Below are 57,671 nucleotides of genomic sequence, written 5' to 3'. Positions count from 1 at the left end.
ATTGATTGATGCGATGGTTTTAGAAGATGTTGAAATCGATCAAGAGAGTATTATCAAAGGAGATGCTAAAAGTGTATCAATTGCCTGTGCTAGTATTGTGGCAAAAGTGACGAGGGATCGGATGATGAAAGATTTTGATAAGCAATATCCCGGTTACGGCTTTGGTAATAATGCTGGTTATGGGACTAAAGAACATCTAAATGGACTTGAGAATTTGGGTGTATGTCCAATTCATCGTCGTACATTTGCACCAATCAAAAATATGATTTAAATTAAACCTTTTTTTCTGCGTATTATTTCTAAAAGCAGAAAGAAGGTTTTTTTATGTGTGATGTAAAGTTTATGTTTTTTAAATTGAAACACTGTCGGGGGATATCAAACAAAGAGTTAGTTTTCCTGTTTGAGAAGAGAGAAGAGTTTAATTTAACAAGCCTTTCGCCAATGGGATTAGCTGATTTAATAGGAATCAAGGGAGGAAAATTAGAAAGATTTTTGACTAGTTACCAACAAATAGTAGAGCATCCAGTCACCTGGAGTGACTATTATAAACGTACGCCCTTCTTATTTATTTTGGATAATGACTACCCTGATTATTTAAAGGAAATCTATAATCCACCAATAGGGTTGTTTTATAGAGGAAATATTGGTTTATTACAGACTTCCTGTATAGCTGTAGTCGGCTCTAGGACTGCTTCGTTTTATGGAAGAGATGTCATTAAGGAAATAGTTCCAGGGCTTGTTAGAAAGGGTCTGACGATCGTCAGCGGGTTAGCTAGTGGAATTGATACAGCTGCTCATCAAGAAACGATATATAATAAAGGGAAAACAATTGGTATCATTGGATGTGGTTTAGATAGAATTTACCCTAAAGAAGGTAAGCACCTGCAAAACTATATGGCCAAAAATCATTTAGTCTTATCTGAGTATCCTGAAGGAACACCTCCACTTCCATATCATTTTCCGGAACGAAATCGACTTATAGCAGGTCTATCATTAGGAACTTGCGTTATAGAAGCAAAAGTGAGGAGTGGTAGTCTTATTACCGCATCATTGAGTTTAGAAATGGGACGAGAAGTTTTTGCTGTTCCAGGATCGATATTGGGTTTAGAAAGTATCGGCTGCTTGAAATTGATACAAGAGGGTGCCAAGTGCGTTACGTGTAGTACAGATATTTTAGATGAGTTAATATATAAGATTTAAGCAAAAAATGACATAATATAGAAGAAAAGTTGACAAAGGACTAGCTTATAGAATAAGATTGTAACGATTTGATATAAGTTTATTCCTATATCACATGAGTAGTTAGTAAATTAAAGGTGGTAGTAAAATACATGGCATATAAATATTTAGTAATTGTAGAATCACCAGCCAAAGCAAAAACAATTGAAAAATACTTAGGTAAAAACTATAAAGTTGTGGCCAGTGTGGGGCACATCCGTGATTTACCAAAAAGTAAAATGGGTGTAGATACTGAAAATAATTACGAGCCCCATTATATTTCTATTAGAGGTAAGGGTCCTGTTATTAAAGAATTAAAACGTCTTGCTAAAAAAGCAGACAAAGTTTATCTCGCGAGTGACCCGGATAGAGAAGGGGAGGCTATTGCTTGGCATTTAGCTTATCTCCTTGGTTTAGATTTAGAAGATAAAAACAGAGTAGTTTTCAATGAAATTACAAAAGAAGCAGTAAAAGCCGCCTTTAAAGAACCTCGCTCAATTAATGTTGATTTAGTTGACGCCCAACAAGCTCGTCGTATTTTAGACCGTTTAGTAGGTTATTCTATTAGTCCAATTCTTTGGAAAAAAGTAAAAAAAGGCTTGAGTGCAGGGCGTGTGCAATCGATTGCGCTTAAAATAATCATTGACCGTGAAAATGAAATTAGGGCTTTTGTTCCAGAAGAATACTGGAGTATCGCTGGTAATTTTATGAAGAAACGTAAGAAGTTTAAAGCTAACTTTTATGGTGTAGATGGTAAAAAAGCTAAGCTTAATAATGCTGAGGATGTTAAAGCAGTAACCGAGCGTCTAAAAACAAAAGACTATACTGTCGATAAAATCACGAAAAAAGAACGTAAACGTAACCCAGCAAAACCTTTTACAACAAGTGGACTTCAACAAGAAGCAGCACGCAAGTTGAATTTCCGTACAAGGAAAACAATGATGGTTGCCCAACAATTGTACGAAGGGATTGCATTAGGTAAAAAAGGAACGGTTGGTTTAATTACATACATGCGTACCGACTCTACTCGTTTATCAGATGTTGCTAAAAATGAGGCAGCTTCATTTATCGAAGAAACATATGGTAAAGAATACGCTATTGGTTTTAAAGAAACGTCTAACAAAGAAAAAGGGGCACAAGACGCCCATGAGGCGATTCGTCCTTCAAGTATTTTAAGAACACCAGATTCAATCAAAGAGTATTTAAGTAAAGACCAATATAAACTATATAACTTGATTTGGTCACGTGTTGTTGCCAGTCAGATGACACCAGCAGTTCTTGATACAATGAAAGTTAATTTAAGCCAAAATGGTGTTATGTTTGTAGCTAATGGTTCGAAAATTAAATTCCCTGGATTTATGAAAGTTTATGTAGAAGGAAATGACGATGGTAAAGAGGATAAAGAAAATATCTTACCTGATTTAGAAGAGGGTGAAACAATTACTGCGGTTGATTTAGAACCTAAACAACACTTCACTCAACCACCGGCCCGCTTCAGCGAGGCGACGTTAATCAAGACATTAGAGGAAAATGGTGTAGGTCGTCCATCGACGTATGCTCCAACTTTAGAAACAATTCAACGTCGTTATTACGTTAAATTAGTAAGTAAACGATTTGAACCAAGTGAACTTGGTGAAATCGTTAATACGATTATCTGTGACTTCTTCCCACAAATTGTTGATATCAACTTTACTGCACAGATGGAAGAAGATCTAGATAAGATTGCTGATAGCCAAGAAGAATGGAAGAACGTTGTGGATCGTTTCTACAAACCGTTCGCTATTGAGTTAGAAAAAGCAGAAACTGAAATTGAAAAAATCCAAATTAAAGATGAACCAGCAGGTTTTGACTGTGAAGAGTGTGGTCATCCAATGGTTATCAAATTAGGTCGTTTCGGTAAATTCTATGCATGTAGTAATTTCCCGGATTGTCGTCAAACCAAAGCGATTGTTAAAGAGATTGGTGTGAAATGTCCAACGTGTAAAGAGGGCGAAGTCATTGAGCGTAAATCTAAAAAGAATCGTCTATTTTATGGCTGTTCAAGATATCCAGAGTGTGAATTTACCTCTTGGGATAAACCAGTTGGACGTGATTGTCCTAAGTGTCAAAAATACCTGGTTGAAAAGAAAGTCAAAGGCGGCAAACAAGTATTATGTAGCGAATGTGACTACAAAGAAGATATTCAAAAATAAAAAATCAAGCAAGGGCGTATCATGCGGCCTTGCTTGTTAACTGATAGGAGTAAAAATTATGACAAATCAAGTTGTTAATGTAATTGGTGCAGGACTTGCTGGTAGTGAAGCAGCGTGGCAAGCGGCAGAAGCAGGAGTAAAGGTTAATTTATATGAAATGCGTAAGGTTAAAAAATCACCAGCGCATCACACTGAAAACTTTGCAGAATTAGTATGTTCTAACTCATTACGTGGAAATACTATCACAAATGCTGTTGGATTATTAAAAGAAGAGATGCGTCAATTCGATTCTTTAATTATTGGTTCAGCTGACGCGACCGCTGTACCTGCTGGTGGAGCACTTGCAGTAGACAGAGATACCTTCTCAGAAATGGTAACAGATCGCCTAAGAAATCACCCTAACGTTACAGTTATGGATGAAGAAGTAACTCAAATACCTGAAGGGATTACGATTGTAGCAACGGGACCATTAACGTCAGAAGCACTAGCGGACCAAATCAAAGAGTTTACTGAATCAGAAGGTCTGTACTTCTATGATGCAGCAGCTCCGATCATTGACCGTGCAACAATTGATATGGATAAAGTTTACCTGAAATCACGTTATGACAAAGGTGAGGCAGCTTACTTAAACTGTCCAATGACTAAAGATGAATTTAATGCTTTCCGTGAAGAATTGATTAATGCGGAAGTTGCGCCACTTAAAGAATTTGAAAAAGAAAAATACTTTGAAGGATGTATGCCTATCGAAGTAATGGCTGGACGCGGAGAGAAAACGATGTTATTCGGACCATTAAAACCAGTTGGCTTAGAAGATCCTAAGACTGATAAACGTCCTTATGCGGTAATTCAGTTACGTCAAGATAACGCAGCGGCTTCGTTGTTTAATATCGTAGGCTTCCAAACTCATTTAAAATGGGGAGAACAAAAACGTATTATTCGAATGATTCCAGGTCTAGAAAATGCTGAAATCGTTCGTTATGGTGTTATGCACCGTAATACGTTTATGAATTCTCCTGAATTATTAGAACCTACATATCAATCACGCAAACGCTCAGACTTATTCTTTGCTGGTCAAATGACAGGTGTTGAAGGTTATGTTGAGAGTGCGGCAAGTGGCATGGTAGCGGGGATGAATGCAGCACGTATGGCTAAAGGCGAAGACTTAATGACTTTCCCTAGAGAAACAGCAGTAGGAAGTATGGCTTACTACATTACACATACAGCGGGCAAACATTTTCAACCTATGAATGCTAACTTTGGTATTTTCCCAGAGTTGCCAACTCGTATTAAAGATAAAAAAGAACGCTACACTGCGATTGCAGAGCGTGCGCTAAAAGCGACTGACAAACTAAAAAATTAAGCTTATAAAGTCTGAACGTAGGTTCAGGCTTTTTATTTAGGTTTAAAAAGTGTTAAGAATGGTAAAAATAGGTAAATTTATATTAATATATTTGTATTAAAAAAGGGTCTATGATACATTTATTTTGTAGTAGAAAGAGGGCTCTATAGTGAAAGAAAGAGATTGGATAAAGGAGTTTTTAGATTATTTAGTCATAGAACGACAGTATTCAGAAAAAACACAAAAGGCATATAGAGATGATATTCGTGATTTTTTGATCTTTCTAAACGAGACAGGACAATCTGATTATTTAAAAGTAGATTATCAAGATATCAGACTTTATCTTGCTGAACTACATGATAAAGAATACAGTCGGAACTCAACCGGTAGAAAGATTTCAAGTTTACGTTCTTTTTATCAGTATTTATTGAGACAAGAGTTGATTCAAGAAAATCCTTTTACTTATGTTCAACTTAGAAAGAATAATCTACGTTTGCCTCGCTTTTTTTATGAAAAAGAAATGGATGCTTTATTTGAGGCTGCGCAAGGAGAAAGGGCACTTGATAAACGAAATCAGGCGTTATTAGAAACGTTATATGCAACAGGTATACGTGTGAGTGAGTGTGCAGGTATGAAACTTTCAGATATTGACTTTGAATTAAATGTTATATTAATTCGCGGTAAAGGGAATAAGGAACGGTATGTGCCTTTTGGTTCACATTGTGAGGAAGCGTTACAAACGTATTTTGATAGCGCTCGTTTAGAACTTCTTGAAAAGAATAAAAAAACAAATAATACTGTTTTTATTAATCATCACGGAGATGCACTAACGCCTCAAGGTATTACCTATATCTTAAAAAAAATTATACAACAAAGTAGCTTAATAAGTAGTATTCACCCTCATATGCTTAGGCATACGTTTGCTACTCATTTATTAAATAATGGTGCAGATATGCGTACGGTTCAGGAATTACTAGGACACGCAAGTTTGTCATCTACACAGATCTATGCTCATGTAACAAAAGAAAAATTACAAAAAAGTTACCGTAATTTTCACCCACGAGCTTAAATAAGAATTTCAGGAGGAACTATATATGGGATATACAACATTTCATTCAACAACAATTTGTGCAGTAGAGAAAGATGGTAAATTTGCAATGGCTGGTGACGGTCAAGTTACAATGGGCGAGTCTGTTGTAATGAAAGGGACTGCTAAAAAAGTTCGCCGTATCTATAATGGTGAAGTAGTAGTAGGATTTGCAGGTAGTGTTGCAGATGCTTTTAACTTAGAAGGGAAATTTGAAGCAAAATTAAATGAATATAAAGGAAATTTGATGCGTGCTGCTGTCGAGTTAGCAATGGAGTGGCGCAGTGATAAGATGATGCAAAAGCTTGAAGCGATGTTAATCGTTATGAATAAAGATGAAATGTTAGTCGTTTCAGGTACAGGAGAGGTTATCGCACCTGATGATGGTATTTTAGCAATTGGGTCAGGTGGGAACTATGCGTTATCAGCAGCTCGTGCTATGAAACGTCATGGTAAAGATGAATTAACTGCCGGAGACATTGCTCGTGAAGCTTTACATGTAGCAGGAGATATCTGTGTGTATACCAATCATAATATTATCGTAGAAGAATTGTAGAGGGATGAAAATATGACAACAATAAATAAAACACCTAGAGAAATAGTATCAGAATTAGACCAATTTATTATTGGACAAAATAGTGCTAAAAAAGCCGTAGCCGTTGCTTTACGCAATCGTTACCGCCGTATGAAATTAGATGAAGAGATGCAACAAGAGGTTACACCTAAAAATATGTTAATGATTGGACCGACAGGTGTTGGTAAAACCGAAATCGCAAGACGTTTAGCTAAAATTATTCAGGCGCCATTTGTTAAAGTGGAAGCTACGAAATTTACTGAAGTTGGTTATGTTGGGCGTGATGTTGAATCAATGGTTCGTGACTTAGTTGAAGCTAGTATCGTGATTGTTGAAAAAGAGCAATATAGTAAAGTCTACACTCAAGCTAAGAAACGTGCAGAAGAACGCTTAGTTAAGCTGTTAGTTCCAGGTATTAAGAAAGAGCAAAAGAAAACAGCGAACCAGTTTGAAGCGATGATGCAAATGGTTAACTCTATGCAAAATCCTCAAGAAGAAACGGAAGAAGTAACAGATAAAATCAAAGCAAATCGTCAAACGATTGCTGAAGAATTATCACGCGGAACACTTGAAAATCGTGAAGTGACAATCGAAATGGATGAGCCTAAGAAAAATGTAACACCGATGAATAATGGTTTAGAACAAATGGGTATCGATTTAGGTGATACGCTTAATTCTTTAGCTCCTAAAAAACGTATTAAACGCACACTTACGGTAAAAGAAGCACGTGAAATCTTAATTAGAGAAGAGTCTGAAAAATTAGTTAATAAAGGTGACCTGTATAGTGAAGCGATTAAATTAGCTGAAAATAATGGTATTATCTTCATTGATGAATTTGATAAAATAACATCTAAGTCACAACAATCTGGTGAAGTATCTCGAGAAGGTGTGCAGCGTGATATTTTACCAATCGTAGAAGGTTCTCAAGTTAATACAAAATATGGTGCTATCCAAACTGACCATATTTTATTTATTGCATCAGGTGCTTTCCACTTGAGCAAACCAAGTGATTTAATTCCAGAATTACAAGGACGTTTCCCAATCCGTGTTGAATTAGACGATTTAACAACAGAAGATTTTGTTAAGATTTTAACAGAACCAAATAATGCGATTATTAAACAATACATGGCATTACTGGGTACTGAGAATATTAATGTAACCTTTACGATTGAAGCTATTGAACGTATTGCGGCTATTGCGTACCAAGTTAACAGTGAAACAGATAATATTGGTGCTAGACGTTTACATACTATTCTTGAAAAATTATTGGAAGATCTTTTATTCGAAGCGTCAGAGATGCAAATGGGTGAAATTATGATTACAGAAAATTATGTGAATGAAAAATTAGGGGATATTGTAGAAGACGAAGATTTAAGTCGCTACATTCTTTAGGATGGAAAGGTGTCATTATGAGTTGGACAATTGAAAATGATAAAGTAAAAGCGACCATTAATACTAAGGGAGGAGAACTTGCTTCTCTTATTTTGAAAGAAACGGAAGTTGAATACATTTGGCAAGCAGATCCAGAATTTTGGGGTAGACATGCGCCGGTACTCTTTCCTATAGTTGGTAAATTAATTGATAACACCTATACATATAAAGGTAAAAGTTACACTATGGGGCAACATGGCTTTGCTAGAGATAAAGAGTTCTTTTTGGTAGAACAAACTGAGTCTACAATCAAAGTAGGATTGAAAAGTGATGACAGTACTCGTGAAGTTTATCCTTTTGATTTTGAGCTAATATTAAGTTTTGAATTAAATGAAGATAACTTAATTTGTGGTTATAACGTTAAAAATACAAGTGAAGATGTGATGTATTTTGGTATTGGTGGTCACCCTGCCTTTAATATTCCTTTAGATAATAAAGGTGATTTTGATGATTACTATTTTGAGATAAACGGCTCTGATAATTGGCTGGTTTATCCATTGGATGGGGCTCATATTAATCAGGCGGCATCACATATTGATAAAACACCTAGTAAAATCAGTATTAATCGTGAATTGTTTAAAGGTGATGCACTTGTCTTTGGTACAACAGGCAGACAAGAAATTAGTATCAAATCTGAACTAACAGAAGCAAGTGTTAAGGTGAGCTATGATGATATGCCTTTCGTTGGACTTTGGAGTCCCTATGCAAAAGAAGCGCCGTTTGTCTGTATCGAGCCGTGGTGTGGTATCGCTGACCCTACAACAGCTTCTGGAGAATTGTCAGAGAAATTTGCAATGAACCGTTTAGAATCACAAGAAGTATTTACAAATGGTTATACAATAACAGTAAAATAAAAAGCAATCCCGATTATGGGATTGCTTTTTATTACATTTTAAACTAATTCAGGTGAATCATTAAATGGCAAATCAAGAGCGGAAGCAACTGCTTCATTTGTGATGGTACCTTTATAAGTATTAAGTCCTTTTTTAAGGACATCATTTGAATTTAAGGCTTCTGCTAAACCTTTATTAGCGATTTGTAAAATATACGGAATCGTAACATTTGTTAAGGCTTGAGTGGCTGTCTTAGGGACAGCACCTGGCATATTAGCAACAGCATAATGTTGAACACCAGATACGTTGTACACTGGTTCATCATGTGTTGTAATGCGATCAATGGTCTCAAAAATACCACCTTGGTCAATTGCGATATCAATAATTACAGAGTTTGGTTCCATTTGAGCGACCATCTCTTTGGTTACTAGCGTAGGAGCTTTTGCTCCAGGTATAAGAACAGCACCAATAACTAAATCAGCTGTTTTTATAGCCTTTTCAATAGTAGCTGGAGTAGAGATTAAAGTTTGTACTCGGCCATTAAAGATTTGTTCTAGTTCAGCTAAACGAGTAGCATTTACATCTAAAATAGTTACATTTGCACCCATTCCAACAGCAATTTCAGCTGCATGATAACCTGAATGGCCACCACCGATGATGACAACATTACCTTTTGGTGTGGCAGTTGCTCCACTAAGTAAGATACCTTTACCACCATGGATACTTTCCAAATACTGGGCTCCGATTTGAATAGATAAACGACCAGCGATTTGACTCATTGGAACTAGAAGTGGTAGTGAATTGTCTGGTAATTGAATTGTTTCATAAGCAATACCAGTTGTTTTAGATTCTAACAGAGCATCTGTTAACTCTTTATTTGGTGCTAAGTGAAGGTATGTGAATAAGATTAAATCTTCGCGTAAGTATTTGTATTCTTCTTTAAGAGGTTCTTTGACCTTAATAACCATCTCTGATTTCCAAATTTTTTCAACATCAGTTGTAAGTGTAGCGCCAGCTGCTTCGTATTCTTCATCAAAATAACTCGCATTAACGCCTGCATTTTTCTCGATTAGAACAGAATGACCTGCTCCGACTAAATTGCTTACTGATAGGGGTGTTAAACCGACACGACTTTCGTTGTTTTTAATTTCTTTAGGTACACCTATTTGCATAATAAACCCAACTTTCTAATCAAATTTTAACAAACTAAGTATACCACTTCTGATAGAGATGCGCAAAGATTCACAATTTAATTAACGCTATATAATTAAAAAATAACATCATATTAATACGCTTAGTTTGGGGAAAGACATATCACCTTTGATTTGATCTAGTTAAAATAATTACAAAATTCACATGCATAACACTCATTAATTATAAATATAGGAAATATTTTCGAGTTATAAAAAAATAACTACTCAAATGAGTAGTTATTTTTTACGACTATTCAGTCCGAAAGGTACATGATTTTCTGTACCTTGTATAATACGTTTGATATTTTCTTTGTGACGTAAGAAAATAAATACTGTCAATCCAACCGCTATTAGTGTTAATAACCAGTCGAATTCTGGTAAAATTGTAGGCCAAATGACTGGCAATAGAACTGTAGATAGGGTAATTAATATAGCGCTAATCATACTTGTTAAACTTACTATACTAGTAATAAGTAATGAGATAATAAAGATACTAGCAGAATAAACAAAAAATAATGGTGAATAACCTAATAACATTCCAGCGCTTGTTGCAACAGCCTTCCCGCCTTTGAAATTTGCAAAAATAGGAAAGGTATGCCCCATAACAGCAGCTAAACCAATCCATAGTGGATTAATGGTTGCACCGAATAGGACAGGCAGCCAAGTAGCTAGAGTTCCTTTTAAAATGTCCATAAGTAATACCGTAGTTCCTGCTGTTTTACCGAGAACACGATAAGTATTAGTAGTTCCCGAGCTAAAACTACCAAACTCACGAATATCTTTATTAAAAAAAATCTTACCAATCCAAACCCCTGATGGAATAGAGCCAAGTAAATAGCCAATAATGACCATTAAAACAATTTTCATAATGTGTAAACTCCTTCTATTAAACTAAGAGTTATTTTACCATGAAAAAAGAACTACCTCAATCTTTCCCAAAATTGTTAGTGATAGTATAGTATATTAAACGAAAATTTTATTTCTTTAACAAATGGTCGATCACAAGTATTTTTCATAGAGTTTAGAAAATATAAAATAACAATTTATGATTAACTAGTGTGAATATGATTAATAGTTTATTTGAATATTATTTATATATTGTACTTTTATATATTGTGATGTAGAATAAGTTATGTCGTTAGACAATTTATTTAATTCCATAAAAGCAAACGCTTACAAATGATGCAATGGAAGTTGATTAAAACAACACTGTCCCCGCAACTGTATGAGGTAATTATATTACCTGAGTCAGGAACATTGTCATTTCAAACACTTTTTCGGGAGTAGGAAGGTGGCTTATTTAGTTATACGCCACTGATATTTTTCAGTGGTTTTTTATTTTAAGGAGGAAAGAAATAGTGATAAACCATTATCAAGAAGATGAATCCGTATTAGGTTTTTACCATCCTGTACTATTATTATCCTTCTACTGTTTGGTTTTACTTATAACAATGTTTACGGATGATCCGATAGTTAGAACGTTAAGTTTTTTAGGTGGCTTAAGTTCTTGTTACATAACAGTAGATAGGGATACCTTCTTTAAAAATTTAAAATTAGGAAGCTTTTTAGTATTTATTTCTGCGTTATCCAATTTTTTATTCATACATAGCGGGGCAACGATATTATATATATTAAAATTTAAACTATTCGGTAAAAATTTCAGGTATTTATTTACTTTTGAATCATTTGTTTACGGATTTCTATTCGGAATAATGATGTTTGCTATGTTAATGTGGTTTCAATCGTTGAATAAAGTTTTAACAACAGATAAGGTGAATTATTTATTTGGTCGTTCATTCCCCAAAATAGCATTAATTTTATCTATGGTTATGCGTTTTCTTCCGATGTATCAAAGACAGTTGAGAACTATCCAGCAAGCACAAGAGGGGTTAGGACAAATACAAGGTGAGCGACGAATTGAAAAAGCTAAAAGTGGTACAACTATTTTTGGAAGTCTTTTTTCATGGGCATTAGAAAATGCAATTGAAACTTCTGATTCTATGAATGCTAGGGGATTCGGTTTGAAATCAAGAACCAATTTCTCGATTTTCAAATGGAGATCAAGAGATATTTTATTTTCAATAGTTATTATTTTTTTAAGTAGTTGTATTTTATATTTTTTTACTCAAGAAAGTTTTAAATTTAACTATTATTCAAAATTACATTATGTTAGAAAAGATAATCTGAAGAGTATTTTGGGATATTGTGTTGTTATTTTAACATTCTCTATACCAGTACTTGTTGAAGTGAAGGAGTGGCTAAAATGGCGATACTTAGTGTCAAAAATTTAAGTTTTAAATACCCTAATAGAGTAAATAATGTCTTAACGAACATCAATTTAGATGTTGAAAAAGGTGATTTTCTTGTGCTTTGTGGAGAATCAGGCAGTGGGAAAAGTACGCTATTACGTTTATTAAAACGCGAACTTACTCCCCATGGCGAAAAAAGTGGAAGTATTGAATTCTGTAACACAGAAATCAACGACATGACAGATTATGATTCTGCCTCAAAAATTGGTTTTGTGATGCAGAGTCCGGATAATCAGATTGTAACTGATAAGGTGTGGAGTGAATTAGCTTTTGGTCTTGAAAATTTGTCGGTCCCTCCTCAGATGATAAGAAGCAGAGTTGGAGAAATGGCTAATTATTTTGGAATTCATTCATGGTTCAAAAAAAGCACAAGTGAATTATCTGGCGGTCAAAAACAACTTTTAAACTTAGCTTCAATTATTGTTATGCAACCAGACGTGTTGATTTTAGATGAACCAACAGCACAACTAGACCCTATTGCAGCTTCTGATTTTATTGATACTGTTTATCGTTTGAATCAAGAACTTGGAATCACGGTGATTATGGTAGAGCATCGACTTGAAGAAGTGTTTTCTTTAGCATCAAAAGTTGTTGTGTTAGAAGAAGGGAAAGTTGCTTTTAAAGGGAGTCCGAGAGATATTGCGGAAGATGATGAAATATTTGAAAATAATCCATCTCTATTATTAGCTTTTCCAACTTCATTAAGATTATTTCAAGAATTGGGTGGAGTAGGCAAGGCTCCTTTGAATAATAAAGAAGGTATTAAATTTATTGAGAATTATATACAACAAGAAGATATTGAAGTAACGGTTGATAATGAGTTACGGGCTAAACCGAAAGAGCCTGAAAAAATAGCCTCAATGAAAAACGTGTGGTTTCGTTATACAAAACAGTCAGAAGATGTTTTAGCAGGGGTTGATTTGACGGTTTTTAAAGAAGATATCTTTTGCTTATTAGGAGGAAATGGTTCTGGTAAAAGCACGCTATTAAAAGTATTGTCAGGATTAGAAAATGCTTACGAAGGATCCATCAAGTTATTTGGGAAAAAAAGTAAATCTTTTAAAAATAAGGAATTAATCGACAAAAGAATAGCAGTTCTTCCTCAAAATCCCTTAACTATATTTACCGAGACAACAATACGAGAAGATTATGAATTACTCTGTGATAAAGTGGGTTACTCTAAAGAGGAAGCTAAGGATTATATTTTGAAATATTCTAAACTACTGAATATTACTAATTTTTTAGATTTTTCACCGTATGATGTTAGTGGTGGAGAACAACAGTTAGTAGCACTAGGTAAGTTATTGTTACTAGACCCTGATTTCTTGTTATTAGATGAACCTACTAAAGGGCTTGATGCATCTGCTAAGAAAAATTTAGGTGACATAATGTCTCGCTTAAGAGATGAGGGTAAAACTATTTTTATTGTCACTCATGACATGTCTTTTGCAGCAAGCTATGCTACAAAATGTGCCTTATATTTTGATCATCAAATTGTATCAATGAATGATCCTATTAATTTTTTCTCAACTAATTACTTTTACACGACGCCTACTAATAAAATGGTTCGAAACTTTTTACCGAACGCTATCAAACCGGAGGATGTAATAGCTAGTATTAGGAAACGAGGCGAAACGAGATGAGGGTAAGAAGTTTTAATTGGTCTACTTTACTGTATTTGATTGGTATTCCGCTAGTTATTTTATTCGGATATACTATTTTTGAAAATAAACTTTATAACCTTATATCTATGTTAGTTGTTATTGTAAGTATGTTACCTTTCTTTTTTTCTTTTGAAAAAAAAGAAACGACTTCACGAGAATTAGTGCTGTTAGCTGTTATGGTATCCTTAGCAGTTTTGGGGAGAGTTGTATTTTTCTTTTTACAAGGAATTAACCCGATGGCAGCAATAGTAATTATTTCAGGGATATATTTAGGTAAGAATTTAGGGTTTATGATAGGGGCCTTATCGCCGCTTGTATCAAATATGTTATTTACTCAAGGGCCATGGACTCCTTTTCAAATGTTTGCTTGTGGTTTAGTGGGGTACTTAGCAGGAACAGCTTTTATATCAAAACATGCACAAGATAAAAAATGGCTATTATGGTTATTAGGTATTCTCATGGGTGTGATGTACTCAGTTTTAATGGATGTATGGACTGTGTTATCCATTGATGGCTTTTTTACACTCAAAAGATACTTAATTATTATTGGACAGTCTTTTCCGATGACAATGAATTATATAATTGCTAATGTCTTGTTTTTAACGGTTTTGAATGAACCTTTAGGGATAAGAATTGAGCGTATCAAAGAAAAGTATGGTATTAAGGTCGTTTAGATAACGATTTTATATAAAAAAAATAGAGGAGTAGTGGTTATGAAAACAATGAAAAAAATTATGGCAGTAATGGTTTTAGGACTAGTATTAGCGGGATGTTCTAACACAGATGATTCTGGGAAAAAAACAGAAGATACAAAAGCTAAAACGGAACAAACAACAAAGGCTAAAGATAATAATGAAGAAACAGTAACAATTAAATTATTAGTAGATGATAAAGAAAAAGCTAATAAAAAGGTATCGTTCGAAGAAGGTCAAACACTTGGAGAAGTTATGAATGAAAATTTTGAAGTGGCTGATGATAACGGAATGATTTCATCTATTGATGGAAACGAACAAAATGTTGACGAAAACAAATATTGGTTATTTGATGTAAACGGTGAGGCGGCTACTGTTTCAGCTGGCGACTTAGAATTAAAAGCTGGCGATGAAGTTGTTTGGAAATTAAATAAATTAGAAATGAAATAAATAAAAAGAGCTAACTATTAAGTTAGCTCTTTTTATTTATTAAAATACCAAACTATTGACTAGTTCGGGACGAGGATTTGGTAAAACAATATGATTAATAATCATAGCTTCCTCTTTAGCGCCTTCGACCCCAGCATCAACAGCCGCTCTAACAGCATCAACATCTCCTGTCAAAACGACGAATGATTTACCAGCGATGCCTGTTCCTAATTGTAAACTAATTAGATCAACATCTGCTGCTTTAACTGCGAAATCAGCTGCGATGATAGAGCCTGCTGCTGAGTAGTATTCGATAGCTCCAACAGCTGACATGTTATCAGGGACATGAGTCATGCTGATTGCTGTAATTACTTTAGGGTCAATACGTGGAATAGTTAACTTACCAACGACGTGCATACCGCCGATACGTGATCCTTCTTCGATTGAACGCTCGACTGAATCAACACGCCCAGAAATGATAATATAATACTTTCCAGGGCAGCTTGCTTTAGCTGAAATCAACTGACAGTCAGCGGCCTTTAACATGAAGTCTACTGCTTCGATTCCTTTTGCAATACTATTTAGTTCTAAAAATCCTAATGTATCAATAGCCATTATGCCACATCCTTTTTAATATGAATTAATTGTTCGCCAACGGTTTGCACAGTTCCCGAGATACTTGCATGTATCGGAGCACCAAGCTTATCATCATCAAGTGTTGCGATAACGTCTCCTGCTTGAACTTTTTGTCCGGGTTCAACAACCGCATGACAAGGAGCTCCGATATGCATTTTCAATGGAATGAAAACTTCATCACTGTCAAATTCCGTTACATCATCAAAAGTATAGTTTGCGTATTTTTCTAACCCCATTTTTAGAAGAATATTTTTTGGAGGTGTTTTTGCGAATTCGCGCATTGGTTTTGGAATTAATTCTTCACCGTTATATTGGTAACGAATGCCTTTTTCTGCTAGTCTATTTTTCACATAGATATTAACTTGTCGTGGTGATAAAGACATCGGACAAGCGATAACTTCACAGATACCACATTCACAGCACAATATAGCTTGTTTCCAAACAGGATCGTCATCAATATCTTCTGGAATCTCATTCATCGAAAGATGTCTCATGACTTGGTGAGGGTGTAAAGGAATTCCGATTTGATAACGCGGACACAAATCTGTACATAATGTACACTGAATACAACTCGATTTTGCTTGATTGATAATTTGTGAAATTTGTCGTTCATGTAATTGGTATAAATACTCTTTTTCTTCAAGAATAATGATACCTGAAGTTGTTTTAGTTACGACTTGATCGTTGAAGTTTAAATGATTACCGATTTTACCCATCATAGGGCCGCCGTTTAAGAAAATGAACTGAGATAGTGGTGTGCCACCGGCTAATTCTAAACATTTAGAAAAAGGAGTGCCGATAGGGACAAGTAACAGTTTTGGTTCGCTTACTTCACCGGTGATAGTAAGTAGTTTGTGTGTTAAGGGGGTTTCTGAGGACATAGACTCATAAACGTTAAGCATGGTTGTGATATTTGATACCACGCATCCGACTTGTAGAGGAATACCTCCGGGTGGTACAGTTCTTCCGGTTACTTCATAGACGATGACTTGTTCATCACCAGCTGGATAAAAGTTACCCATTTTGAAAATAGTAATAGGAGCATTAAATTTGTCAATAGCAGCTTGTAGAGAAGCGATTTCTTCGTTGTAATGGCTTTTCGTAGCAATGACAATATGTTCTGCTTCTACAAATTTACCCACCTCGGCGATGGCTTGGATACATTTTTCAGCGTGATTTTTCATAACATAGTGGTCTGTTTTTAGTAAAGGCTCACACTCAGCAGCATTAATTAAAAAGTATTCTGCTTTAGCGTTTAACTTTTTGGCAGTAGGGAAACCAGCTCCTCCAGCTCCTACAATACCAGACTTGTGAATTTTTTCTAATAGCATTTTTTCACCTGCATTCTTTCATTTATTTTATTTTTAAGAATAAATGACACCGTTGTCAAAGTTATTGTAAGCCCTCTCAAGAATGAATGCAACGTTTTTTGAATATCTTGAAATAGCATATTGTCTGAAAAGGCTTTAAAACCAGCTTTGACTATTATTAAAAAATTTGATATCCTATACACAAGTTAATAAATCGAAGGAATTACAATGGTGTAATTTTAAAATGCAAAGGCGCAAAAAAATATATTTTTTTTGTGCCATTTTTTTGTTGTAGATAAGGGAAAGGAGGTCGGAAATGTGACTTTGAATGAGTCGTTTGAATTAGGTTGTGGTCTAGTATTAAAAAATAGGGTGTTGTTTGCTCCAATTTCAACACTAAGCTGTTTGCCTGGTGGGGAGATAAGTGAGCAAGACTTAGCCTTTTATGAAAAACGGTCAAAGGGTGTTGGAGCAATTGTTTTAGCCTCTGCCTATGTCACTCAAAAAGGGAAAGCTTATGAAGGTGGTATTGGAATCAGTCATAATAGGCATATCGCTGGTCTTAGTAAATTGATTAGTAAGATAAAGAAAGGCGGCAGTGATAGTAAAGTATTTATTCAGCTTTATCATGGTGGAGCTATGACTTCTTACAATTCTACGATTCGAAGCTCTTTCTGCGTTTCTTCTGAATCGAATCAACTTGACTCAACTCACCAATATCAAGAATTAACCGAGCAGATGATAGAGTCGATTTATCAAGATTATGAGGAAGCTCTTATTCGTGCAATCCGAGCAGGTTTTGATGGCGTAGAGATACATGCGGCTAGTAATTACTTGCCTTATCAATTTTTATCACCTAGTTGGAATTATAGAACCGATGCTTACGGTGGTTGTTTAAAAAAAAGATTAAAATTTATAGAAGAGCTTGTATTGAGATTGAACAGTTGTATTAACGAGTATGCAACATCGCCCTTTGCTTTAGGAATTAGATTGTCAGAAACGGATAGTTCTTTGGAAGAGCAAGAGAAATGGAAGTCATTTCAAACAACACTGTTGACAGTTCAAGAATTAAACTCACTGCCACTGGACTATATTCATATGGCGAGTTCCGATTCGTTGGAAGAGGTTGAAGTTGATGGGCAGAAGTATTCTAAAGCAAGTTTGCTAAACACTATGTCTGATAGTATTCCGCTCATAACTTGTGGTGGACTATTGTGTCATGAAGATGTGGCTAAAGCTTTAAAAACTAGCCCCTTAGTTTCTGCATGTCGCCCATTTATTTTTTTACCAGACTGGGCTGAGAAAGTTCTTGTGGGAACGGAAATAGTATTCGAAGAACGGCAATTAACGGGAGCGTTACGACAAGAATTAGCCATACCACGAGCCTTGTGGTCAAGTGTTAAGGAATCTAAAGAATGGTATATGTACCAGTAGGAGGAGACGCATGACGAATTCTTCGGTTTTACTAAATGAGACTTTGGTTTTTGATGGCGGAAAAGGAACAGAAATTTTAAAACGTGGCTATGTGACTTACCCTCTTGATAAAGCCTCAGTCGATTCTCCAAACGTGGTTAAAGAGGTGCATCAATTATACATAGACTCAGGAGCGGATGTTCTGACGACGAATACATTTAGGTTAACATCTTTTTCAGAAAAATATGAGATGGAACGTGTCATATCAGCTGATTATCAGATTCTTAAGGAGATATCAGCGCCATACATCGCTCTTAGTATAGGTCCAGGTGACGCTGATTTTTCAAAATTAAATACGATTGAAAAAAAAGAACTCAGTAAACGTTATAAATGGCAGGCGGAATTAGGTGATAGTCATGATATAGACCTAATTTTATTGGAAACAGTTTGTAATTTTTCAGAAGCAGTTATGGCAGTTAATGAAATAAAAGCTGTTACTCAAATACCATTAGCAGTAACGTGTACTTTAACAGATATGGGACAATTGATTTCTGGAGAAGAATTCTCTCAATTCATTGTTAAATGTGAAGAACTTGGTGTTTCGGCAGTGGGACTCAATTGCTTACCAATTGATGAGGACTTAAGTTGTTATATTAAGACTGCGTTAAAAGAAACGTCGCTTCCGCTAATTATTCAACCGAACATAAGTATTCCAAGTCAAGCAGTTGAAGATATGGTTTATTCTGTAAAAGAGCAAGAGTTTTTGGATGCCATGGAAGATATTTTGAATTATGAACAAATTAAATTAGTGGGAGGATGTTGCGGGACAACGCCCGAGTTAATTTCAAAACTTAAAGCAAGAGTAGATAATAGAAAAGAGGTCTAAAAATATGACAGAAAAAGTTAGAGTTATTCAAGAATCGGTACCTGGTCGTCAGATAACAATTGCCCATATCGTAGCAAATCCGGATAGTAAGGTTTATGAAAAAGTTGGGTTACAAGCGTTTAAATCCCAAGCGATAGGTATTTTAACAATTACACCTAGTGAGGCGGCAATCGTAGCATCTGATATTGCTACGAAAGCTGCAGATGTTAAAATAGGTTTTATGGACCGATTCAGTGGTGCTCTAGTCGTGACAGGTGATGTTACAGCAGTTGAAGCAGCACTTGAAGCTGTGATTGATACATTAGGTAATATGCTTGCTATTTCTAAAACAAAAATTACACGATCATAGAGTAAGAATAGAGGGAACTACGTGAAAAAAATTATGTTAGTCGGAGCAGTTGGAACTGGGAAAACGACCCTAACTCAGCGTTTAAAAGGTCAAGAGATATCTTATCATAAAACACAAGCTATTCAATTTGAAGATGTTGTAATTGATACACCAGGAGAGTTTACTCAAAGAAGACAATATTACAGTGCATTACAAGTGACCTCGACAGAGGCAGATGTTGTAGGTCTTCTTCAAAGTGTAGGGGAGTCGTTTGATACATTTCCACCTGGTTTTAGTAGTATGTTTTCTTGTCCGAGTATTGGTATTATTACAAAGGTTGATTTAGCTGAAAACGAAGAAGAAGTTAAATTTGCTGAGTTAAGTCTATTGAATGCTGGGGCAGTGAAGGTGTTTAAAGTTTCTTCAACAGAAAATGAAGGGATTCAAGAAGTTTTAGACTATTTGAAGAAGGAGGAGAAGTAATGAAAATATATACAAAAACTGGCGATAAAGGACAGACGAGTATTATCGGTGGTGAAAAAGTCTCTAAAGCATCAAATAGAGTTTGTTCGTATGGTACAGTAGATGAACTGAACTCATATCTTGGGGTTATCATAAGTCAAATGAAGAGCAGCTTAGATGTAAAAAAAGATTTAATTGAAATACAACAAATTTTATTTGATTGTGGTACGGATATGGCAACACCTAACGCTTCTAAAGGGTATAGAACTAAAAGTGAATCAGCAGTTTGGTTAGAAGAGTGTATTGATAAATATTTACAATCTCCAGAACCATTAACAGAGTTTATTTTACCAGGTGGAGATCCTATTGCTAGTCATTTACACTATGCTAGAACGATTGCAAGACGAGCGGAACGTGAAGTTGTTGCAACAGCTTCAGAAGAAGAGATTAATGAAGAGGTTTTAAAATTTTTAAATCGTTTATCGGATTATTTCTTTGCAGCGGCTCGTTTAATTAACCATCGTGAAGGTAGACCAGATGTTAGCTATAGAAGAAATGGAAAAGTTTTTTATAATTAATAAAAAAATCACAAGAAAATGTTGTAAACGCTTATCAATTATGATAAGATTTTCATAAGAAGAAAGTTATTTAATTGTTTATTTTAGATGGAAATTTGGTTAGATTCCAATACGGTCCCGCCACTGTGAAGAGTGAAAACTACAAGTCAGGTCTTTCTAAAATTAACTACATGGTACTTAGTGTTTCGTGGTAAAACGTCTAAGTTTATAAAGAAGATAGCCTCAATAAGGCTTATTCAGTAAAACTCCTTGTCGTTTTAGAGTACCAGTAATAATGTGTTTGTCATTCAGTAGTGAGTTAGATAACCACATTTTAACAAAAGTTATAAAAAGACAACGGATTATTTTACTGAAAAGTAAGATTGCACAACGACGTGTATCCCGCTGTCTTTTTATTTTTTAGTTAGCAAGGAAGCTACCTAAAGAAAGTCTAGTCATAGTCTTTTTTAGGTAGCTTTTTTCTATTTATTATTATGCGGAGGTGCAAGTGTGAAACAATTAAATTTTAATACAAATATTTTTATAGGTGAAAACTCTCTAGATTGTTTAAAAACATACTCTAATGAAAGAATTTTCATTGTAACAGATGGTTTTTTGGTAGAATCTAAATTAATAGATTTTATTACAGATAATATAAATGATACAAATACAGTAGAGATTTATACGGATGTTGTGCCAGATCCAGTTGTTGATAATGTAGTAGGAGGCGTCGAAAAATTAGATGCATTTAAACCAACATTACTAATCGCATTCGGTGGAGGTTCAGCAATTGATGCTGCAAAAGCCATGAAGCTTTTTGGTATTAAATTAGGTAAATTTGAACAATTAACATTGATTGTTATCCCAACGACAAGTGGTACAGGATCAGAAGTAACAAATTTCTCTGTTATTACCAATCCTAAAGAAAACTTAAAACATCCTTTGGTAGATGATTTATTACAACCTGATAAAGCTATTTTGGATACACGATTAGTTAGAACAGTTCCACCTCATATCACTGCTGATACGGGAATGGACGTTTTAACTCATGCGTTAGAAGCGTATGTATCTACAGAAGCTAATGATTTCTCAGATGCTTTGGCTGAAAAAGCAATTAGTTTAATACTTAATTACTTGGAACGTGCTTTTGTAAATGGTGATGATATGGAAGCTAGAGAAAAAGTTCATTATGCCTCATGCTTAGCAGGTATTGCATTTAACCAAGCATCACTAGGCTTATGTCATGGTATTGCTCATACAATCGGTGGCAAGTTCCATATGCCACATGGTCGTATTAATGCGATTTTATTGCCGTCAATCATTGAATTTAACTCAGAAAAGTGTAACGTTGCTATGGCTAAGTATGCCGATATTGCACAAAAAAATAGCTTATCTACAGGCTCAGGTAAAATGGCAGTTCGCCAATTAGTGAACCGCATTAAAAAATTACGTCAAGCATTAGATATTCCTTCAAATTTTGTTGAGATGGGCGAGACAGTAGAGTCATTAAAACCACATTTAGATACAATTGGAAAAGAAGCGATACAAGATCCAACTACTGCCACTAATCCAATTCAACCAACAGAAGAAGAAGTAATTGCTATTATTGAACCATTATTTAAAAAATAATAAGCTATGTATTTATTATATAAAAGAAAGGTGATTCTTTGTGCAAGAAAAACAACGATTGATACAAGAATTTGTCCCTGGTAAACAAGTCACAATGGCTCACATCATAGCTAGTCCAACCCAGGATATTTATGATAAACTAGGTTTAGTTACAACTAAATCTGGAGCAATAGGGATCTTAACAATAACACCAAGTGAAGCCGCAATTATAGCAGTAGATATAGCACTGAAGTCTGGTGATGTTGATGTAGGTTTTGTAGATCGTTTTAGTGGTTCTGTTGTTCTTACAGGAGATTTATCTTCTGTAGAGGCTGCTTTAAATGCCGTTACTGAAGGTTTGAAGACTATCTTGGAATTTTCTTCAACATACGTAACAAAAACTTAGATTTAATTGAGAGCTAAATAAATGAAAGGAGTGGTATCGTGACTAAGAACATTGTCATTGTAGACGATGAACCATTAATGAGACTAGACTTAAAGGATATGTTGCGAGCTGCAAACTACAATGTCGTAGGAGAAGCAGCTGATGGATTCGAAGCAATCGAAGTGTGTAAACAACATATGCCGGATTTAGTCATTATGGATGTTCAAATGCCGCTTTTAGATGGTTTAACAGCTGGAAAGAAAATTATGAGTGAACACTATGCAAAAGGTATTCTAATGTTAACTGCATATAGTGATACTAATCATAGACAAAAAGCATTAGGTTTTGATGCGGTTGGGTATTTAGTTAAACCGCTAGACGAAAAATCATTTATCCCTACAGTAGATATGGCTATTGCTAAAGGAAACCAAGTCTTCAATCTTGAAAAAAATGTTTTAGAATTATCAACAAAATTAGAGAACAGAAAAATGATTGAAAAAGCAAAAGGTGTTTTAATGTCTACACAGGGTATTTCTGAAGATGAAGCTTATAAACAAATTAGAAAATTAAGCATGGATAAGCGTTGTCAAATGATTGATGTAGCTGAAATGATTGTGATAAGTCATGCATGAGACTCTAATTAGAAAGCTATGCAAGGAATACTCCAATTTATCTCCTGATGATGTAGATGAAATTGTAAATACAGCTAATGGTTTAGAAAATAGTATTTTGTATCAAGGCGAAGATGTTTTTATAGACATACTTTCAACACGAACAGATGAAGCAATCGTTGTTTATCATCGTAAACCGACTTTAAAAAATTCGCTTTATAAAGATGAAATAGTTGGTAAAATAGCGAAACGTTTAAACGAACCAGGTGTTTATCGAACGTTTGAAACATCTTTAAAAACAGAAGGACTTCTTGGTAAAACTCAAGAAAATAAAATGATAAGGCAAAAGGTTTTTCCTATTCGTAATAATCAAAAGAATATCGGTGTTATAATTGTTGAATCACCTTTTGCTGAAGCTGTTGAAGAACGTGATTATCGTCCAGAAAAAAATGTTTTTGATGATGGAACAGGATATAACTATCCTAAAGCTAATTTATTTTACCAATCTTTTATCGAAAAATTAGATGAGGCAATTTTAGTCTTTGATAAAGATGGTTATCTTGTTATGAATAATAGTGTTGCTGATTCTTATTATTATCATTTTGGGTACATGGAACGGATCAAGGGATTTCATTATGATAATTTATCATTGGATACAAGTACCTTTGAACAATTATTGTATTTATTAGAGGTTGGAAGATGGGATGAAGTATCTCAAAAAAAAGTAATGTTTGGCGAAAGTCATTTTGAAATGAAACGTTTTTTTGAGAAAGATAACGATTTATTTGTAATGATTCTTCACGATAAAACTGAAATTTATAATAAAGAAGTTGAAATTATTACAAAATCGGTTGCAATAAAAGAAATTCATCATCGTGTGAAAAATAATTTGCAAAGTATAGTATCTCTTTTGCGTATTCAAAGAAGGCGTCTACAGAATGAAGAGGCATCTAAAATACTTAATGAAAGTGAAAATCGTGTATTAGCAATTTCAAGCGTTCACGAGATGCTATCAAAACAAATTGAAGATGACATCTTATTATCTTCTGTTTTACATATGATAATCAACAATGTGCAAAGAGTATTTCTAGGTACATTGGATGTAATACTTAAAGTAGAATTAGATGAAACAATTTCTCTGGATAGTGATCGAACTGTGACTGTAGCTTTGATTGTTAATGAACTACTTCAAAATAGTTTTGAACATGCGTTTAACAAGGATGTGACAGATAATAAAATAAGTATCTCTCTGTCTAAAGAAGGCAATGATTTTGTTAAAGTTACAGTTAAAGATAATGGAACTGGTTATGATTCTGAAGCTATATTTGATCAAAGCTTAGGTCTCCAAATTGTATCTTCGTATGTAAAAGATAAACTTAGAGGTAAGCTGCAAATAAGTTCATCAGAAGATGGAACAACAACATGTTTTTATTTTAAAACTACATAGGACAAACAATGTCGTTTGTCGTCAAGCAAAGTCGCTTAAACAGATCTTTTAACCTATTAAAAGATTTATTTGAGCGACTTTTTTAATTTTTAAAAAGAAGGGTGGGAATGATTTGTCTGAAGAAAAAGTATTAAGTGTTGGGATAGATTTAGGTACATCAACAACACAAATGATTATTTCAGAATTATCGATACAGAACATGGCGTCAGCTTTTACGATACCTCGTATCACGATAACAGATAAAAAAGTTATTTTTCGAAGCGATATAATGTTTACTCCCATTTTTTCAAACAACTTAATTGATGTTGAAAAAATTAAAGATTTTGTCTCAAGACAGTACGTATCAGCTGGTATAGGAAAAGATGATATTCAAATTGGCGCCGTTATTATTACAGGTGAAACAGCCCGTAAGGAAAATTCAAGCAAAGTCTTAGAGGCACTTAGTGGTTATGCAGGTGATTTTGTTGTAGCTACAGCTGGTCCGGATTTAGAAAGTATAATTGCAGGACGTGGTGCGGGTGCACAAGGCCATTCCAAGGAGCACCATAATACTGTGGTTAACTTGGATATTGGTGGTGGTACTACAAACCTTGCTGTATTTTACGATGGTGAAGTGACAGATACAGGATGTCTTGATATTGGTGGGAGACTGATAAAAGTCGATAAGACCACCCATAAAATTACGTATTTGGCACCTAAAATTAAAGAAATCATCACTAAAGAACAGTTAAGATTACATGAAGGTCAAGAGGTGACACCTCAAGATCTTCAGCCAATCATATCAATAATGGTGACCTTACTTGAAAATAGTGTTGGTATTGGTCCAATCAGTCCTTATTATGATTTGATTATTACCAATAAAGGGTTAGCTCATGCTCGAGATATTGAAGCTTTATCATTCTCAGGTGGTGTTGCAGATTGTATTGAACAAGATAACCGCTTAGATCCATTTATGTATGGCGATATTGGTTTGCTTTTAGGTAAAGCTTTAAAAGAATCACTTATTATGTCTAAGATGAATGTCATAAAATCAATCGAAACGATTCGTGCAACGGTTGTTGGAGCAGGCGCACATACCGCTGAAATTAGTGGGAGTACTATTACATATATTGAGGAAGTTCTTCCAATAAAAAATAGTCCTATCCTTAAACTGAGCCATCAAGATGAGTTAGGTGATGAACATGCCATTTCAGAAGCAATTGCTAAAAAAATGGAATGGTATCAATTAGAAAATGAGTTTCAAGCTATAGCATTAGGTATTGAAGGGGAGAGTAATCCTACATTCAATAGAGTTCAAGAATATGCTAAAGGTATTGTTAAAGGCTTGACTAGTATGATTCAAAGAAATGAAACTTTAGTTATAATTGTCCAACAAGATATGGCGAAATCACTAGGTCAATGTTTATTTGGTCTTTTGCCAAAAGGGTATCCTTTTGTCTGTATTGATAGTGTTCGTGTCGAAAATGGAGATTATATAGATATTGGGAAACCGGTAGCAGCAGGTAGTGTTTTACCTGTAGTAGTAAAAACGTTAATTTTCAATTAGAAGAAAAGTGAAGGAGGAATTTTAAAAATGATATTAAAAACAAGATTGTTTGGCAAAACTTATGAATTTAAATCAGTAAAAGAAGTTTTAGCCAAATCAAATGAAGTGAAATCTGGCGATACCTTAGCGGGTGTAGCTGCTACTTCAGCAGAAGAACGTGTTGCAGCTAAAGTCGTTTTAGCTCAATTACAATTACAAGATTTATTTAACAACCCAGTTGTACCTTATGAGGAAGATGAAGTAACTCGTATCATCATTGATGATGTAAACAAACGTGCTTACAACAACATCAAACATTGGACGGTTGAAGAATTACGTGAATTCATCCTTGATTTCAAAACAACTGACTATGATATTAAACAAGTTGCTCGTGGTTTAACATCTGAAATGGTAGCTGCTGTTACTAAATTAATGTCAAACATGGATTTAGTCTATGCTGCACAAAAAATTATTGTTATGAAAACAGCTAATACAACGATTGGTGAACCTGGTCGTATCTCAGCTCGTTTACAACCTAACCACACTACTGATGATATTGATGGTATCATGGCATCACTTATGGAAGGTCTATCATACGGTATCGGTGATGCGGTTATCGGTTTAAATCCTGTTGATGACTCAACTGAAAGTGTTATGCGTATTTTAAACAAATTTGAAGAATTTAAAAATGAGTGGGAAATTCCAACACAAACATGTGTGCTAGCTCATGTTAAAACACAAATTGAAGCGATGAAAAAAGGAACACCAACTGGTTTAGTCTTCCAATCAATCGCTGGTTCTCAAAAAGGTAATACAGCATTCGGTTTTGATTCTAACGATATTGCTGAAGCTAAAAAATTAGCTATGGAAACAGGTGCTGTTGCTGGACCTAACGTTATGTATTTTGAAACTGGTCAAGGTTCTGAATTATCATCAGACGCTCACTACGGTGCTGACCAAGTAACAATGGAAGCTCGTTGTTATGGTTTTGCTAAACGTTTTGATCCGTATATTGTTAATACAGTAGTTGGATTTATTGGGCCTGAATACTTATACGATTCAAAACAAGTTATCCGTGCTGGTTTAGAAGATCACTTCATGGGTAAACTTTCTGGCTTATCAATGGGTTGTGATGTATGTTATACAAACCACATGAAAGCTGACCAAAATGATGCTGAAAACTTAGCTTCATTATTAGCTTTAGCTAATGTTAACTTCATCATGGGTATCCCTCATGCTGATGATATCATGTTAAACTACCAAACAACTGGTTACCATGAAACAGCTACAATTAGACATATGTTAAACAAACGTCCAACTCGTGAATTCGAAGGCTGGATGGAAAAAATGGGACTTATGGAAGATGGTCGCTTGACTGAACGTGCTGGCGATGGATCTATCTTCTTAAAATAGAAAAGGAGGGTTCACTAAGAAATGGTCGATGAAAAAGGATTAAAAGCAATGATAGAAACAATCTTGTCAGAAATGTCTGGTCAAGATTCGAATAAAAATGAGGATGTTGTAGGAAGTATTGTTTCAAATATAACATCTCAACAAGATGCATCATACAACGGACAAGTAGAAGATGGATTTATTCCAGATATTACGGAAGTTGATATTAAAACTCAATTCTTAATCCCAGATGCTGCGGATGAAGAAGGATACTTACGTATGAAACAATATACTCCAGCTCGCCTAGGTTTATGGCGTTCAGGTCCTCGTTACAAGACTCAATCTATGCTGCGTTTTAGAGCTGACCACGCGGCTGCTCAAGATGCAGTATTCTCAGATGTACCTGAGGAATTAGTTTCTGAAATGGGATTTGTTCCAGTTCAAACTAAGTGTAACGACAAAGATGAATATGTAACTCGTCCAGATTTAGGACGTCAGTTTGATGATGAAAATCGTCAAATCATCAAATCTCATTCAAAACAAGGTGCTAAAGTACAAGTTGTTGTTGGAGATGGATTAAGTTCTGCAGCGATTGGTGCTAACATTAAAGAAATTCTTCCATCAATTAAACAAGGTTTAAAAATGTTTAACCTTGATTTCGATGACGTTATCTTTGTTAAGTATTCTCGTGTAGGGGCAATGGATGAAATCGGTGAATTATCAGGAGCAGATGTTGTTTGTATGTTAATTGGAGAGCGTCCAGGTTTAGTTACTGCTGAATCTATGAGTGCTTATATCGCTTACAAACCAACTATCGGCATGCCAGAAGCTCGTCGTACTGTTATTTCTAACATTCAAAAAGGTGGTACTCCAGCAGTTGAAGCGGGTGCTTACATCGCTGAAGTTATTAAAAATATGCTTGATAAGAAAAAATCAGGTATTGATTTAAAAGAAGGTTAATAAAGGAGGAAAATTAAATGATTAATGATTCATTAGGTGCTAACGTTTTAAGTGCAAAAATTATTGCAAACGTAGACGCTGGTATGGCTAAAGCGTTAAACTTAGATCCTCAAAAACACCGTAGTTTAGGTATGATTACCTCTGATTGTGATGATGTAACATACGTTGCGTTAGATGAAGCAACAAAATCAGCAGCAGTTGAAGTGGTATATGCTAAAAGTATGTATGCAGGTGCTGGAAATGCTAGTACTAAATTTGCAGGTGAAGTTATCGGAATTATTGCCGGTCCATCTCCAGCAGAAGTTAAAAGTGGTTTAGATACAGTTGTTCAAGAAATTGAAAATAGCCCTGGTTTTATCAGTGCTAACGAAGACGATAGTGTTCCTTACTTTGCACACTTAATCTCTCGTACTGGTACTCACTTATCAAAAGAAGCAGGAATTAAAGAAGGCGAAGCTTTAGCTTACCTAATTGCTCCTCCTTTAGAAGCTATGTATGCTTTAGATGCTGCTATTAAAGCGGCTGATGTTGAAGTTGCAGCTTTTTATGGCCCACCTTCAGAAACAAACTTTGGTGGTGCATTATTAACAGGTAGTCAATCTGCATGTAAAGCGGCATGTGACGCATTTGCTCAAGCAGTAGCATTAGTTGCGGCAAACCCAACAATGTATTAATCCAAAGGAGGCAATAACCTTGTCTATTCAAGCTTTAGGCCTTATTGAAGTTAATGGTTTTCTTGGAGCAGTTGCAGCAGCAGATGCAGCACTTAAAACAGCTGATGTTAAGTTGATAAGTGCTGAAAAGATTTCTGGTGGTATTACAACAATTCAATTATCAGGCAATGTATCAGCTGTTCAAGTAGCAGTTGAAACAGGGACTCGCGTTGCAAATGACCTTACATGTCTAAGATCTAGTCACGTGATTCCACGCCTAGCAGATGAAGCTGCTGAAATGGTTCTTTCTTCTTTAAATAAAGAGGAACCAAAAGTAGAAGCTAAACCTGTTAAGACTGAAGAACAAGTTGAGTTACTCCCTGTTGAAGAAGCTAAACCTGAAACACCAAATAATTCAACAAGTGCAAAAAAAGAAACGGTTCAAGAAAGCACTAAACCTGCTTCAATGAAAAAAGAGACCGTTAAAAAACAATCAACAAAAAAAGCATCAAAAACTTCTTCTACAAAAAATAAGAAGAAAAAATAAACAAGGAGGCGTAATTTTTGGTGAATTTACAAGATAAAGATCTATTATCAGTTCAAGAAGTAAGAAACCTATTAAGAGAAGCTACTGCAGCTCAAAAAGAATTATCAACTTTTTCACAAGAAAAAATTGATACAATTTGTAAAGCTATTGCAGATGCTGCTTATAATGAGCGTGTGAAATTAGCAAAAATGGCTCGTGAAGAAACTGGCTTTGGTATTTGGGAAGATAAAGTAGTTAAAAATTCTTTCGCATCTAAAGTAGTTTGGGAAAATATTAAAGATATTAAATCAGTTGGTATTATCAACGAAGATAAAGTTCGTCGTGTTACTGATGTAGCTGTACCAGTTGGTGTTGTTGCAGGATTAATTCCATCAACAAATCCAACATCTACAGTGATTTATAAAGCTTTAATTTCAATTAAAGCCGGAAACAGTATCGTTTTCTCACCACATCCGAATGCTTTAAAAGCAATCTTAGAAACAATCGAAATCATTCGTAACGCTGCTGTTGCAGCTGGCTGTCCTGCTGGAGCTATTAGCTGTATGACAGTTCCAACTATTCAAGGTACATCTGAATTAATGAAGAATGATTTAACAAACTTAATTTTAGCAACTGGTGGATCAGCAATGGTTAAAGCTGCTTATTCATCTGGTACGCCAGCAATCGGTGTAGGACCAGGTAATGGCCCTGCGTTTATCGAAAAATCTGCAAACATCCCTATGGCTGTTAAACGCATTATGGATTCAAAAACATTTGATAATGGTACAATTTGTGCCTCTGAACAATCAGTTGTTGTTGAAGAAGTGAGCAAAGCTGCGGTTGTTGCTGAATTTAAAAAGAATGGTGCTTACTTCTTATCAATTGAAGAAGCTGCTAAATTAGAAAAATTCATTATGCGTGCTAACGGAACAATGAACCCACAAATCGTAGGTAAATCTGTTCAAGATATCGCAACATTAACTGGTCTTTCTGTACCAGTAGGAACTCGTGTCTTAATTGCTGAAGAAACTCGTGTTGGCGATAAAGTACCGTATTCTCGCGAAAAATTAGCACCAATCTTGGCGTTCTATACGACTAAGAATTGGGAAGAAGCATGTGAATTAAGCATTGATATTTTAAATCATGAAGGTGCAGGTCATACTTTATGCTTGCATACTGAAGATGAAAATGTTGTCCGTGAATTTGGTTTAAGAAAACCAGTTTCTCGTTTACTAGTTAATGCTCCTGGAGCACTAGGTGGTATTGGTGCTGCTACTAATATGATGCCAGCCTTAACATTAGGTTGTGGTGCTGTTGGTGGAAGCTCAACATCAGATAACATTGGACCAGAAAACTTATTCAATATTCGTCGTGTGGCTTATGGTGTACGCGAATTAGAAGAACTTCGTGGAGAAGATGCTTACTTAGTTGAAGGTAAAACAACAGTTTCAACTAGTACATCAGCTAAACCAGAAGAAGCTTTAATTAACACAATAGTTGATGCTATTTTAGCAAAACTATAATAATTGGTTATAATCTATTTATAATATAAAAAAAACATATACTATTAGGAGGAATTTTATTATGAACGCAAATGCATTAGGAATGATCGAAACTAAAGGGTTAGTAGGAGCAATTGAAGCAGCAGACGCTATGGTTAAAGCAGCAAACGTAACACTTATCGGTAAAGAACAAGTAGGTGGCGGATTAGTAACTGTTATGGTACGTGGTGATGTTGGTGCAGTTAAAGCTGCTACTGATGCTGGTGCTGCAGCTGCAGAACGTGTTGGAGAATTATTATCAGTACACGTTATCCCTCGTCCACATTCAGAAGTTGACGAAATCTTACCAAAAGTACAAGGTTAATTTCTAAATACATCAGCTTATTAAAAAGTTGACATGAAAGGGTATATTTAACTTTTAAATATACCCTTTTCTATAATGAAAATGTGGTAGGAGGTATATTATGACTGATTTAGATATCAATGTATTAGTACGTGAAGTTGTTTCTCGTATTAAAACTGAAAACAAATCTTTTGAAGTAGAAGCTAGTGGTCGTCATGTCCATTTAGACCGTAAAACAATCGATTTATTATTTGGTGAAGGTTACCAATTAACAAAAGCTAAAGATTTATCACAACCTGGACAATATGCTTGTCAAGAAAGAATTTCTCTTGTTGGACCTAAAGGCGTTCTTAGAAACGTAATTATCTTAGGCCCAGAAAGAAATGAATCTCAAGTAGAAGTATCATTAACAGATGCCCTTATTCTTGGTGTGAAAGCACCAGTTAAAGAAAGTGGCGATATCGAAGGTACACCTGGTATTGTTTTAATGAACGGCTTAAAAGTTGCATCTCTTGAAAAAGGGTTAATTGCAGCAAAACGTCATGTCCATATGACACCAGAGGATGCTGAACGTAATAACGTTGTCCAAGGTGAAATTGTACAAGTTAAAGTTGAAGGCGAACGTCCATTAATCTTTGATGATGTTGTTATCCGTGTGAGTCCAAAATTCGCAACATACATGCACATTGATTACGATGAAGCAAATGCTTGTGGATTCAAAAAAGGAACACAAGGTTATATCATTAAAAAGCAGGCGTAGTTTATGATGGATATAGAGGCATTAGTAACCTATATAACTGATAAAATTATGCTGAAACTTGCTAACGAAAGTGAGTCTAATCACTCAAAAAATCTTTACATTTTAGGAGAAACAACTAATCAAATAGAGGAATTTGTTTCGAAGAATGAGTATGTCATTTCGACTGACCAGCAGACAGCAGATGCTATTTTAGTAGCTGACTTATCTGTGAGTTTACTTAGTCAAGTTGCCTTATTCTCTCCACAATCGGATGAAGCATCGTGTTTACTTTCTTTTTTCAAAGAAAAGAAACCTGTGTTTATAGTTAAAGATAGTTTATCTTATGCAAATGAAGTTGAAAAACTTCCTTATTTGATGAGTAAAGTAATTAAAGACTATGAATCAACGTTAGAATCATTTGGTGGGGAATTTGTAGAGTGCTACAAGCAAGAAAACAATGAAAAACGACAAGTTTTGACATATGATAAACTTGGTAAGTTAGGTTTGGAAATAGGATCAGAATTTGAAGTAAGTGAAGGAACAATTGTAACGTCACTTGCAAAAGATTATTTGAGAGAAAAACAAATCACACTTATATATAGAAGAAAAGAGGAATAACTATGTTAATCGGGACAGTCTCAGGTAGTCTATGGGCTACTAGAAAAAATGAAAAGTTAAATGGTTTGAAGTTTTTATTAGTTGATATTGAAGCGGATGAAAAAACATCAACACCCCAAACCTTAGTTGCGGCAGATAATGCTGGAGCTGGTTTTGGTGACATGGTTTTAGTCACGATGGGTGGTTCAGCCCGTGTCGCTTTAGATGATCCTGAAACTCCCGTTGACGCGGTTATTGTCGGCATTATTGACTCGGTAGAGCGTCAAAATTAAAATCGCTCTGCCTAATAAGAGGAGGGTTTTATTTAAATGGGTATCAATGAAATTATTATGTACATTATTGCTTTTTTCATGATTCTGGGAGGAATTGATAAGTGTCTAGATAACAAATTTGGTCTAGGTGAACAATTCGAAGAAGGAATTATGGCAATGGGTTCTCTGGCTTTATCAATGGTCGGAATTATCACATTAGCCCCTGTATTGGCTAATGTTTTAGAACCAGTTGTTGTTCCAGTATACAAGTTCTTGGGTGCTGACCCAGCGATGTTTGCAACAACATTACTTGCAAATGATATGGGTGGTTTCCCATTAGCTGTACAAATGGCTGAAACTAAAGAAGCTGGACTTTTCGCAGGTACAATTTTAGGTGCTATGATGGGACCTACTATCGTATTTACAATTCCAGTAGCCTTAGGTATTATTCAAAAAACAGACCATAAATATTTAGCGACAGGTGTTTTATCAGGAATGATTACAATTCCAGTTGGCGCTTTTGTTGGTGGTTTAGTTGCAGGTTTCCCTGTTATAATGATTCTTAAAAACTTAGTACCAATCGTTATCGTTGCTGCATTAGTTATGGCTGGACTTTGGTTCAAACCAGAGGCAATGATTAAAGGATTTACTGTTTTCGGTAAATTTGTTGTTATGGTAGCTATTGTCGGTTTAGTAATCGGTGCGTTAGACCCATTAGTAGGGATTAAAGTACCAGGTATTACACCAGTAGCTGAAGGTATTAGTACTGTTGGTGGTATTGCTTTAACATTAGCAGGAGCATTCTGTTTAGTGTTCGTAATCACAAAAGTATTCAAAAAACCTTTAATGGGATTAGGTAAAGTATTAGGTATGAATGAAGTTGCGGCTGCAGGTATGGTAGCAACGATGGCTAATAGTATTCCAATGTTCCAAATGATGAAAGATATGGATGCTCGTGGGAAAATCATCAACGTTGCGTTTGCTGTATCAGCATCATTTGTATTAGGAGATCATTTAGGATTTACAGCGGGTGTCGCTCGTGAAATGATTTTCCCAATGATCGTAGGTAAATTAGTTGGTGGTATCACTGCTGTCTTCGTTGCAATGTTCATGGCTAATCGTATGATTAAAAATGAAGAGAAAGTAGGGGCTTAATAATGGCAGATCAAAGTAGAGAGTTAATTGAAAAAGTAGTTCGCGAAGTACTTTTAGAGAAATTTTCAGGTCTTTCAAGTCTAACTAAAACAGTTGACCCTAGTGGTGTTTTATCAGTAAAATTACCAATGCTAGAAGTTAACGAAGATGATCGTTTAGACACAGGTAATCCTGCACATAAAGTTTACTGTAAAGACTTAGTAACACTTGAGGAAAGCCCTCGTTTAGGTTGTGGCCTTATGGTCATGAAAGATACAACATTTGATTGGACTTTAGAATATGATGAAATCGATTATATTATTGATGGAACATTAACAATCATTATTGATGGTCGTCGTATTTCAGCAGGTCCAGGGGAAGTTATTTTAATCCCTAAAAATACATCTATTCAATTCTCAGTTGAAGGGGATGCACGTTTTGTGTATGTAACTTACCCTGCTGACTGGAATTCGTAGAAATTAGGTGGTGAACTAATGGTTGATTTACAAAAAGCAAATAGTCTTCTTAAAGAGTTTAATAGCATTGTTAATACAAAAAAATGTCGTAAATTCAATAAAAGTGAGCCTTTAAAAGTCGGAATTGACTTAGGAACATCTTCTATCGTTTTAGCGATATTAGATCAAAATGATGCTCCTGTCTATGGGAGTTTCGAGTTTGCTGAAGTCATTCGTGATGGATTGGTTGTAAACTATGTTGAAGCGGTTCAAATTGTGTCACGCTTGGTTAGGGACGCTGAAGAGGTTCTTGGTTTAGAAATCACAGAAGCTGCTACAGCAATTCCGCCAGGGACAATTGGTAATGATAAAAAAGTAGTATCAAATGTTTTAGAATCTGCAGGTTTAGAGGTAACATGTGTTATCGATGAACCAGAAGCAGCAGCGTGTTTACTTAATATGACTCACGGAGCTGTTATTGATGTAGGTGGGGGAACAACAGGTATTAGTGTTATCGAAGAGGGTGAAGTCGTTTTGAGCTTAGATGAGCCCACAGGTGGTGCTCATATGTCGTTAGTTCTAGCTGGCTATTATGGTATTACCGTACCAGAGGCAGAAGTATTGAAGCGAGATAAGTCTAAAGAAAAAACAAATTTCATTATTATTAAGCCAGTTGTTGATAAAATGGCAGCTATTACACAAGGTATGTTGGCACAACACCCCATTGAACCGTTATATGTGGTTGGGGGAGCAAGTTATTTTGAGGATTTTGTACCGACATTTTCAAAATATTTAAAGATGCCTGTTGAACGTCCAGATTACCCGCAATTTGTGACACCATTAGGAATTGCCAAAGCAAGTATCCGTACTACTAATTAGATACTACCTGAAATTATATTTCAGCTTGTATAAATAAAACTACTTACTTAAGAGGTCATGCTAAGTAAGTAGTTTTTTTAGTATAGTCAATTATAGCTATTATTTAAGTTTGTTATAAAGACGTGTCATCAAAGCAGGTAACCAGTCATCAAGCTCGCTTACGGGGTAACCATACTGCATAAGCAAAGCTACAGACATGGGATTGGGATATTTAGCAAAAGGAGAGAGTTCTTCCCAGTTAGTATCTTCATAAGAGATAGACAGTTCTTCTTGTTCTGTAGCGACTCCTAGATGTGTAATAAACTCATCTGTTGTGTAGATTTGGTTAGATGCTAAGTTTAATGGCCCGAAAATAGGAGTACTAACGATAAACTGAAGCATATTAGGTATTTCGGATGCTCTTACAAAGGAGAAGCGTCCATTGTCATTTTGAAACTTAATGGTTTCATTCTTTTTGATGGCTCTTAGGTAGAAATGCAAACGTTCAGTATAATCATCATCATCTAGAACCACTGGGAATCTTAAGAAGGTAACCGGGTTAGAGTAGTTGTGAGTGAAATAATGTTCAGCTTGACGTTTCCCCTCTCCGTAATCAACAGGAGTTGTGCTATCAAAGGTGTGTGTGGCTGCATCAAAGTCAGTTTCAACAAATCCACTATCAGGTGTTATTCCTTTATAAACCGCAAGACTAGAGGTAAGGAGGTAGTGTGAGACATCTTTTAAATAGGTACATGCAATTTCAGCATCCTCTTTTGTAAAACAAATATTATCAAAGACAACATCCCAATGGGTATTAGCCAATTCTTTCCAAGCAGGATGAGCGGCATTGGAACGGTCTATTTCAACACGATTGACTGTATCCCCAAATGAATCAGGTGTCAGTCCTCGGGTGGCGATAGTGACGTGGTAGCCTAAGCGTAGAAACGAGGCCACAACTTTTTCACCGAAAAAGCGAGTGCCACCAAATACTAGTATTTTTTTCATAAAACCCCTTCTTTCTTTTTAATCGTTAGTTCATTATACCGTATATAGAGAAGGAAACATAAAGAAAATAGGAGTAAAATATTTCTAAGTTTGTATTAAATTCACCGAAGTAGCAAGGTTTCTCTTTTAAATTCATCCTTTTTAGAGTATGATAAAGAATGGTGTAGCCTAGACTACGTTAGTTGTGCACGACTTGTTGCATAAAAGCTTGAAGCAAGGGAGTTATATAATGAGTAAAAAAGTGACGAATGATTATAATGATGCTTCCATACAAGTCCTAGAAGGACTAGAAGCAGTTAGAAAACGTCCCGGTATGTATATCGGTTCGACAGATGGTCGTGGTCTTCATCATTTAGTGTATGAAATTGTAGATAATGCAGTGGATGAAGCACTATCAGGTCATGGTAATGAAATTGAAGTAACGATTCACAAAGATAATAGTATTAGCGTACAGGATTTTGGTCGTGGTATGCCAGTTGGGATGCATGCATCAGGTGTTCCGACCGTACAAGTTATATTCACAGTTCTACATGCCGGAGGTAAGTTTGGTCAAGGTGGCTATAAAACATCTGGTGGACTTCACGGAGTAGGGGCCAGTGTAGTGAATGCTTTGTCTTCATGGTTAACCGTTAAGATTGTCAGAGATGGCATGGAATATAAACAAGAGTTTGAAAAAGGTGGGAAACCGGCAGGCACACTTGAAAAGATTGGCAAAACAAGTAAGAAGAATGGAACTTATATTCACTTCTTACCAGATGACTCTATCTTCTCTGTTACTAAATTTTCTTATGATACCTTAGCAGAACGTTTAAGAGAGTCAGCTTTCTTATTAAAAGGCGTTAAAATCACAATTACTGATGAACGTCCAGAAGAAAAAGTGGTTGAAGTTTTCCATTATGAAGAAGGTATTAAAGAGTTCATCTCTTACTTAAATGAAGAGAAAGATGACTTAACACCTGTCATTTATTTCGCGGGTGAAAAAGAAGGCATCGAAACAGAATGTGCCTTCCAATATAATGATGGCTATTCTGAAAATATCTTGTCGTTCGTTAATAACGTTAGGACAAAAGATGGCGGTACTCACGAAGTTGGGATGAAAACGGCTATTACTAAAACCTTTAACGAATATGCTCGTAAAGTTGGTCTTTTGAAAGAAAAAGATAAGAACCTAGAAGGTAGTGACTTTAGAGAAGGCTTAACAGCTGTTATCTCTGTTCGTATACCAGAAAACTTACTACAGTTTGAAGGCCAAACGAAAGGTAAATTAGGAACACCTCTTGCTCGATCTGTTGTTGAATCAACAATAAGCGAACAAATGGTCTTCTACTTACAAGAAAACAGTGAAATGAGTCAAATGCTGGTTCGTAAAGCGATTAAGGCACGTGAAGCTAGAGATGCTGCTCGTAAAGCACGTGAAGAGAGCCGTACTGGTAAGAAAAAACGTAAGGGCGAGTCATTATTATCAGGGAAATTAACACCTGCACAGTCTCGTAATCCTAAACGTAATGAATTATACCTAGTGGAGGGAGATTCTGCCGGTGGTTCTGCTAAACAAGGTCGTGACAGAAAATTCCAAGCGATTTTACCACTTCGAGGAAAAGTTATTAATACTGAAAAAGCTAAGATACAAGATATCTTAAAAAATGAAGAAATTAACACTATGATTTATACAATTGGTGCGGGCATTGACCCAGATTTTTCTTTAGAAGATTGTAACTATGATAAAGTCATTATCATGACCGATGCCGATACTGATGGGGCTCATATTCAAACGTTACTTCTAACGTTCTTCTATCGTTTCATGAAGCCATTAGTAGAAGCTGGCAAAGTTTATATTGCCTTACCACCACTTTATAAGATTTCAAAAGGTGTAGGTAAAAAAGCTAAAGTTGAATACGCTTGGACCGATGAAGAGCTTGCTACAAGTACCGCTAAGATGGGTAAAGGCTATATGATTCAACGTTACAAAGGGTTGGGTGAAATGAATGCTGACCAGCTATGGGAGACAACAATGGACCCAGAGACTAGAACTCTTATTCGTGTCACATTAGATGAAGACGAAGGTGAAGCAGGAAGCAATGAACGTATTGTTTCAACATTAATGGGTGACAAAGTAGAACGTCGTCGAACATGGATTGAAAATAACGTTGCCTTTACGTTAGAGGAAGAGGGCAGTATATTAGAACATGTTGATGAAGAAGAAACACAAAATATTAATAAACCAGTAGATGCTGATAAAGCACCTGTTTCTGAACGTGTTATTATTGAGAACTATAGAGATACAGATAATAAGGATGCCGAAGAAATTAGATTGTTTGATTTAGAGGATTAAGGAGGCCAAATCTATAATGACTAATCCACGTGATGATATTCAAGATATAGCATTAAAAGAAGTAATGGGCGATCGATTTGGTCGTTATTCAAAATACATTATTCAAGAGCGTGCGCTACCAGATATTCGTGACGGATTAAAACCCGTACAGCGCCGTATCTTGTTCTCGATGGACCAAGACGGAAATACTTTTGATAAAGGGTTCCGTAAATCGGCTAAGTCAGTCGGTAATATCATGGGTAACTATCATCCTCATGGGGATAGTAGTATCTATGAAGCGATGGTTCGTATGAGTCAGGACTGGAAGTTACGTGATGTTCTGATTGAAATGCATGGTAACAATGGTAGTATGGATGGAGACCCACCTGCTGCAATGCGTTATACAGAAGCACGCTTGTCAAAACTAAGTAGCCAACTATTAGAAGATATTGATAAAGAAACAGTTGATTTTGTCTGGAACTTTGATGATACAGCGAAAGAACCCACTGTATTACCTGCAAAATATCCTAACTTATTAGTTAATGGCTCAACAGGGATTTCGGCAGGTTATGCGACAGAAATTCCGTCACATAACTTAGGTGAGATCATTGATGGTACGATTCATTTGATTGACCATCCTGAAGCGACATTAGATCAACTAATGAAGTATATCCCAGGACCTGATTTTCCAACTGGTGCCATTTTACAAGGGAAGAAAGAACTTAAACAAGCTTACGAGACAGGAAAAGGTCGTGTTGTTTTACGCTCAGTAACGAAGATTGAACCCCTTAAAGGCGGCAAACAACAAATTGTTATTAACGAAATTCCATACGAAGTTAATAAAGCGAGTCTTGTTAAGAAGATGGATGAAATTCGTTTGAATAAAAAAGTAGATGGTATCGCTGAAGTCAGAGATGAAAGTGACCGTACGGGTTTACAAATTGTTGTAGAGCTTAAGAAGGATACAAATGCTGAAGGTATCTTAAATTATTTATTCAAAAATACGGATTTACAAGTGAACTATAACTTCAATATGGTCGCAATTGATAACCAACGTCCACATCAAGTTGGTCTGAAACGTATTTTAGAAGCGTATATTGCTCATCGTCGTGATGTTATCCGTCGTCGTAGTGAGTTTGATTTATCTAAAGCTCAAAAACGTCAACACATTGTATCAGGGTTAATTAAAGCTTTATCTATTTTAGATGAAGTGATTGCTACGATTCGTGGGAGTAAAGATAAACGCGATGCAAAGGCTAATTTAGTAAAAGAGTATCAATTTACTGAAGAACAAGCAGAAGCGATTGTGTCACTGCAATTATACCGTTTAACCAATACTGATATTACAGCTCTAGAGGCGGAAGCAGAAGAACTGTCACTCTTAATTTCATTGTTACAAGCTATTCTTAGTGATGAAACAACGTTATTAAGTGTTCTGAAAAAAGAACTTAAAGAAGTGAAGAAAAACTTTGCGACTCCTCGTCTTACAGTCATTCAAAGTGAGATTGAAGAGATAGTTGTCAATACAGAAGTCTTAATTGCTCAAGAAGAGGTCATGGCAACTGTAACGAAAGAAGGGTATGTGAAACGTAGTAGCATGCGTTCGTTCGGGGCATCTAGTCCTGAAGAAATTGGCATGAAGGAAACCGATGAGCTAATTTTCGCTAAACAGTTAAGCACGCTGGATCATTTATTAATGGTGACGAATAAAGGGAATATGATTTATCGTCCAGTTCATGAATTACCTGATTTGAGATGGAAAGATGTTGGTGAACATTTATCAACTCAATTAAGTGGTTTGGCTGTAGATGAGCATATTTTAGCAGTCTTTGATTATCAAAAACTGTCTGAAAGTAAAAACTTTATCTTCATTAGCCGAGGCGGCTTAATTAAACAAAGTAAAATGACTGATTTCGCACCGTGGCGCACTTATAAAGGCCGTCCGACATTGTGTATGAATTTAAAAGCAGATGATGAAGAAATTGTTAACTGTTATTTAGTAGAAGAAGCTATAGAGTATGATGTATTACTTGCGACACATTTAGGATTTGGTTTACGTTACCCGATTAATGAAGTACCAGTAGTGGGAGCAAGAGCTGCTGGGGTTAAATCAATTAATCTTAAAGAAGCTGACTATGTTGTAAATGGCGTGCTCATTGAACCAGATGTTAAAACAGCTATTACATTAATCACGCAACGTGGGGCAGTGAAGAGAATGGTAACCCAAGAGATGCCAGTCTTATCACGAGCTAAGCGCGGCTTGATGATGATTAGAGAATTGAAGAGTCATCCACATCGTCTTGTCTTTATGGGCTTAAGCCATAGCGCACAATTCGAAGTGACTACACAAAATAATACTCGTTACTTAGTAGGAGAGATGGACTTCCCATTAAGTGACCGTACATCTAATGGCTCATTCTTAGGGGATGAGAAAAAAGATGGCGAAGTATTTGAAGTGAAGACAGAGTTATCTGTTATTTTAAAACAAGATTAGTAAAAAGTAGCCTGTAAAAGGGCTGCTTTTTTTATATAGAAAATTTTATCTGTTATAGAATATTCAGACAAAAACACAACTGTTATAACACAGTTAGTGACATGTTTCACTCTATATTCCATATGAGTTAGCTTGTGTTTGTACATTTTTTTTCAAACTAAAAACCTTGATATTAAAAGGATAGAAGCGTTATCAACATAATAAAATGCTTCACATAATTTTTTTTCGAACATTTCTATTGTGATTTTTTTATCTTGTGTTATACTATGTTTATAAACCTGTTACATATGATTTATATCATATAATTTTAAGGAGGCCTATTTAATGGAAGCATGGAATGGTTTTAAAGGTAAACAATGGAAAGAAGAAGTAAACGTTCGTGACTTTATTCAAGCGAACTACACTGAGTACACTGGAGATGATAGTTTCTTAGAGCCTATCGCACCAAGTACTGACAAATTATGGACTAAATTACAAGAATTATTCGACGTTCAACATGAAAAAAATGGTGTATACAACATGGATACTAATATCCCTGCAACTATCACATCACACGAACCAGGATACTTAATTAAAGAAGAAGAAACAATTGTTGGTTTACAAACTGATGAGCCACTTAAACAAGCATTTATGCCTTTCGGTGGAATTAACATGGCTAATAACGCTTTAACATCAAATGGTTTCGAAGCAGATGCTGAAATGACTCACATCTTCACTGACTACCGTAAAACACATAACCAAGGTGTATTCGATGCTTACACGCCTGAAATGCGTTCAGCTCGTAAAAACAAAATCATCACTGGTTTACCAGATGCTTACGGACGTGGACGTATCATCGGTGACTACCGTCGTTTAGCATTATATGGTATTGATTACTTAATGGCTCAAAAAGCTAAAGATCATGCTAATACGGGTAACAAAGTAATGACTGATGACGTTGTTCGTTTAAGAGAAGAAATCTCTGAACAATATCGTGCATTAGGAAAAATTAAAGAAATGGCAGCAGGCTATGGTTTCGATATCTCTAAACCAGCTGTAAACTCTAAAGAAGCTATCCAATGGTTATACTTTGGTTACTTAGCTGCAATCAAATCACAAAATGGTGCTGCAATGTCTATCGGACGTATCTCAGCATTCTTAGATATCTACATCCAACGTGATTTAGAAAACGGTGTTATCACTGAATTCGAAGCTCAAGAAATGATCGACCACTTAATCATGAAATTACGTATGGTTAAATTCGCTCGTACTCCTGAGTACAACCAATTATTCTCTGGTTACCCAATCTGGGCTACTTTATCAATCGCTGGTATGGGATTAGATGGACGCTCATTAGTTACTAAGAACGATTTCCGTATCTTACATACATTAACTAACATGGGACCATCACCAGAACCAAACTTAACAGTATTATATTCTTCAAAAGAGCCAGAAGGTTTCAGAACATATGCTGCTAAAATTGCTAAAGAATCTTCATCAATCCAATTTGAAAATGATGATTTATTACGCGCTAACTGGGGATCAGATGACTGTGCTATTGCTTGTTGTGTATCTTCAACAGTTATGGGTAAAGACATGCAATTCTTCGGAGCTCGTGCTAACTTAGCTAAAGCTGTTCTTTATGCAATCAACGGTGGGGTTGACGAAATGACAAAAGCTCAAGTAGCTCCTAAATTCCGTCCAATGACTGGCGATAAATTAGACTACAACGAGTTCATCGAACGTTACAAAGATATCATGGATTGGTTAGCTGAATTATATGTTAACACTTTAAATGTTATCCACTATATGCATGATAAATATGCTTATGAAGCTCCACAATTAGCATTCATGGATTCAGATTTAAAACGTACTTTCGCAACAGGTATCGCTGGTATCTCTCATGCTGCTGATAGCTTAATGGCTATTAAACATGGTGATGTTGAAGTTATCCGTGACGAAAATGGTTTAGCAATTGATTACAAACCAACTAAAGAGTTCCCAACATATGGTAACGATCAAGAAGAAGCAGATGCTACTGCTAACTGGATCTTAGATTACTTCATGACTCAAATCAAACGTCAACATACTTACCGTAACTCTACACCTACAACATCATTATTAACAATCACTTCAAACGTTGTTTATGGTAAAGCTACTGGTAACACACCTGATGGCCGTCGTGCTGGTAAACCTTTAGCACCAGGAGCTAACCCATCTTACCAAGATGGTAAATTCCTAGGAGAGAAAAATGGTCTTTTAGCATCATTAAACTCAACTGCTCGTTTACAATACACTAATGCTTTAGATGGTATTTCAAATACTCAAACAATCAACCCTAACGGTTTAGGTAAAGACGACGAAACTCGTATTAACAACTTACGTAACGTTATGGACGGATACTTTGATAAAGGTGGCTACCACTTAAACGTGAACGTATTTACTAATGAATTATTATTAGATGCGCAAGCTCACCCAGAAAAATATCCTAACTTAACAATTCGTGTATCTGGATATGCAGTTAAATTCCGTGATTTAACTCCAGAACAACAAGCAGACGTTATCTCAAGAACTTCACATGACCACATGTAATTTCTAGTTACATCTGTTATAATAAACACATAATTTTAAAGGGGTGACTAACTAGTCATCCCTTTTATAATAAGGATGGGGATTTAAAATGACTAAACCTGTAGTAGGGCGTATACATTCAACAGAAAACTTCGGAACCGTTGACGGACCTGGTGTTCGTTTTATCATCTTTACGCAAGGCTGTCGTATGCGTTGTGAGTTCTGTCATAATCCAGATACTTGGGAAATCGGAACTGGTAAAGAGGTAACAACTGATCAAATGATCGAGGAAGCACTTAAATATCGCAGTTATTGGGGTGAAAAAGGTGGTATTACGGTAAGTGGAGGAGAGCCACTACTGCAATTAGACTTTTTAACAGACCTATTTAAGAAAGCTAAAGCTTTAGGAATTCATACTACTATAGATACATGTGGTAAACCATTTACTCGTGAAGAACCTTTTATTAGTGAATTTGAAGAACTTTTAGAATATACTGATTTAATTTTATTTGATATTAAACATATTGATGCGGAGGGACATAAACGTTTGACGCATCAACCTAATGATAATATCCTTGAAATGGCTCAGTACCTATCAGAAAAAGGGCAACCAGTTTGGATTCGTCACGTATTAGTTCCAGAGCGTACAGACTATGATGAATTCTTAATTCGCTTAGATGAATTTGTTAAGACGCTTAAAAATGTCGACAAATTCGAAGTACTTCCGTACCATACAATGGGTAAATTCAAATGGGAAGAGTTAGGTATTCCATATCCACTAGAAGGAATTAACCCTCCTGAAAAAGACCGTGTAGAAAATGCTAAGAAATTATTACATGTTGATGATTATAAGGGATTTGAAACACAAACATATAAATAAAAATAACAGTAGCTAAAGATAGCTACTGTTATTTTTTTGTATTTTATTTTAACCTCTTTAGTTTTAAACAGTCAGTAGTCATATATATCAATAAAATTCAGAAAGAGAACATATTGTTTATATTTGTGGAATAGAGAAAATATTTTTTTAAAAAAATTATTTTTTCAAAAAATTTTATAAAAAAATACAATAATAAAACATGCTATATTAATTACAGATAAACGAAGGAGGCAACACAATATGTCAAAAAAAACTATTATGTCAAAAACAGCTAAATATTTAATGTTAGCATCAATCTTAGGTACTACTGCTCTTTCAGTAGCAAATACAACTGTAGCAAGTGCTGCAACAGCTAACATCGAAATGGTAAATAAATTCAAAATGATGGAAAGCGAAGCACAAGATTCAGCTATTACTTATGTAGCAGAAGATGGTTCATTACAAGTTTTAGAAATCCCTAAAGATACAAAAATTGAAGTTCGTGGTCATAACGATCGTTTAGACGTTAAAATCGGTAAAACAAAAACTAAAATTAATAACCCTAAAGAAATCATCTTCAAAGGTATTACAGTTAAAAACTTAGTTCCTTTCTACACTGATAGCGTAGAAAAAGTTATGTTAGATGGTGTTAATTTTGAAAAAGGTACTGACTTCTCAGTATTAGAAAACCTAGATACATTACTAGTTAAAGACTCTACTTTCGGAGCTACTGATTACTCATTAGCTATTCACTCAGCGCCAAAATTAACAACTTTTGAAGTTGAAGGTTCAACATTCAATGCTGATGTTCGTATCTATGATAACCATGCTTTAGAGTCTTCATTAATCTCTAACTCTACTATTAAAGATGACGTTCGTGGCGACAACAATGCTAAAGGTTATTTCACAGACTTTCAAGGTAACTCAATTGTTCGCGGTAAATATCAAAGACAATTAACTTCAGGTGGAATGAGCGACAAAGCTGTTTTCTACATTAACAATAAAAATGATGGTCAAATTGGTTCAGTTAAATATGACGCTAACAAAATCGGTGAAATTAAAATTGAACAAAAAGATGGCTCTAAAGAAGTTATCGAAGTACCAGCTGGTGATGTTATGACATCTCTTAAAGATGGTAAAAAAGAATTCACTTATACTTTAGCTTCAGAAGGTAAAAAAGGACCTAAACATACTGTTGATATTTCTAATGCATTACAAGTTGTTTTCAAAAATATCAAAGTAGACGCTACAATTTCATTCGTTTCACCTAAATTTGAAATTGAAATCTTAGGTTTTGAAAACTGTGAAACTGAATTAATCGATATTGCATACAGCAAAACATTAAAAACTATTAAAGTTATCGGTACAGCTGTATCAAACAAATCAGGTTACTTAAGTGTATACAACAACAAAGCGTTAGAATACATGGGTATCCAAGATACTAACGTTAATGGTGGATCAGGCTATATTTCAGTTTACAACAACAAAAAAATGACTGAATTCACAATCAACAACACTTATAACCACGGTTATTTATCAGCTTACCATAATGGTGTAACTGATCTTAAGATTGCTAACTCTAAATTCGATGATTACATCTCAACAGATGCTAAAATTGAAGGTGAAGGTAAACGAGTATCATTCAATGAAGACCCAGTATTAACTATCGGAACTTTTAAAGTTGATCCTTATACAGAACTATCTAAAGAAGAATTAATTGATAGACTTGCTATAAAAGCAATTGATCTTGAAGATGGAGATATTACTGATAAAATTGAGATTATTAAAGGATTTGAAGATATCGATTTCTTCACTGAAGGTGATTATCCAATTACAATTTCAATTACTGACTCAGAAGAGGCGACTGTTATACAAGATTTAGTAGTTACAGTTGGTTGGTAATATAAAATAGCTAACTCATTCTATAGGTCGAGATAACTATACAAACATTATCGTTGTTTATGAAGACTAATAGGCTGAATAAAAAAACTATGAAAGAAAGGTTATCCTTTTTTCATAGTTTTTTTTTATTAAATATAACCACTCTTTATTATCGGTAGGATTCTTGACTCTTATAGAAATAATCATTTTTTTAATGATTAAGACGTGGGTTTTTCCGGGAATTTTTAGAAAAGACTTAAGTATATTATTATGCTTTTTAAAATTGAACATATGTAATAGTTTTTATAACTAGAATAAAGTTATGTATGTTGTTGGAAAATGAAATTAGCTCTAGCAATATAGTAAAAATCCAACCATATGTACTGTCTAATAAAAATTATGGTATAATAGTATTATATTAGTTTTTTATAGAAGGGAAGGTTGTTTATGAAAGAACATCCAAATAAAATGATTTCATCACGGGCATTTGCTTATTTTTTACAGTTGGCAGATACTTTAAACTATACTAAAACAGCTCATTTACTTGGCATTTCGCAACCAGCATTAACCCAGCAAATAAAAAAACTTGAAGTTAAATTAGGATCTCCGTTATTTCAGACCGTGGGTAAACAGTTATGCTTAACCGAAGCGGGGGTTATAATGAAAGAAGCTATTGAATCAATTTATGATACATTGATTGAGGCTTCAGAAAAAATTCATGATGAAAATTTAAGCACACGTGGTAAAATAACTATAGGAATATCAGCTTCAGTTGAGGATTGTGTTTTTACAGATTTTATAACAGATTATTTCAAGCAATTCCCGGATGTTGCCGTAACTTTATTTATGGTAGGTCGTAAGGAAGTTTGGGAGTATCTAGAAAAAAATAAAATTGATATTGCAATTCTTTATCTTCCTGATGGCGTTCTTAATAAATGGAAAGGCTATGAGTCAGTTCGTATTATTAAGGATGAATTGTTGTTTTTACATCATGATGAAAATCTTGAGGGTAAGAAAACAATCACCTATCAAGAAGCGCAAGCTTTTCCGTGGGTCACTTATCCGAAAAGCTATTTTGTATCTCAAGTTATTCAAACAGCTTTTGAAAGTCAAGAAGTTGGTCGCCCTGAAAGTGTCGCTAATTTTACAAAACCTAATCAGATGTTCCGCTTTAGTAATGAAACAGGAACAAATACTGCATTACCTCGTTCATTTTTCCAAGCGCATGAAAAAGAAGGCGAGTTACGTGCGATTCCATTTGAACCACCTATAGCAATGGAGTTAGCTTTTGTTTATCGTAAGGAAAAGCTTAATGTTCCGCGAATTAGTCACTTTTTAAATGTATTTAATAAGTATATTACAGACGAGGATTATATTTCTCGTTTGAAAAATAAAAAATAATTATTGGTTAAGGGAGTTTTTCATATGTCAAAAGTATTAGTCTTTGGTCACCAAAATCCAGATACAGATGCCATTACATCTGCTATTTCATTCGCACATTTACAAAGAGAGTTAGGCGTAGATGCTGAAGCAGTGGCACTAGGCACTGTAAACGAAGAAACAGAGTACGCTTTAAATCATTTTAAAGTAGAGGCTCCTCGTGTTATTGAAACAGCAAGTAACGAAACAGATAAAGTGATGCTAGTTGATCACAATGAAGCACAACAAAGTGTTTCTGATATTAAAGAGGTTGAAGTTTTAGCAGTTGTTGATCATCATCGTATTGCTAATTTTGAAACAGCTAATCCATTATTCTACCGTGCAGAGCCCGTAGGATGTACAAACACAATTATCTTAAAAATGTATAAAGAGCGCAGTATCGCTATTCCTAAAGAAATCGCTGGCTTAATGTTATCAGCTATTATTTCTGACTCATTATTATTCAAATCACCAACATGTACAGATGAAGATGTTGCAGCTGCAAAAGAATTAGCAGCTATTGCTGAAGTAGATATGGAATCTTATGGATTAGAAATGTTAAAAGCAGGAACAAACCTAAGTACTAAATCAGAAGAAGAACTATTATCTATGGATGCTAAGAGCTTCCCAATGGGGACTAAGAGCGTTCGTATCGGACAAGTGAATACTGTAGATGTTTCTGAAGTATTAGCGCGTCAAGAAGCACTTGAAGTAGCAATGTCAGCCGAAAATAAAAAAGAAGGCTATGATTTATTTATCTTAGTTATCACAAATATCTTAGATAGCGACTCAGTTATCTTAGTAAATGGTGAAGGACAAGATAAAGTTGAAGCAGCATTCAATGTAACTTTAACAAATAACACAGCTGAATTACCTGGTGTTGTATCACGAAAAAAACAAGTTGTGCCACAATTAACAGAAGCGTTTAAATAAAATGGAAAAAGAACTAGCATCCATTAGGATGCTAGTTCTTTTGATAAAGAGGTCTAATTAACACAATGATAACTTATAAATTAATGCAGTTAGGTGGGAAATGTCCCAAGCTAACGACAGAGCAAATTAATTACTTAACAAAATTATTTAATTGGTATACAGATACCAATCAGACAGAGTTGCCTCTAAAACCGATTAAGCACTATTTTAAAGAGTGGAAAAACATCGATGATGACATGGACTTTTTCGTTAAGGCTGGATTTTTAGAACGTTACGATAGACGTTATCGTTTCTTAATTAAAGAACTACCCGTTAGCGATGTTAATACTGTCTCAAAAGCTAAAGCAACTCTAGAGCATAAGCTTAAAGAGTTTAAGGAATCGGTAGTAGTAGCTGCTATAAATCGATATTACAATGGCCTTAACCTATCTTTTTTTTCAAAGCAATCGGACTTTAGTTATACGATTCCATCGGGTAATCAAGGGACTAAGTACCTTTTTCAAGATATACTATCTTCAGAAAATTTAGGCTTGGCTGGTCATTTTAGTCAGAAACAAAAATCCGCTATTTCAGAACAAATCACTGACCTAACAGGAGATGTTAATCAAAGTTTCTTTATCGATATGTCGGGTGCTGTCATAACAACAAAAGCTTTGGAATTGAATCGAAAAATAAAGGAACCTAATCTATTCTTAACAGTATTAAGACAGTTAGAGTATTTCAACTGTGAGAATGATAGTCTAGCGCATAGCGTTCTTTATGTTGAGTATACTAGGGCTGAATTTGATTCTAAAGTGAACGAAGTTTTTGAAGTAATCGAAAGTTATTTTGGAGAGATTGAATTAGAGAGAAATTCACTGTCTAATGACCTAAGTCATTTCATGGTATTAGAGCAGTATTTAACTGACCTAAATCACTCAAAACAAGTGATTCGGTTTATTTAATAGAAAAGAGGACCAATTATATGAAACATGCACGTCAACAATCTGTTAATGTGAAAAATACAAGTGGCGCAATTGAACATGAAGCTCGTGAAACACTGAGATTGAACAAATATATAAGCGATAGTGGCCACTCTTCAAGACGAGAAGCAGACCGTCTGATTGAAGCAGGGCGCGTTACTGTTGACGGAGAGACAGCGGTTATCGGACTTAGAGTTATACCGGGACAAGAAGTGGCTGTAGATGGCAAAGTGGTAACGGTTAATACTACAAAAGTGTATATTGCATTAAATAAACCGACAGGAATTACATGTACAACAGATGTTACTATTCCGGGGAATTTGACCGACTTTATGCGCTATCCTGAAATGATTTTCCCGATTGGTCGTCTAGATAAAGATTCGACAGGGTTACTATTAATGACGAACGATGGAGATGTAGTTAATAAAATTCTGCGTGCTGAAAACGGCCATGATAAAGAATATCAAGTGATGGTGAATAAGCCATTTGATCAATCTTTTTTAGATAAAATGGCTTCAGGAGTGGAGATTTATAATCCAGTAGCAGATAGAAGACAAGTTACTAAACCCTGTAAGATTGAAAAAATTGGAGCTAAAAGTTTTAATTTGACCTTACAACAAGGGTTGAATCGTCAAATTAGACGAATGTGTGAAGAGTGTGGCTATTCTGTTGTGAGCTTAAAACGACGTCGTATTATGAGTGTGCATTTAGGTAATCTGAATGAAGGTCAGTGGCGTTATTTAACTAAAGATGAACTTGTTGCAATTAATGATGCTATTAAATAAAAAAACGACTTTCTTTAAATAGAAAGTCGTTTTTTTGTGGGCCATTTCCGCTGTAAAATCACCAATTTAAATTTAGTATAATCCATTATAGGTCCTAGATAAGTAGAAATAGTGTTTGATGATAGAACAACTGTAACAATAAGACTCATAATAACAATAATACAAAAAGTAAGACCTGTAAAAGGTAATTCGTTGAGACTTGTTTCTCTTAATCCTTTAACAATGAACCCGTGTAATAGATACGTGAAGAGTGTATTTTTACCAAGGTGTGTCACTATTAAATTTATATTTGGAACGATAATAAAGAAAGCAAACATCGCCATAAAGCTTAAGCCGTAAACATATAATCTAATAAAGAACCCCATAGATGGGTCTTCAAGAAAGTGATCATACGATTCTGAGCCAAATACCCAGTATTTGTTCATACTATCATTGATAGTTACAGCACCAAACACAATAAAAAATAAAACTAAAGAATAAAAGCTTGATAATTTTGTTTGGATGTATTTAATAAAGCTAGGTGTCGTATAGTATCCTGCCAAAAAGAATGGTAAGAAAACAAAGGTTCTAGAAATACTTAGTGACTGACCAATGTAATCAATATAGCCCATCGTACAGGCTATAAAAATAGAAAGTGATAAACCAATACTAGGTTTTAATTTTCCAAAAACAAGTAAACTACAACACCAGAAAAATAAGCTAAGTAAAAACCACAGTGACCATTCAGGTGCTATTAAATTAATACTAAACCCACGTTCTGTATCTAATATTGAGTAAAATATTCCATAAATAATTTCGAACATGAGATAGGGGAAAAGTAGTTTTTTAGCAATTTTTAATAGGTAGCCTTTTTGATAATAGTTTTTATTAAAATAGCCAGAAATAAAAATAAAAGCTGGCATGTGAAATGTGAAAATGAAGTAATAAATATTTTCTAACAGTTCATGCTTTTCAATATATGGCTGCAAAAAGTGACCGAAAACGACTAAGAAAATTAAGATAATTTTCGCATTATCGAAATACGGTTCGCGAACTTTTGATTGAGTTTCGTTCATATAAACCTCCTATAACTACTGTTATTATACCTTATGATTTTCAAGAAATGATAGAATTCATAAATAAATCATAAAATTTTTGTGAGTTTGTAATATATGTATTATTTATCTAAAAAAAGTCGCAAATTAGTGTGTTTTAGCTTATAATTAAGAGTAATTTAATTGTCTTAAAGGAGATAGAGCGAAACATGTTAATAGGTAAAATAGGAATCATTATTTTAATGATTTTATTAACCGCCTTTTTTGTTGCAGCAGAATTTGGCTTAGTAAAAATCAGAAAGAGTCGTTTAGAATCACTTTCACAAAATGGAAATAAAAAAGCGACATTAGCGCTTCATATAGTAGAACATTTAGATGCTTACTTGAGTGCCTGTCAGTTGGGTATTACACTGACATCACTTGCAATTGGTTGGCTAGGAGAGAGTACAGTAAGAGAATTGATTGATCCTGTAATGAGTAAGTTGCCTTTACCGACATCGGTTATTCAAGTGACATCGTTAGTCTTATCATTCTTACTTATCACATTTGTACACGTTGTAATAGGAGAGCTTATTCCAAAATCGTTTAGTATTACTAAAACAGAAGCTGTTGTTTTAGCTATTGTTAAACCACTACATTATTTCTATAAAATAACATTCCCCTTCATTTGGTTATTAAATACCTCTGCAAATGGTATCGGAAAGTTATTCGGTTTAACATTAGCTGGAGAAGGGGATGAAACCCATTCAGAAGAAGAATTACGTTTGATTGCAAATCAAAGTTTTATTCAAGGTGAAATTAATGAAGATGAGTATGAATTTTTAAATAACGTGTTTGAATTTGATGAGTTAATCGCAAAAGAAATCATGGTGACACGTGTTGATATGGAAACAATCAATGAAGGCACTACTGTTGAAGAAGCGTTACATTTCGCTATCGAAAAAGGACATTCTCGTTTCCCTGTTATTCGTAAAACGAAAGATGATGTAATCGGATATATCACATTACAAGATTTAATAAAAGTCTATGTGGACCAACCGCAAGCGATTATTGATAATTTCATGCAGGAACCAATCATCGTAATTGATTCTATGCCTGTTAAATCACTGTTATCTGAAATGCAAAAAGAACACAAACACTTCGCTATTTTGTCAGATGAATATGGTGGAACAAGCGGATTAGTTACTATTGAAGATATTATTGAGGAAATTGTCGGTGATATTCAAGATGAGCAAGACCAAGAAGAAGAAAATATCATTGAAGTAAGACCTACAGTTTTCATGGTTAATGGTAAAACAGCACTTTCAGAAGTAGAAGATGCTTTTGAAGTTGATTTCCCAGAAGACTTAGACAGTAATAGTATTAGTGGTTATATTACCGATACCTACCAACGTGATGTTGAAGTTGGGTTTAAATGTGAGTTTGAAACCATTTCGATGGAAGTTCTAGTGATGGATAAAGTTAACATTACAAAAATTAAAATAGTAGATAAAAGAGAAAAGCCAACTGAATAAGTTGGCTTTTTTTATTCGGATAAAATTATATATATTGTGTTAACGAAATATATATAATTTGGATTTTGTTAAGCCACATTTTAGGAGTACAATTAAAATAATAAATAGCTTTTAAATACTTTTCCAGATTACTAAATGATGAGGAGATGATAGTATGTTTATTCGTAGAATTATAATGGCTATTACTGTGCTCTTAGCAATTGTCATATTAGGTATGGGAACTACTCTTGGTCACGCATCACCAATTGTATCCACTAGAAATCAAAGTCCAGATTTTGGTAGTCTTATGACATTTGACGAAATGACACGAAATATAGCTACAAATAATGATATAAGTATCGAGCAAGCTACTCATGAATTAGTAGGGGATGACCAAGGTATCAGAACGGAAGCTAAGTCCAAACAATACAGAGTTTTTAAAGAAAAAATTCAAGTTTCCGACAATTATACCACCGAATTAAGTTTACATTGCGAAACGACAGAAAGTGGACTTTTTAGAGGAATAAAAAGGGTCCTACGAGTTGAACTAACAAACGACTCTAAAGAAGTATCAAAACAATTCAATGGAACTATTTATGTGAGTTTAGAAAGTCCAAATAAACTTTTTTATATTGTAAATGGCGATTTTTATACTAAAGGTATCACATTATATGATCCTAAAGTGAATGTAACTGTTGAAGACCAAGCAAGTATCAATTTTAAAGTACGTTCAGAAAATAATAATTCTTTATACAACTATACGGAAAATAGATTAAACTTCTAATTTATTAGAAAGGGTTTGTTTTAGAACAGTCCCTAATATTCTATGTAAAACTTCAAGTAGTGAGTGTTCTGTACCTAAATAGAAAAATTAAGAATTATTTACGATAAAATCATGTTGTTAAATCATCGTACTATGATACAATCAGCTTATATTTAGAACCCAATTCAAATGATGCCAGTTATAGCCAACTCCTAGAAAAAAAGATACTTATTCATATGTCTATGCCAAAGCCAACTATGTCAAAAAGATTATGAAAGGAAAAGGTATAAAAATGAATAAAAAATGGATATTAGTATTAGGGCTACTATCTTTAGTGTCCTACGGAAGTTTTTCTTACGCAGACACACAAGACAAACCATTTGACTTACATCTAAACCCTAGTTCAAATAATGCTGATTATAAACAAACAGAGGCTAGAAAAAAAGATACTAATTCATATGTCTATGCTAAAGTCAATTATGTAAAAAATCCTAAAAATAGAGTAACAGGCTATGTTATGGGACAAGGTTGGTTAACTAGTGAAAATGTTTCAGGAGGATATTATTACAACTTTAGCACTAAAGGAGTAAAATTAATGGTTAACTACGTCAAAGAAAATAAATTCGATAAAGCTAGAATAAAGGCTGGTGCGGATCCTAAAAAAACAAACAATATAGAGGGTGTGTGGAGTCCTGATTATAATAAAAATGCTTTCTGAAGTCCTGACTAAAAAATATTAGACTATAAACGAGCCTAAGATTTTATGTATTTGACTCGTTTACATATTGAAGGGAATAGTTCGAATGAGAAACTTTTTATTGAAAAGAGTAATAAGAAATAAAAATTTTTATTACAGCTTAATAATAGCTAATGGTATTTCTATCTTTTATATAATGTTTGATATCTTTCCTAATGCTAAGTATGGCGGTTCTCCATATACAAGATGGATTGGAAGTTTTACAGGTTCCCAAATTCCAACAGTTCTTTTTATGTTATTACCTATTATTTCAGCCATGGGATTTTCTGATACATATTTAAAAGATAAAAGCACAGGTTTATTAAATATAATAGTAAGTAAAGGTTATGGAAAACAATACTATAAGGAATTGTTTTTCACTAATTTTATTGTGGGAGGAATTTGTTTTATCTCAAGTTTATTAACAAATTTATATTTCTGTTTTATGTTATTACAAGATGAGGCAGTAGACATGTTAGTAAATGGAAATGGAAATGTTCCTTTATTATTTTCAAATACATTATTTCCCCAATTTTATTATGACCATCCATTATTACATATCGTTTTATATTTAATAATCGCCTTTATTATTTCTGGGATATACGCTTCACTAGCGTTGAGTTTAAGTTTTTTCTTATCAAAATCATTTTCGGTATTTTTAGCGCCTTTCGTTTTTAACTACATATATAATATTCTAATTCCTGATATACCCGAAAGTGATTCATTTCTGTTTACAACATTTGCCAAGCAAATTTCAGGCCCAGTATTATCTCCAGTAATCATTCTTTTAGTAACAGTAACGTTCTTTTTATTATGTGTACTATTATACTTAGTGGGAATTAAACGATATGAAAATTTGTAAACTGGTATTACCACATAAAAAAAGTCAACTATTAATAATAATAGCTATTATTTGGTTAATTTCTGTATACATGTATGTTACAAAGTTTCACGAAAAAACAAATCTATATATAATTCAGGAAATGTCATTTAATATATTTTGTTATTCCGCAGCGTTAGTTCCTATATATCTTTGTTTTTTAACAAGTATCCATTATTACTACTTTAATTCATCTGTTATTTTAAACTTTAAAACTAGAAAATCCTTTTTAAATAAAGTGTATCTTGCTTTTTTAAAAGTTGCCTTAATATACATGCTTTTTTATATGATAATCACAATTATTATTTCAAATCTATTAGCTGGGGAAGTGAGAGAGTTTGATAGTTTTGTTATGATTAATTTTCTAAAAATTTATAGTATACACGTTTTATTTTTATTTTTTTTAGGGTGTATCTATTTACTATTAATAGATTTAATCCATTCTATTAGTATATCTTTTGTAATAACGCTATCTTTTCCTTTTATATCCCAAATATTTAATTTTTACTTCGGAATTACAGCTTTGATAAATCAGTTAATTATGCTATCTACGTATCAATCTATTGATGTTATAGAATTATTTCTTTTTTTAAGTAAATTAGTAGGGTTTACTTGTATTGTAATATATTTATCGTTTTCTATATTAGAAAAAAAAGATTTCATGACTATAAAGGACTGAAAATTAAATGAAAAATGTTTTCATGAGAGATTTATTTTTATTAAGAAGCTATAAAAAACGTTATATTGTTGTCCCTTTTATTTTATCATTGTTATTAATTTTTAATAAGATAACTAAAAATAACACGGAAGTATTCGATATTATTTATGTATTAGGTGGAATACATGAAATAGATGCTAAAGAAAATAGTTTTATAAACATGCCATATCTTTGGCAACTATTTGAAGTTTCAAACATTTTTATATTCTTTGATTTTTTTAGAGAAGATATGTATCAATATGGACAAAGCGCCTATATAATGGCAAAAAAAAATACTTTTTTTACAAGTAAAATTTTATGTTCAATGTTGATTATTTTTCTTTTGAATTGTTACTACTTTATTTTTAGTATGATTATTACTAATACTTACGAGAATCTGAGATATTTTTCAATACTTATATTGGGTCAAATTAGTTTTCTATTATTCTATTATATTTTTTCTATTTTTATGTCAGAGGTATATTCATTTATATTAGTATTTTTTATCTCATGTATTGGATGGGGAAATTCAAATAATTATTTTCCTGCGAATTTTAGTATGCCTATTCAAATAATAGAATCTGCTAATAAATCAGTATTTACAGTTTCGATATACTATGTGTCTATATTTGTATTACTAACTACATTAGGAAATTTATTTTTAAAAAATAGAAAATTATATTAATTAGTAAGGAGAAATTATGGAAACGATTAAATTTAAAAATGTTACTAAAATAATAAAAAAAAACAAAGTTTTAAACAATGTCTCATTTGAATGGGATATGAACACGAATTATGGTATTTATGGTCCAAATGGATCGGGAAAAACGATGATATTGCGAGCAATTTCAGGTTTGTTAAAAGTAGATGGAGAAATAGAAATAAATAATATAAGGGATATTGGGAGTAAAAATTTCCCGGAATCTATAGGGATATTGATAGAAAACCCTAATTTTATTAATAGTTTTACAGGCTTTGAAAACTTGAAATTATTATCATTTATGACTGAAGGTGTTGATGACAAGCAAATAATTTTATCGTTAGGTATGGTTGGTTTGGACCCTAATGATAAGAAAAAGCTCTCTAAGTATTCTTTAGGAATGAAACAAAGATTAGGTATTGCACAAGCGATTTTAGGAGAACCTGAAATAGTCCTTTTAGATGAACCTACAAATGCTTTAGATGAAAGCGGAGTAGAGTTAATTGAAAACTTAATTAAAAATATGAAAGGTACTACTTTTATAATAACCAGTCATGATAAAGAATTTTTAAAAAAAGTTACTGAAATACAGTATTGTATGAATACAGG

55 protein-coding genes and 1 riboswitch (2 of these 56 cut by a window edge) are annotated in these 57,671 nt (G+C 34.4%); of the genes, 49 read left to right on the top strand and 6 right to left on the bottom strand.

Annotated features, from left to right (window positions below; translation table 11 throughout):
• The 8 genes from CBF31_RS02045 to CBF31_RS02010 all read left to right on the top strand — a co-directional run.
• On the top strand, positions 1–271 hold the end of the coding sequence (locus CBF31_RS02045; RefSeq protein WP_126830471.1) for a ribonuclease HII. It extends 503 nt beyond the left edge of the window; only the last 271 of its 774 coding nucleotides appear in the window; its start codon lies off the left edge, out of view; the stop codon is at positions 269–271.
• A 53-nt stretch (positions 272–324) separates the two neighbouring features.
• On the top strand, positions 325–1,200 hold the full coding sequence (gene dprA / locus CBF31_RS02040) for a DNA-processing protein DprA (RefSeq protein ID WP_245977900.1): 876 nt from the start codon (positions 325–327) through the stop codon (positions 1,198–1,200).
• 131 nt (positions 1,201–1,331) lie between these two features.
• Positions 1,332–3,410 carry a type I DNA topoisomerase gene (gene topA / locus CBF31_RS02035; RefSeq protein WP_126830469.1) on the top strand — a complete coding sequence of 693 codons (2,079 nt, stop codon included), beginning with the start codon at positions 1,332–1,334 and terminating at the stop codon, positions 3,408–3,410.
• A gap of 58 nt (positions 3,411–3,468) precedes the next feature.
• Positions 3,469–4,770 (top strand): FADH(2)-oxidizing methylenetetrahydrofolate--tRNA-(uracil(54)-C(5))-methyltransferase TrmFO, encoded by a 1,302-nt coding sequence (gene trmFO / locus CBF31_RS02030; RefSeq protein ID WP_126830467.1) that lies wholly within the window; start codon positions 3,469–3,471, stop codon positions 4,768–4,770.
• Positions 4,771–4,918: 148 nt separating this feature from the next.
• A complete protein-coding gene (gene xerC / locus CBF31_RS02025; protein WP_126830465.1) occupies positions 4,919–5,818 on the top strand; it encodes a tyrosine recombinase XerC in 900 nt (299 codons plus the stop codon).
• A 25-nt stretch (positions 5,819–5,843) separates the two neighbouring features.
• Positions 5,844–6,392: an ATP-dependent protease subunit HslV gene (hslV, locus tag CBF31_RS02020; RefSeq protein WP_126830463.1), complete on the top strand. Its 549-nt coding sequence runs from the start codon at positions 5,844–5,846 to the stop codon at positions 6,390–6,392.
• 12 nt (positions 6,393–6,404) lie between these two features.
• A complete protein-coding gene (gene hslU / locus CBF31_RS02015; RefSeq protein WP_126830461.1) occupies positions 6,405–7,802 on the top strand; it encodes an ATP-dependent protease ATPase subunit HslU in 1,398 nt (465 codons plus the stop codon).
• Positions 7,803–7,819: 17 nt separating this feature from the next.
• On the top strand, positions 7,820–8,695 hold the full coding sequence (locus CBF31_RS02010) for an aldose 1-epimerase family protein (RefSeq protein WP_126830459.1): 876 nt from the start codon (positions 7,820–7,822) through the stop codon (positions 8,693–8,695).
• Between the two features lie 38 nt (positions 8,696–8,733).
• Here CBF31_RS02010 and ald read toward each other — a convergent pair whose 3' ends face one another.
• The gene (gene ald / locus CBF31_RS02005) at positions 8,734–9,846 is read right to left on the bottom strand and encodes an alanine dehydrogenase (RefSeq protein ID WP_126830457.1); all 1,113 of its coding nucleotides are present in this window, start codon (positions 9,844–9,846) and stop codon (positions 8,734–8,736) included.
• A 258-nt stretch (positions 9,847–10,104) separates the two neighbouring features.
• Entirely contained in the window at positions 10,105–10,734 is a 630-nt protein-coding gene (gene plsY, locus CBF31_RS02000; protein WP_126830455.1) for a glycerol-3-phosphate 1-O-acyltransferase PlsY, read from the bottom strand.
• A gap of 491 nt (positions 10,735–11,225) precedes the next feature.
• On the opposite strand from plsY, the gene CBF31_RS01995 reads away from it, so the two are divergent.
• From CBF31_RS01995 to CBF31_RS01980, 4 genes are read left to right on the top strand one after another with little or no spacing between them, the layout of a single operon-like run.
• Entirely contained in the window at positions 11,226–12,158 is a 933-nt protein-coding gene (locus CBF31_RS01995; RefSeq protein WP_126830453.1) for an energy-coupling factor transporter transmembrane component T, read from the top strand.
• Positions 12,131–13,819, top strand: coding sequence for an ABC transporter ATP-binding protein (locus CBF31_RS01990; RefSeq protein ID WP_126830451.1), 1,689 nt, complete (start codon positions 12,131–12,133; stop codon positions 13,817–13,819). The genes CBF31_RS01995 and CBF31_RS01990 overlap by 28 nt, the downstream gene beginning before the upstream one ends.
• Positions 13,816–14,514 carry an ECF transporter S component gene (locus CBF31_RS01985; RefSeq protein WP_126830448.1) on the top strand — a complete coding sequence of 233 codons (699 nt, stop codon included), beginning with the start codon at positions 13,816–13,818 and terminating at the stop codon, positions 14,512–14,514. Before CBF31_RS01990 ends, CBF31_RS01985 begins: the two co-directional genes overlap by 4 nt.
• A 39-nt stretch (positions 14,515–14,553) precedes the next feature.
• Positions 14,554–14,982, top strand: coding sequence for a DUF4430 domain-containing protein (locus tag CBF31_RS01980; protein WP_126830446.1), 429 nt, complete (start codon positions 14,554–14,556; stop codon positions 14,980–14,982).
• Positions 14,983–15,021: 39 nt separating this feature from the next.
• Here the strand turns inward: CBF31_RS01980 and CBF31_RS01975 are convergent, their stop codons facing one another.
• Positions 15,022–15,576, bottom strand: coding sequence for a BMC domain-containing protein (locus CBF31_RS01975; protein ID WP_126830444.1), 555 nt, complete (start codon positions 15,574–15,576; stop codon positions 15,022–15,024).
• The gene (locus CBF31_RS01970) at positions 15,576–16,928 is read right to left on the bottom strand and encodes a 4Fe-4S dicluster domain-containing protein (protein WP_126830442.1); all 1,353 of its coding nucleotides are present in this window, start codon (positions 16,926–16,928) and stop codon (positions 15,576–15,578) included. The genes CBF31_RS01975 and CBF31_RS01970 overlap by 1 nt, the downstream gene beginning before the upstream one ends.
• A 297-nt stretch (positions 16,929–17,225) precedes the next feature.
• Here CBF31_RS01970 and CBF31_RS01965 point away from each other — a divergent pair, with 297 nt between their 5' ends.
• The 22 genes from CBF31_RS01965 to eutJ all read left to right on the top strand — a co-directional run bounded on the left by CBF31_RS01965 (position 17,226) and on the right by eutJ (position 35,581).
• The gene (locus CBF31_RS01965) at positions 17,226–18,341 is read left to right on the top strand and encodes an oxidoreductase (protein WP_170167839.1); all 1,116 of its coding nucleotides are present in this window, start codon (positions 17,226–17,228) and stop codon (positions 18,339–18,341) included.
• Positions 18,342–18,351: 10 nt separating this feature from the next.
• Complete coding sequence (locus CBF31_RS01960; RefSeq protein WP_126830438.1) at positions 18,352–19,206, top strand: homocysteine S-methyltransferase family protein; 855 nt, start codon at positions 18,352–18,354, stop codon at positions 19,204–19,206.
• Between the two features lie 4 nt (positions 19,207–19,210).
• Positions 19,211–19,555: a BMC domain-containing protein gene (locus CBF31_RS01955; protein ID WP_126830436.1), complete on the top strand. Its 345-nt coding sequence runs from the start codon at positions 19,211–19,213 to the stop codon at positions 19,553–19,555.
• Positions 19,556–19,576: 21 nt separating this feature from the next.
• A complete protein-coding gene (locus tag CBF31_RS01950; protein WP_126830434.1) occupies positions 19,577–20,017 on the top strand; it encodes a EutP/PduV family microcompartment system protein in 441 nt (146 codons plus the stop codon).
• Positions 20,017–20,574 carry a cob(I)yrinic acid a,c-diamide adenosyltransferase gene (locus tag CBF31_RS01945; protein ID WP_126830432.1) on the top strand — a complete coding sequence of 186 codons (558 nt, stop codon included), beginning with the start codon at positions 20,017–20,019 and terminating at the stop codon, positions 20,572–20,574. The genes CBF31_RS01950 and CBF31_RS01945 overlap by 1 nt, the downstream gene beginning before the upstream one ends.
• A gap of 62 nt (positions 20,575–20,636) precedes the next feature.
• Positions 20,637–20,784, top strand: a riboswitch (adenosylcobalamin (AdoCbl) riboswitch).
• A gap of 279 nt (positions 20,785–21,063) precedes the next feature.
• Positions 21,064–22,182, top strand: coding sequence for a 1-propanol dehydrogenase PduQ (locus tag CBF31_RS01940; RefSeq protein ID WP_126830430.1), 1,119 nt, complete (start codon positions 21,064–21,066; stop codon positions 22,180–22,182).
• 40 nt (positions 22,183–22,222) lie between these two features.
• Positions 22,223–22,567: a BMC domain-containing protein gene (locus CBF31_RS01935; RefSeq protein ID WP_170167838.1), complete on the top strand. Its 345-nt coding sequence runs from the start codon at positions 22,223–22,225 to the stop codon at positions 22,565–22,567.
• Between the two features lie 38 nt (positions 22,568–22,605).
• Positions 22,606–23,178, top strand: a complete 573-nt coding sequence (locus CBF31_RS01930; RefSeq protein ID WP_126830428.1) for an ANTAR domain-containing response regulator — start codon at positions 22,606–22,608, stop codon at positions 23,176–23,178.
• Positions 23,171–24,604, top strand: coding sequence for a sensor histidine kinase (locus CBF31_RS01925; RefSeq protein ID WP_126830426.1), 1,434 nt, complete (start codon positions 23,171–23,173; stop codon positions 24,602–24,604). Before CBF31_RS01930 ends, CBF31_RS01925 begins: the two co-directional genes overlap by 8 nt.
• Before the next feature lie 112 nt (positions 24,605–24,716).
• Positions 24,717–26,150, top strand: coding sequence for an ethanolamine ammonia-lyase reactivating factor EutA (eutA, locus tag CBF31_RS01920; RefSeq protein ID WP_126830424.1), 1,434 nt, complete (start codon positions 24,717–24,719; stop codon positions 26,148–26,150).
• A 27-nt stretch (positions 26,151–26,177) separates the two neighbouring features.
• Complete coding sequence (locus CBF31_RS01915; protein ID WP_126830422.1) at positions 26,178–27,542, top strand: ethanolamine ammonia-lyase subunit EutB; 1,365 nt, start codon at positions 26,178–26,180, stop codon at positions 27,540–27,542.
• A gap of 21 nt (positions 27,543–27,563) precedes the next feature.
• Positions 27,564–28,481 (top strand): ethanolamine ammonia-lyase subunit EutC, encoded by a 918-nt coding sequence (gene eutC, locus CBF31_RS01910; RefSeq protein WP_126830420.1) that lies wholly within the window; start codon positions 27,564–27,566, stop codon positions 28,479–28,481.
• A 17-nt stretch (positions 28,482–28,498) separates the two neighbouring features.
• Positions 28,499–29,155, top strand: a complete 657-nt coding sequence (eutL, locus tag CBF31_RS01905) for an ethanolamine utilization microcompartment protein EutL (RefSeq protein ID WP_126830418.1) — start codon at positions 28,499–28,501, stop codon at positions 29,153–29,155.
• Positions 29,156–29,174: 19 nt separating this feature from the next.
• Complete coding sequence (locus CBF31_RS01900; RefSeq protein WP_245977899.1) at positions 29,175–29,681, top strand: BMC domain-containing protein; 507 nt, start codon at positions 29,175–29,177, stop codon at positions 29,679–29,681.
• A gap of 20 nt (positions 29,682–29,701) precedes the next feature.
• Positions 29,702–31,183: an acetaldehyde dehydrogenase (acetylating) gene (locus tag CBF31_RS01895; protein ID WP_126831158.1), complete on the top strand. Its 1,482-nt coding sequence runs from the start codon at positions 29,702–29,704 to the stop codon at positions 31,181–31,183.
• Positions 31,184–31,244: 61 nt separating this feature from the next.
• Positions 31,245–31,526, top strand: coding sequence for an ethanolamine utilization microcompartment protein EutM (gene eutM / locus CBF31_RS01890; RefSeq protein WP_211330806.1), 282 nt, complete (start codon positions 31,245–31,247; stop codon positions 31,524–31,526).
• A 100-nt stretch (positions 31,527–31,626) separates the two neighbouring features.
• A complete protein-coding gene (gene eutD, locus CBF31_RS01885) occupies positions 31,627–32,265 on the top strand; it encodes an ethanolamine utilization phosphate acetyltransferase EutD (protein WP_126830414.1) in 639 nt (212 codons plus the stop codon).
• Positions 32,266–32,268: 3 nt separating this feature from the next.
• Complete coding sequence (locus CBF31_RS01880; protein WP_126830412.1) at positions 32,269–32,862, top strand: hypothetical protein; 594 nt, start codon at positions 32,269–32,271, stop codon at positions 32,860–32,862.
• 2 nt (positions 32,863–32,864) lie between these two features.
• Positions 32,865–33,134 (top strand): EutN/CcmL family microcompartment protein, encoded by a 270-nt coding sequence (locus tag CBF31_RS01875; protein WP_126830410.1) that lies wholly within the window; start codon positions 32,865–32,867, stop codon positions 33,132–33,134.
• 36 nt (positions 33,135–33,170) lie between these two features.
• Complete coding sequence (eutH, locus tag CBF31_RS01870) at positions 33,171–34,268, top strand: ethanolamine utilization protein EutH (protein WP_126830408.1); 1,098 nt, start codon at positions 33,171–33,173, stop codon at positions 34,266–34,268.
• A gap of 2 nt (positions 34,269–34,270) precedes the next feature.
• Positions 34,271–34,723: a cupin domain-containing protein gene (locus tag CBF31_RS01865; RefSeq protein ID WP_126830405.1), complete on the top strand. Its 453-nt coding sequence runs from the start codon at positions 34,271–34,273 to the stop codon at positions 34,721–34,723.
• A gap of 18 nt (positions 34,724–34,741) precedes the next feature.
• A complete protein-coding gene (gene eutJ / locus CBF31_RS01860; RefSeq protein WP_126830403.1) occupies positions 34,742–35,581 on the top strand; it encodes an ethanolamine utilization protein EutJ in 840 nt (279 codons plus the stop codon).
• 99 nt (positions 35,582–35,680) lie between these two features.
• On the opposite strand, the gene CBF31_RS01855 is transcribed toward eutJ, so the two are convergent.
• Positions 35,681–36,565, bottom strand: coding sequence for a Rossmann-fold NAD(P)-binding domain-containing protein (locus CBF31_RS01855; protein WP_126830401.1), 885 nt, complete (start codon positions 36,563–36,565; stop codon positions 35,681–35,683).
• A 229-nt stretch (positions 36,566–36,794) separates the two neighbouring features.
• On the opposite strand from CBF31_RS01855, the gene parE reads away from it, so the two are divergent.
• The 9 genes from parE (at position 36,795) to CBF31_RS01810 (ending at position 50,759) form a co-directional block, all read left to right on the top strand.
• Complete coding sequence (parE, locus tag CBF31_RS01850; protein ID WP_126830399.1) at positions 36,795–38,897, top strand: DNA topoisomerase IV subunit B; 2,103 nt, start codon at positions 36,795–36,797, stop codon at positions 38,895–38,897.
• 16 nt (positions 38,898–38,913) lie between these two features.
• On the top strand, positions 38,914–41,370 hold the full coding sequence (gene parC, locus CBF31_RS01845) for a DNA topoisomerase IV subunit A (protein WP_126830397.1): 2,457 nt from the start codon (positions 38,914–38,916) through the stop codon (positions 41,368–41,370).
• Positions 41,371–41,694: 324 nt separating this feature from the next.
• On the top strand, positions 41,695–43,941 hold the full coding sequence (pflB, locus tag CBF31_RS01840; protein WP_126830394.1) for a formate C-acetyltransferase: 2,247 nt from the start codon (positions 41,695–41,697) through the stop codon (positions 43,939–43,941).
• An 88-nt stretch (positions 43,942–44,029) separates the two neighbouring features.
• Complete coding sequence (pflA, locus tag CBF31_RS01835) at positions 44,030–44,800, top strand: pyruvate formate-lyase-activating protein (RefSeq protein ID WP_126830392.1); 771 nt, start codon at positions 44,030–44,032, stop codon at positions 44,798–44,800.
• 240 nt (positions 44,801–45,040) lie between these two features.
• A complete protein-coding gene (locus tag CBF31_RS01830) occupies positions 45,041–46,681 on the top strand; it encodes a hypothetical protein (RefSeq protein ID WP_126830390.1) in 1,641 nt (546 codons plus the stop codon).
• A 426-nt stretch (positions 46,682–47,107) separates the two neighbouring features.
• Positions 47,108–48,061: a LysR family transcriptional regulator gene (locus CBF31_RS01825; protein WP_126830388.1), complete on the top strand. Its 954-nt coding sequence runs from the start codon at positions 47,108–47,110 to the stop codon at positions 48,059–48,061.
• A gap of 24 nt (positions 48,062–48,085) precedes the next feature.
• Positions 48,086–49,012, top strand: coding sequence for a manganese-dependent inorganic pyrophosphatase (locus CBF31_RS01820; RefSeq protein WP_126830386.1), 927 nt, complete (start codon positions 48,086–48,088; stop codon positions 49,010–49,012).
• Positions 49,013–49,077: 65 nt separating this feature from the next.
• Entirely contained in the window at positions 49,078–49,956 is an 879-nt protein-coding gene (locus tag CBF31_RS01815; RefSeq protein WP_126830385.1) for a DUF1803 domain-containing protein, read from the top strand.
• Positions 49,957–49,976: 20 nt separating this feature from the next.
• Positions 49,977–50,759, top strand: coding sequence for a pseudouridine synthase (locus CBF31_RS01810; protein WP_211330805.1), 783 nt, complete (start codon positions 49,977–49,979; stop codon positions 50,757–50,759).
• Positions 50,760–50,773: 14 nt separating this feature from the next.
• Here CBF31_RS01810 and CBF31_RS01805 read toward each other — a convergent pair whose 3' ends face one another.
• Positions 50,774–51,814: an acyltransferase family protein gene (locus CBF31_RS01805; RefSeq protein WP_126830383.1), complete on the bottom strand. Its 1,041-nt coding sequence runs from the start codon at positions 51,812–51,814 to the stop codon at positions 50,774–50,776.
• Between the two features lie 188 nt (positions 51,815–52,002).
• Between CBF31_RS01805 and CBF31_RS01800 the strand changes: the two genes are divergently transcribed.
• From CBF31_RS01800 to CBF31_RS01775, 6 genes are all read left to right on the top strand, one after another.
• Positions 52,003–53,307 (top strand): hemolysin family protein, encoded by a 1,305-nt coding sequence (locus CBF31_RS01800; protein ID WP_126830381.1) that lies wholly within the window; start codon positions 52,003–52,005, stop codon positions 53,305–53,307.
• Between the two features lie 154 nt (positions 53,308–53,461).
• Positions 53,462–54,070, top strand: coding sequence for a hypothetical protein (locus CBF31_RS01795; RefSeq protein WP_126830379.1), 609 nt, complete (start codon positions 53,462–53,464; stop codon positions 54,068–54,070).
• A 271-nt stretch (positions 54,071–54,341) separates the two neighbouring features.
• On the top strand, positions 54,342–54,767 hold the full coding sequence (locus CBF31_RS01790) for a hypothetical protein (RefSeq protein WP_126830377.1): 426 nt from the start codon (positions 54,342–54,344) through the stop codon (positions 54,765–54,767).
• Between the two features lie 85 nt (positions 54,768–54,852).
• A complete protein-coding gene (locus CBF31_RS01785) occupies positions 54,853–55,647 on the top strand; it encodes a hypothetical protein (protein WP_126830375.1) in 795 nt (264 codons plus the stop codon).
• 704 nt (positions 55,648–56,351) lie between these two features.
• Positions 56,352–57,047, top strand: a complete 696-nt coding sequence (locus CBF31_RS01780) for a hypothetical protein (RefSeq protein ID WP_126830374.1) — start codon at positions 56,352–56,354, stop codon at positions 57,045–57,047.
• 16 nt (positions 57,048–57,063) lie between these two features.
• Positions 57,064–57,671: the 5' portion of an ATP-binding cassette domain-containing protein gene (locus tag CBF31_RS01775; RefSeq protein ID WP_126830372.1), read on the top strand. It continues 25 nt past the right edge of the window; the window shows 608 of its 633 coding nt (coding positions 1–608); the start codon lies at positions 57,064–57,066; its stop codon lies beyond the right edge, outside the window.

Source organism: Vagococcus fessus (genome assembly GCF_003987565.1).
Taxonomy (GTDB): domain Bacteria; phylum Bacillota; class Bacilli; order Lactobacillales; family Vagococcaceae; genus Vagococcus_D; species Vagococcus_D fessus.
Note: the sequence above shows the minus strand (reverse complement) of the source record. Positions and strands in the feature narration are given on the sequence as shown.

Excerpts from the sequence above, each read along its gene's own strand:
- dprA (WP_245977900.1), top strand. The coding sequence starts at position 325 with ATGTGTGATGTAAAGTTTATGTTTTTTAAATTGAAACACTGTCGGGGG.
- topA (WP_126830469.1), top strand. The coding sequence starts at position 1,332 with ATGGCATATAAATATTTAGTAATTGTAGAATCACCAGCCAAAGCAAAA.
- trmFO (WP_126830467.1), top strand. The coding sequence starts at position 3,469 with ATGACAAATCAAGTTGTTAATGTAATTGGTGCAGGACTTGCTGGTAGT.
- hslV (WP_126830463.1), top strand. The coding sequence starts at position 5,844 with ATGGGATATACAACATTTCATTCAACAACAATTTGTGCAGTAGAGAAA.
- hslU (WP_126830461.1), top strand. The coding sequence starts at position 6,405 with ATGACAACAATAAATAAAACACCTAGAGAAATAGTATCAGAATTAGAC.
- CBF31_RS02010 (WP_126830459.1), top strand. The coding sequence starts at position 7,820 with ATGAGTTGGACAATTGAAAATGATAAAGTAAAAGCGACCATTAATACT.
- ald (WP_126830457.1), bottom strand. The coding sequence starts at position 9,846 with ATGCAAATAGGTGTACCTAAAGAAATTAAAAACAACGAAAGTCGTGTC.
- plsY (WP_126830455.1), bottom strand. The coding sequence starts at position 10,734 with ATGAAAATTGTTTTAATGGTCATTATTGGCTATTTACTTGGCTCTATT.
- CBF31_RS01990 (WP_126830451.1), top strand. The coding sequence starts at position 12,131 with ATGGCGATACTTAGTGTCAAAAATTTAAGTTTTAAATACCCTAATAGA.
- CBF31_RS01985 (WP_126830448.1), top strand. The coding sequence starts at position 13,816 with ATGAGGGTAAGAAGTTTTAATTGGTCTACTTTACTGTATTTGATTGGT.
- CBF31_RS01980 (WP_126830446.1), top strand. The coding sequence starts at position 14,554 with ATGAAAACAATGAAAAAAATTATGGCAGTAATGGTTTTAGGACTAGTA.
- CBF31_RS01975 (WP_126830444.1), bottom strand. The coding sequence starts at position 15,576 with ATGGCTATTGATACATTAGGATTTTTAGAACTAAATAGTATTGCAAAA.
- CBF31_RS01970 (WP_126830442.1), bottom strand. The coding sequence starts at position 16,928 with ATGCTATTAGAAAAAATTCACAAGTCTGGTATTGTAGGAGCTGGAGGA.
- CBF31_RS01960 (WP_126830438.1), top strand. The coding sequence starts at position 18,352 with ATGACGAATTCTTCGGTTTTACTAAATGAGACTTTGGTTTTTGATGGC.
- CBF31_RS01955 (WP_126830436.1), top strand. The coding sequence starts at position 19,211 with ATGACAGAAAAAGTTAGAGTTATTCAAGAATCGGTACCTGGTCGTCAG.
- CBF31_RS01945 (WP_126830432.1), top strand. The coding sequence starts at position 20,017 with ATGAAAATATATACAAAAACTGGCGATAAAGGACAGACGAGTATTATC.
- CBF31_RS01925 (WP_126830426.1), top strand. The coding sequence starts at position 23,171 with ATGCATGAGACTCTAATTAGAAAGCTATGCAAGGAATACTCCAATTTA.
- CBF31_RS01915 (WP_126830422.1), top strand. The coding sequence starts at position 26,178 with ATGATATTAAAAACAAGATTGTTTGGCAAAACTTATGAATTTAAATCA.
- eutC (WP_126830420.1), top strand. The coding sequence starts at position 27,564 with ATGGTCGATGAAAAAGGATTAAAAGCAATGATAGAAACAATCTTGTCA.
- eutL (WP_126830418.1), top strand. The coding sequence starts at position 28,499 with ATGATTAATGATTCATTAGGTGCTAACGTTTTAAGTGCAAAAATTATT.
- eutM (WP_211330806.1), top strand. The coding sequence starts at position 31,245 with ATGAACGCAAATGCATTAGGAATGATCGAAACTAAAGGGTTAGTAGGA.
- eutD (WP_126830414.1), top strand. The coding sequence starts at position 31,627 with ATGACTGATTTAGATATCAATGTATTAGTACGTGAAGTTGTTTCTCGT.
- CBF31_RS01880 (WP_126830412.1), top strand. The coding sequence starts at position 32,269 with ATGATGGATATAGAGGCATTAGTAACCTATATAACTGATAAAATTATG.
- CBF31_RS01875 (WP_126830410.1), top strand. The coding sequence starts at position 32,865 with ATGTTAATCGGGACAGTCTCAGGTAGTCTATGGGCTACTAGAAAAAAT.
- eutH (WP_126830408.1), top strand. The coding sequence starts at position 33,171 with ATGGGTATCAATGAAATTATTATGTACATTATTGCTTTTTTCATGATT.
- CBF31_RS01865 (WP_126830405.1), top strand. The coding sequence starts at position 34,271 with ATGGCAGATCAAAGTAGAGAGTTAATTGAAAAAGTAGTTCGCGAAGTA.
- eutJ (WP_126830403.1), top strand. The coding sequence starts at position 34,742 with ATGGTTGATTTACAAAAAGCAAATAGTCTTCTTAAAGAGTTTAATAGC.
- CBF31_RS01855 (WP_126830401.1), bottom strand. The coding sequence starts at position 36,565 with ATGAAAAAAATACTAGTATTTGGTGGCACTCGCTTTTTCGGTGAAAAA.
- parE (WP_126830399.1), top strand. The coding sequence starts at position 36,795 with ATGAGTAAAAAAGTGACGAATGATTATAATGATGCTTCCATACAAGTC.
- parC (WP_126830397.1), top strand. The coding sequence starts at position 38,914 with ATGACTAATCCACGTGATGATATTCAAGATATAGCATTAAAAGAAGTA.
- pflB (WP_126830394.1), top strand. The coding sequence starts at position 41,695 with ATGGAAGCATGGAATGGTTTTAAAGGTAAACAATGGAAAGAAGAAGTA.
- pflA (WP_126830392.1), top strand. The coding sequence starts at position 44,030 with ATGACTAAACCTGTAGTAGGGCGTATACATTCAACAGAAAACTTCGGA.
- CBF31_RS01830 (WP_126830390.1), top strand. The coding sequence starts at position 45,041 with ATGTCAAAAAAAACTATTATGTCAAAAACAGCTAAATATTTAATGTTA.
- CBF31_RS01825 (WP_126830388.1), top strand. The coding sequence starts at position 47,108 with ATGAAAGAACATCCAAATAAAATGATTTCATCACGGGCATTTGCTTAT.
- CBF31_RS01820 (WP_126830386.1), top strand. The coding sequence starts at position 48,086 with ATGTCAAAAGTATTAGTCTTTGGTCACCAAAATCCAGATACAGATGCC.
- CBF31_RS01815 (WP_126830385.1), top strand. The coding sequence starts at position 49,078 with ATGATAACTTATAAATTAATGCAGTTAGGTGGGAAATGTCCCAAGCTA.
- CBF31_RS01810 (WP_211330805.1), top strand. The coding sequence starts at position 49,977 with ATGAAACATGCACGTCAACAATCTGTTAATGTGAAAAATACAAGTGGC.
- CBF31_RS01805 (WP_126830383.1), bottom strand. The coding sequence starts at position 51,814 with ATGAACGAAACTCAATCAAAAGTTCGCGAACCGTATTTCGATAATGCG.
- CBF31_RS01800 (WP_126830381.1), top strand. The coding sequence starts at position 52,003 with ATGTTAATAGGTAAAATAGGAATCATTATTTTAATGATTTTATTAACC.
- CBF31_RS01795 (WP_126830379.1), top strand. The coding sequence starts at position 53,462 with ATGTTTATTCGTAGAATTATAATGGCTATTACTGTGCTCTTAGCAATT.
- CBF31_RS01790 (WP_126830377.1), top strand. The coding sequence starts at position 54,342 with ATGAATAAAAAATGGATATTAGTATTAGGGCTACTATCTTTAGTGTCC.
- CBF31_RS01785 (WP_126830375.1), top strand. The coding sequence starts at position 54,853 with ATGAGAAACTTTTTATTGAAAAGAGTAATAAGAAATAAAAATTTTTAT.
- CBF31_RS01780 (WP_126830374.1), top strand. The coding sequence starts at position 56,352 with ATGAAAAATGTTTTCATGAGAGATTTATTTTTATTAAGAAGCTATAAA.